General features: G+C 65.8%; 56 protein-coding genes and 4 tRNA genes (1 of these 60 only partly in view). 53 read left to right on the top strand and 7 right to left on the bottom strand.

Annotation, left to right across the window (positions count from 1 at the left end; translation table 11 throughout):
- A protein-coding gene (locus EPK82_RS07520; protein WP_134676212.1) for a sensor domain-containing diguanylate cyclase crosses the window boundary here: on the top strand, window positions 1-626 show its final stretch. Its footprint begins 1,075 nt before the window's first position; only the last 626 of its 1,701 coding nucleotides appear in the window; the start codon falls outside the window, past its left edge; it ends in the stop codon at window positions 624-626.
- Window positions 627-729: 103 nt separating this feature from the next.
- Window positions 730-1,038: a chorismate mutase gene (locus EPK82_RS07515; protein ID WP_134676211.1), complete on the top strand. Its 309-nt coding sequence runs from the start codon at window positions 730-732 to the stop codon at window positions 1,036-1,038.
- A 12-nt stretch (window positions 1,039-1,050) separates the two neighbouring features.
- On the opposite strand, the gene EPK82_RS07510 is transcribed toward EPK82_RS07515, so the two are convergent.
- Entirely contained in the window at window positions 1,051-1,971 is a 921-nt protein-coding gene (locus EPK82_RS07510) for a LysR family transcriptional regulator (protein ID WP_134676210.1), read from the bottom strand.
- Between the two features lie 115 nt (window positions 1,972-2,086).
- Here EPK82_RS07510 and EPK82_RS07505 point away from each other — a divergent pair, with 115 nt between their 5' ends.
- Both EPK82_RS07505 and EPK82_RS07500 read left to right on the top strand, forming a co-directional pair.
- On the top strand, window positions 2,087-2,821 hold the full coding sequence (locus tag EPK82_RS07505; protein ID WP_134676209.1) for an SDR family NAD(P)-dependent oxidoreductase: 735 nt from the start codon (window positions 2,087-2,089) through the stop codon (window positions 2,819-2,821).
- A 69-nt stretch (window positions 2,822-2,890) separates the two neighbouring features.
- Complete coding sequence (locus tag EPK82_RS07500; RefSeq protein ID WP_037048481.1) at window positions 2,891-3,100, top strand: tautomerase family protein; 210 nt, start codon at window positions 2,891-2,893, stop codon at window positions 3,098-3,100.
- 262 nt (window positions 3,101-3,362) lie between these two features.
- Here EPK82_RS07500 and EPK82_RS07495 read toward each other — a convergent pair whose 3' ends face one another.
- Entirely contained in the window at window positions 3,363-4,424 is a 1,062-nt protein-coding gene (locus EPK82_RS07495) for an AI-2E family transporter (RefSeq protein ID WP_134676352.1), read from the bottom strand.
- Window positions 4,425-4,627: 203 nt separating this feature from the next.
- Here EPK82_RS07495 and EPK82_RS07490 point away from each other — a divergent pair, with 203 nt between their 5' ends.
- A complete protein-coding gene (locus tag EPK82_RS07490; protein ID WP_134676208.1) occupies window positions 4,628-5,332 on the top strand; it encodes a class I SAM-dependent methyltransferase in 705 nt (234 codons plus the stop codon).
- Window positions 5,333-5,357: 25 nt separating this feature from the next.
- On the opposite strand, the gene EPK82_RS07485 is transcribed toward EPK82_RS07490, so the two are convergent.
- The gene (locus tag EPK82_RS07485; protein WP_134676207.1) at window positions 5,358-5,747 is read right to left on the bottom strand and encodes a GFA family protein; all 390 of its coding nucleotides are present in this window, start codon (window positions 5,745-5,747) and stop codon (window positions 5,358-5,360) included.
- A 188-nt stretch (window positions 5,748-5,935) separates the two neighbouring features.
- Here EPK82_RS07485 and EPK82_RS24910 point away from each other — a divergent pair, with 188 nt between their 5' ends.
- A complete protein-coding gene (locus EPK82_RS24910) occupies window positions 5,936-6,127 on the top strand; it encodes a hypothetical protein (protein WP_178114234.1) in 192 nt (63 codons plus the stop codon).
- Window positions 6,128-6,273: 146 nt separating this feature from the next.
- Window positions 6,274-7,977, top strand: coding sequence for an amidase (locus tag EPK82_RS07475; protein ID WP_134676206.1), 1,704 nt, complete (start codon window positions 6,274-6,276; stop codon window positions 7,975-7,977).
- 124 nt (window positions 7,978-8,101) lie between these two features.
- Here the strand turns inward: EPK82_RS07475 and gspD are convergent, their stop codons facing one another.
- On the bottom strand, window positions 8,102-10,045 hold the full coding sequence (gene gspD, locus EPK82_RS07470) for a type II secretion system secretin GspD (RefSeq protein WP_134676205.1): 1,944 nt from the start codon (window positions 10,043-10,045) through the stop codon (window positions 8,102-8,104).
- A gap of 4 nt (window positions 10,046-10,049) precedes the next feature.
- Window positions 10,050-10,700 carry a type II secretion system protein N gene (locus EPK82_RS07465; protein WP_244229880.1) on the bottom strand — a complete coding sequence of 217 codons (651 nt, stop codon included), beginning with the start codon at window positions 10,698-10,700 and terminating at the stop codon, window positions 10,050-10,052.
- Between the two features lie 227 nt (window positions 10,701-10,927).
- Between EPK82_RS07465 and gspE the strand changes: the two genes are divergently transcribed.
- From gspE to EPK82_RS07320, 29 genes are all read left to right on the top strand, one after another.
- Window positions 10,928-12,415: a type II secretion system ATPase GspE gene (gene gspE, locus EPK82_RS07460; RefSeq protein ID WP_134676203.1), complete on the top strand. Its 1,488-nt coding sequence runs from the start codon at window positions 10,928-10,930 to the stop codon at window positions 12,413-12,415.
- Window positions 12,416-12,535: 120 nt separating this feature from the next.
- A complete protein-coding gene (xcpS, locus tag EPK82_RS07455; RefSeq protein WP_134676202.1) occupies window positions 12,536-13,753 on the top strand; it encodes a GspF family T2SS innner membrane protein variant XcpS in 1,218 nt (405 codons plus the stop codon).
- Window positions 13,754-13,756: 3 nt separating this feature from the next.
- A complete protein-coding gene (gene gspG / locus EPK82_RS07450) occupies window positions 13,757-14,182 on the top strand; it encodes a type II secretion system major pseudopilin GspG (protein WP_037048460.1) in 426 nt (141 codons plus the stop codon).
- Window positions 14,183-14,240: 58 nt separating this feature from the next.
- Window positions 14,241-14,753 (top strand): type II secretion system minor pseudopilin GspH, encoded by a 513-nt coding sequence (gene gspH, locus EPK82_RS07445; RefSeq protein WP_134676201.1) that lies wholly within the window; start codon window positions 14,241-14,243, stop codon window positions 14,751-14,753.
- Window positions 14,750-15,136 carry a type II secretion system minor pseudopilin GspI gene (gspI, locus tag EPK82_RS07440; RefSeq protein ID WP_134676200.1) on the top strand — a complete coding sequence of 129 codons (387 nt, stop codon included), beginning with the start codon at window positions 14,750-14,752 and terminating at the stop codon, window positions 15,134-15,136. Before gspH ends, gspI begins: the two co-directional genes overlap by 4 nt.
- On the top strand, window positions 15,133-15,810 hold the full coding sequence (gene gspJ / locus EPK82_RS07435) for a type II secretion system minor pseudopilin GspJ (RefSeq protein ID WP_134676199.1): 678 nt from the start codon (window positions 15,133-15,135) through the stop codon (window positions 15,808-15,810). The genes gspI and gspJ overlap by 4 nt, the downstream gene beginning before the upstream one ends.
- Window positions 15,807-16,781: a type II secretion system minor pseudopilin GspK gene (gspK, locus tag EPK82_RS07430; protein ID WP_134676198.1), complete on the top strand. Its 975-nt coding sequence runs from the start codon at window positions 15,807-15,809 to the stop codon at window positions 16,779-16,781. Before gspJ ends, gspK begins: the two co-directional genes overlap by 4 nt.
- Window positions 16,778-17,917 carry a type II secretion system protein GspL gene (gspL, locus tag EPK82_RS07425; protein ID WP_134676197.1) on the top strand — a complete coding sequence of 380 codons (1,140 nt, stop codon included), beginning with the start codon at window positions 16,778-16,780 and terminating at the stop codon, window positions 17,915-17,917. The genes gspK and gspL overlap by 4 nt, the downstream gene beginning before the upstream one ends.
- Window positions 17,918-17,928: 11 nt before the next feature.
- Entirely contained in the window at window positions 17,929-18,435 is a 507-nt protein-coding gene (locus EPK82_RS07420) for a type II secretion system protein M (RefSeq protein ID WP_394346192.1), read from the top strand.
- A 475-nt stretch (window positions 18,436-18,910) separates the two neighbouring features.
- A complete protein-coding gene (locus EPK82_RS07415; protein WP_037048446.1) occupies window positions 18,911-19,684 on the top strand; it encodes an ABC transporter substrate-binding protein in 774 nt (257 codons plus the stop codon).
- A 186-nt stretch (window positions 19,685-19,870) separates the two neighbouring features.
- Complete coding sequence (locus tag EPK82_RS07410; protein WP_037048443.1) at window positions 19,871-20,560, top strand: ABC transporter permease; 690 nt, start codon at window positions 19,871-19,873, stop codon at window positions 20,558-20,560.
- A 10-nt stretch (window positions 20,561-20,570) separates the two neighbouring features.
- A complete protein-coding gene (locus tag EPK82_RS07405; protein WP_134676195.1) occupies window positions 20,571-21,269 on the top strand; it encodes an ABC transporter permease in 699 nt (232 codons plus the stop codon).
- Between the two features lie 28 nt (window positions 21,270-21,297).
- A complete protein-coding gene (locus EPK82_RS07400; protein WP_037048436.1) occupies window positions 21,298-22,062 on the top strand; it encodes an ABC transporter ATP-binding protein in 765 nt (254 codons plus the stop codon).
- Window positions 22,063-22,160: 98 nt separating this feature from the next.
- A complete protein-coding gene (gene argR / locus EPK82_RS07395; protein WP_037048434.1) occupies window positions 22,161-23,141 on the top strand; it encodes a transcriptional regulator ArgR in 981 nt (326 codons plus the stop codon).
- A gap of 337 nt (window positions 23,142-23,478) precedes the next feature.
- Window positions 23,479-24,699 carry an aspartate aminotransferase family protein gene (locus tag EPK82_RS07390; RefSeq protein ID WP_037048432.1) on the top strand — a complete coding sequence of 407 codons (1,221 nt, stop codon included), beginning with the start codon at window positions 23,479-23,481 and terminating at the stop codon, window positions 24,697-24,699.
- A gap of 135 nt (window positions 24,700-24,834) precedes the next feature.
- Entirely contained in the window at window positions 24,835-25,851 is a 1,017-nt protein-coding gene (aruF, locus tag EPK82_RS07385) for an arginine/ornithine succinyltransferase subunit alpha (protein WP_134676194.1), read from the top strand.
- 81 nt (window positions 25,852-25,932) lie between these two features.
- Window positions 25,933-26,949 carry an arginine N-succinyltransferase gene (astA, locus tag EPK82_RS07380; protein ID WP_037048419.1) on the top strand — a complete coding sequence of 339 codons (1,017 nt, stop codon included), beginning with the start codon at window positions 25,933-25,935 and terminating at the stop codon, window positions 26,947-26,949.
- A 63-nt stretch (window positions 26,950-27,012) separates the two neighbouring features.
- Window positions 27,013-28,476 (top strand): succinylglutamate-semialdehyde dehydrogenase, encoded by a 1,464-nt coding sequence (gene astD, locus EPK82_RS07375; protein ID WP_134676193.1) that lies wholly within the window; start codon window positions 27,013-27,015, stop codon window positions 28,474-28,476.
- On the top strand, window positions 28,476-29,822 hold the full coding sequence (gene astB / locus EPK82_RS07370; protein ID WP_037048414.1) for an N-succinylarginine dihydrolase: 1,347 nt from the start codon (window positions 28,476-28,478) through the stop codon (window positions 29,820-29,822). The genes astD and astB overlap by 1 nt, the downstream gene beginning before the upstream one ends.
- 19 nt (window positions 29,823-29,841) lie before the next feature.
- Entirely contained in the window at window positions 29,842-30,117 is a 276-nt protein-coding gene (locus tag EPK82_RS07365; protein WP_037048412.1) for a hypothetical protein, read from the top strand.
- A gap of 67 nt (window positions 30,118-30,184) precedes the next feature.
- Window positions 30,185-31,198, top strand: coding sequence for a succinylglutamate desuccinylase (gene astE, locus EPK82_RS07360; protein ID WP_134676192.1), 1,014 nt, complete (start codon window positions 30,185-30,187; stop codon window positions 31,196-31,198).
- Window positions 31,199-31,442: 244 nt separating this feature from the next.
- Entirely contained in the window at window positions 31,443-32,447 is a 1,005-nt protein-coding gene (ltaE, locus tag EPK82_RS07355; RefSeq protein WP_134676191.1) for a low-specificity L-threonine aldolase, read from the top strand.
- Between the two features lie 283 nt (window positions 32,448-32,730).
- Window positions 32,731-35,355 (top strand): alanine--tRNA ligase, encoded by a 2,625-nt coding sequence (alaS, locus tag EPK82_RS07350; protein ID WP_134676190.1) that lies wholly within the window; start codon window positions 32,731-32,733, stop codon window positions 35,353-35,355.
- Between the two features lie 102 nt (window positions 35,356-35,457).
- Window positions 35,458-36,696, top strand: a complete 1,239-nt coding sequence (locus EPK82_RS07345; protein WP_047586507.1) for an aspartate kinase — start codon at window positions 35,458-35,460, stop codon at window positions 36,694-36,696.
- Window positions 36,697-36,881: 185 nt separating this feature from the next.
- The gene (gene csrA / locus EPK82_RS07340) at window positions 36,882-37,067 is read left to right on the top strand and encodes a carbon storage regulator CsrA (protein WP_003244478.1); all 186 of its coding nucleotides are present in this window, start codon (window positions 36,882-36,884) and stop codon (window positions 37,065-37,067) included.
- A 61-nt stretch (window positions 37,068-37,128) separates the two neighbouring features.
- Window positions 37,129-37,219, top strand: a tRNA-Ser gene (locus EPK82_RS07335).
- Window positions 37,220-37,290: 71 nt separating this feature from the next.
- Window positions 37,291-37,367, top strand: a tRNA-Arg gene (locus tag EPK82_RS07330).
- A 110-nt stretch (window positions 37,368-37,477) separates the two neighbouring features.
- Window positions 37,478-37,554, top strand: a tRNA-Arg gene (locus EPK82_RS07325).
- A 70-nt stretch (window positions 37,555-37,624) separates the two neighbouring features.
- Window positions 37,625-37,701, top strand: a tRNA-Arg gene (locus EPK82_RS07320).
- A 44-nt stretch (window positions 37,702-37,745) separates the two neighbouring features.
- Here the strand turns inward: EPK82_RS07320 and EPK82_RS24990 are convergent.
- The gene (locus EPK82_RS24990) at window positions 37,746-38,234 is read right to left on the bottom strand and encodes a DUF4124 domain-containing protein (protein WP_134676189.1); all 489 of its coding nucleotides are present in this window, start codon (window positions 38,232-38,234) and stop codon (window positions 37,746-37,748) included.
- Between the two features lie 322 nt (window positions 38,235-38,556).
- Between EPK82_RS24990 and mgtE the strand changes: the two genes are divergently transcribed.
- From mgtE to EPK82_RS07295, 4 genes are all read left to right on the top strand, one after another.
- Window positions 38,557-39,999 carry a magnesium transporter gene (gene mgtE / locus EPK82_RS07310; protein WP_037057120.1) on the top strand — a complete coding sequence of 481 codons (1,443 nt, stop codon included), beginning with the start codon at window positions 38,557-38,559 and terminating at the stop codon, window positions 39,997-39,999.
- A gap of 482 nt (window positions 40,000-40,481) precedes the next feature.
- Window positions 40,482-40,733, top strand: coding sequence for an OadG family protein (locus EPK82_RS07305; RefSeq protein ID WP_037057123.1), 252 nt, complete (start codon window positions 40,482-40,484; stop codon window positions 40,731-40,733).
- Window positions 40,734-40,756: 23 nt separating this feature from the next.
- Window positions 40,757-42,535, top strand: a complete 1,779-nt coding sequence (gene oadA / locus EPK82_RS07300) for a sodium-extruding oxaloacetate decarboxylase subunit alpha (RefSeq protein WP_134676188.1) — start codon at window positions 40,757-40,759, stop codon at window positions 42,533-42,535.
- 10 nt (window positions 42,536-42,545) lie between these two features.
- Window positions 42,546-43,682 carry a sodium ion-translocating decarboxylase subunit beta gene (locus EPK82_RS07295; protein WP_037057128.1) on the top strand — a complete coding sequence of 379 codons (1,137 nt, stop codon included), beginning with the start codon at window positions 42,546-42,548 and terminating at the stop codon, window positions 43,680-43,682.
- 70 nt (window positions 43,683-43,752) lie between these two features.
- On the opposite strand, the gene EPK82_RS07290 is transcribed toward EPK82_RS07295, so the two are convergent.
- The gene (locus tag EPK82_RS07290) at window positions 43,753-44,079 is read right to left on the bottom strand and encodes an Arc family DNA-binding protein (RefSeq protein WP_037057131.1); all 327 of its coding nucleotides are present in this window, start codon (window positions 44,077-44,079) and stop codon (window positions 43,753-43,755) included.
- Window positions 44,080-44,465: 386 nt separating this feature from the next.
- On the opposite strand from EPK82_RS07290, the gene phnC reads away from it, so the two are divergent.
- The 13 genes from phnC to phnP all read left to right on the top strand — a co-directional run bounded on the left by phnC (window position 44,466) and on the right by phnP (window position 55,256).
- On the top strand, window positions 44,466-45,290 hold the full coding sequence (phnC, locus tag EPK82_RS07285) for a phosphonate ABC transporter ATP-binding protein (protein WP_037057134.1): 825 nt from the start codon (window positions 44,466-44,468) through the stop codon (window positions 45,288-45,290).
- 54 nt (window positions 45,291-45,344) lie between these two features.
- Window positions 45,345-46,346 carry a phosphonate ABC transporter substrate-binding protein gene (gene phnD, locus EPK82_RS07280; RefSeq protein ID WP_037057138.1) on the top strand — a complete coding sequence of 334 codons (1,002 nt, stop codon included), beginning with the start codon at window positions 45,345-45,347 and terminating at the stop codon, window positions 46,344-46,346.
- 194 nt (window positions 46,347-46,540) lie between these two features.
- Window positions 46,541-47,332, top strand: coding sequence for a phosphonate ABC transporter, permease protein PhnE (phnE, locus tag EPK82_RS07275; protein ID WP_037057140.1), 792 nt, complete (start codon window positions 46,541-46,543; stop codon window positions 47,330-47,332).
- A gap of 20 nt (window positions 47,333-47,352) precedes the next feature.
- Window positions 47,353-48,075 (top strand): phosphonate metabolism transcriptional regulator PhnF, encoded by a 723-nt coding sequence (gene phnF, locus EPK82_RS07270; RefSeq protein WP_080757062.1) that lies wholly within the window; start codon window positions 47,353-47,355, stop codon window positions 48,073-48,075.
- Window positions 48,076-48,086: 11 nt separating this feature from the next.
- Complete coding sequence (gene phnG, locus EPK82_RS07265; protein WP_037057144.1) at window positions 48,087-48,536, top strand: phosphonate C-P lyase system protein PhnG; 450 nt, start codon at window positions 48,087-48,089, stop codon at window positions 48,534-48,536.
- On the top strand, window positions 48,536-49,147 hold the full coding sequence (gene phnH, locus EPK82_RS07260) for a phosphonate C-P lyase system protein PhnH (protein WP_037057147.1): 612 nt from the start codon (window positions 48,536-48,538) through the stop codon (window positions 49,145-49,147). Before phnG ends, phnH begins: the two co-directional genes overlap by 1 nt.
- The gene (locus tag EPK82_RS07255) at window positions 49,147-50,223 is read left to right on the top strand and encodes a carbon-phosphorus lyase complex subunit PhnI (protein WP_037057155.1); all 1,077 of its coding nucleotides are present in this window, start codon (window positions 49,147-49,149) and stop codon (window positions 50,221-50,223) included. The genes phnH and EPK82_RS07255 overlap by 1 nt, the downstream gene beginning before the upstream one ends.
- Window positions 50,223-51,092: an alpha-D-ribose 1-methylphosphonate 5-phosphate C-P-lyase PhnJ gene (locus EPK82_RS07250; protein WP_037057161.1), complete on the top strand. Its 870-nt coding sequence runs from the start codon at window positions 50,223-50,225 to the stop codon at window positions 51,090-51,092. The genes EPK82_RS07255 and EPK82_RS07250 overlap by 1 nt, the downstream gene beginning before the upstream one ends.
- Complete coding sequence (phnK, locus tag EPK82_RS07245) at window positions 51,089-51,898, top strand: phosphonate C-P lyase system protein PhnK (protein WP_037057164.1); 810 nt, start codon at window positions 51,089-51,091, stop codon at window positions 51,896-51,898. The genes EPK82_RS07250 and phnK overlap by 4 nt, the downstream gene beginning before the upstream one ends.
- Window positions 51,899-52,068: 170 nt before the next feature.
- The gene (gene phnL, locus EPK82_RS07240; RefSeq protein ID WP_134676187.1) at window positions 52,069-52,785 is read left to right on the top strand and encodes a phosphonate C-P lyase system protein PhnL; all 717 of its coding nucleotides are present in this window, start codon (window positions 52,069-52,071) and stop codon (window positions 52,783-52,785) included.
- On the top strand, window positions 52,775-53,920 hold the full coding sequence (locus EPK82_RS07235) for an alpha-D-ribose 1-methylphosphonate 5-triphosphate diphosphatase (protein ID WP_047587854.1): 1,146 nt from the start codon (window positions 52,775-52,777) through the stop codon (window positions 53,918-53,920). The genes phnL and EPK82_RS07235 overlap by 11 nt, the downstream gene beginning before the upstream one ends.
- Entirely contained in the window at window positions 53,920-54,516 is a 597-nt protein-coding gene (gene phnN / locus EPK82_RS07230) for a phosphonate metabolism protein/1,5-bisphosphokinase (PRPP-forming) PhnN (protein WP_134676186.1), read from the top strand. The genes EPK82_RS07235 and phnN overlap by 1 nt, the downstream gene beginning before the upstream one ends.
- A complete protein-coding gene (gene phnP, locus EPK82_RS07225; RefSeq protein ID WP_134676185.1) occupies window positions 54,507-55,256 on the top strand; it encodes a phosphonate metabolism protein PhnP in 750 nt (249 codons plus the stop codon). Before phnN ends, phnP begins: the two co-directional genes overlap by 10 nt.
- The last annotated feature ends 496 nt before the right edge of the window (window positions 55,257-55,752 follow it).

Below are 55,752 nucleotides of genomic sequence, written 5' to 3'. Positions count from 1 at the left end.
TACCGGGGCGCGACGTGGTCTGGTGCGAGGTCGAGGCCTGCCCGCGTCGCCAGGGCGACGGCAGCGTGCTCTGGCACGGTTTCATGACCGATGTGACCGAGCGCAAGCAGATCGAGGCCGAGCTGCAGGCATTCGCCACCACCGACTTCCTTACCCAGCTCGCCAATCGCCGTCACTTCATGCGTCAGCTCGAGATCGAGCTGGCGCGCCTGCAACGCAGTTCGGGCCAGAGTGCGGCGATACTGATGTTCGACCTGGACTACTTCAAGACCATCAACGACCGCTGGGGGCACAACGTCGGCGACCAGGCCCTGCGCCACTTCGCCACCATCCTCTGCGCGCAGCTGCGCAAGAGCGATACCGCCGGACGCCTGGGCGGCGAAGAGTTCGCCGTGGTGCTCAGCGAGACCGACCAGCAACAGGCCACGCATTTCGCCACCCGCATCCAGAGCGAGCTGGCCAGGACGCCGATCCTGCATGCCGGCGAGCAGATATTCCTGGCCGTCAGCGTGGGTATCTCATCGCTCACCGCCAACGACAGCAACGTCGAGGCCGCCCTGTCACGTAGCGACATCGCCCTGTACTGCGCGAAGCGCGGCGGGCGCAACCGCATCGAGTACCACTGAAGCCGGCTGCCTGTGTCGCGTCGCAGGGCGTTGCGCTGGACGTCTGGCCGTCAGCTCACTAACGTGATGGCCCCCGACGTGAATCACCACAGGACATCATCATATGGACGTGCAATGCAGCTCCCTCGAGGACGTGCGCCAGCGTATCGATGAGATCGACCGCGCCATGGTCGAGCTCATCGCCAGGCGCGGTGGTTTCGTCGCGCAGGCGGCACGGTTCAAGAAGGACGGTGCCGATGTACGTGCCCCGGCACGCGTCGAGCAGGTCATCGCCAAGGTGCGGGCGCTCGCCAGTGAGCGCGGGGCCTCGGCCGAGGTGGTCGAGCAGGTGTACCGCGCGATGATTGCCGCATTCATTGACGAGGAGCTGCGTACGCATGCCGCGCTCGGCGCCGAGGGCGGCGCCGTCTGAGGCGGGCAAGGTTCAGGCGCTCCACTGGCGCTGCTTGTCCATGATGAAATCGATGAAGGCGCGCAGACGCAACGGCATGTGCCTGCCGCTCGGATAGAGCAGGGTGAAGGGCCGCGAGCGCCCGGCGAACGCTTGCAGCACCTCGACCAGCGAGCCCTCGGCCAGTTCGCGCTCGACTATGAAGCGGTAGGTCTGGAACAGCCCGGCGCCGTGCTTGGCCAAGGTCACTCCACCCAGCACATCGTCCGAGCAGGTGCAGCCCCCGGCGCTGACAACCTCCCGCTCCTCGCCGTCATCGTTGAACAGCCAGGTGATGCGCCGCCCGCTGCTGGGCAGCTCGAACTGAATGCAGTCGTGCCGCTCGAGGTCGTCCAGCGTCTGTGGGACGCCTTCGCGTGCCAGGTAGTCGGGAGTGGCCACCACCACCAGGCGGGCGTCTTCCAGCGGCCGCGCGATGAGGCTCGAATCCGGCTGCGCGCGCACGCGGATGGCCAGGTCGTAACCTTCAGCGACGAAGTCGATGTTGCGATTGCCCAGGTGGATGTCGACCTGCACCTTGGGGTAGCGGCGGCGAAACTCCGGCATCAGCGGCAGGATGCGGTGGTGCCCATAGGTGGTGGGCAGGCTGATGCGCAGCGTCCCCGAGGGTTCCTGCTGCTGGCCGCTGACCGCGCGCTCCGCCTCGACCAGCTGGGTCAACGCCTGGCGGCACTGCTCGTAGTAGCCACGGCCACCTTCGGTCAGGCGAATGCTGCGGGTCGTGCGCACGAACAGTCTGGAGCCCAGGCGTTCCTCCAGCCGGCCGATCGAGCGACTGACCGCCGCTGGCGTCACGCCCGCGGCCAGCCCTGCCGCGGTGAAACTGCCCAGCTCGGCAGCGAGGCAGAACAGTTCGATGCTGCCAAGCAGTACATCGTCGAATTGGCGCGGCATGATTGATTACACCATGTATCAACTGAAGTTATTGAAGTCATATTTATCTGCTTTCATGGCAAAAATATAGTTCTCCCAACGGCGCCCAGGGCGCCTTCTCAGCGGGAGAAACGACATGAGCAACAACAGAACGGTAGTGATCACCGGTGCCTCCAGCGGCATCGGCTTCGGCCTGGCCAAGGCCTTCCTCGCCCAGGGGTTCAATGTGGTGGGCAACGCGCGCAGCGCCGAGCGGCTGGAGCAGGCCAGGGCGCAACTGGGCAACCCCGCCGGTTTCGTTGGCGTGGCAGGCGATATCGCCCTGCCGCAGACCGCTCGCCAGTTGATCGATGCCGGCATCGAAGCGTTCGGCCAGGTCGATGTGCTGGTCAACAACGCCGGTTTCTTCCTGCCCAAGCCTTTCCTCGACTACAGCCCGGAGGATGTCGACAGCCTGCTGGAGACCAACCTCAAGGGCGTGGTCTATGCCTCCCAGGCGGCTGCCGCGCACATGATCGAGCGTCGTCAGGGGCAGATCATCACCATCACCGCGGCCATCGCGCTGCAGGCCAATATCGACGTGCCCGCCGCGCTGCCGGTGCTGATCAAGGGCGGCCTCAACCAGGTCACCCGCGCACTGGCGCTGGAGCTGTCGCCGCACAATATCCAGGTCAACGCGGTGGCACCTGGCATCATCGAGACACCGATGCACGATCCGGCGACTCATGATTTCCTCAAGGGCCTGCAACCGGCAGGACGCATCGGGCAGGTCGAGGACATCGCCGAGGCCGTGCTGTACCTGGCTGGCGCCAGTTTCACCACGGGCGTGGTGCTGCCGGTCGATGGCGGCATGAGCAGCGGAAAATGGTAACCGGCGGATGACGCGGCCACTGCCGTGCCACCGCCAGCAGATCCCTTCCCCAACCACAGGAGCATCACCATGCCTTTCGTCAGTGTACGCATCACCCGCGACGGGGTCACCCGCGAACAGAAAGCCCAGGTCATCAAGGAAATCACCGAGACCCTGGAGCGTGTTCTGAACAAGAAGCCCGAGCTCACTCACATCGTGATCGAGGAAGTCGACACCGATAACTGGGGCTATGCCGGAATCACCACCACCGAGTACCGCGCCGGCTTATCCAGGACGTGATCCAGGCGCGCTGGCCAGGAGCTTGGCGGTCCTGGCCACCCGCCTGCGAGCAGACAGTGCCGGTCGTATGACCGGCATTGTTCATCTGACGGCCACAAGACGGGCTGCTCGTTCGTAGCGGCGTCACCCGAACGACGGGGTTGCCAGCAGGTGTTCGGTACTCCGTGAATTCCATGTCGAGTACCGGGCAGTGTGAGAACCCTTTCTATCACTGTCGTGAAGACTGCGCGCCAGGGCGAACGGCCGCACTGCGACGATGTATTCACTCCGGCAACCTGACCTTCTTCTTCGTCCCCAGCAGATTCCAGCTGGCCACGAACAGTGCGGCCACCAGTGGGCCGATGACGAAGCCGTTGAGACCCAGCAGGGCGAGACCGCCGAGGGTGGAAACGAGGATCAGGTAGTCGGGAAGGCGGGTGTCCTTGCCCACCAGTATGGGGCGCAGGATGTTGTCCACCAGGCCGATCACCAGCACGCCGAAGGCGGTGAGGATGATGCCTTGCCACAGGCTGCCGCTGAGCAGCAGGTAGAGCGCGACCGGGGCCCAGACGATGCCGGCGCCAGCGGCCGGCAGCAGTGACAGGAAGGCCATCAGCACGCCCCACAGCAGCGGGCTGTAGATGCCCAGCGCCCAGAAGATGAAGCCACCGAGCGCGCCCTGGACTGCGGCGACCAGGACATTGCCCTTGACCGTGGCGCGTACCACGCGGGTGAATTTGATCTGCAGGCGGCGCTTGGTGCTGTCGGCCAGGGGGATGGCGACGCGGATGTTGCGCACCAGCTCCTGGCCGTCGCGCAGGAGGAAGAACAGCAGGTACAGCATCACCCCGAAACTGATGAAGAACTCGAAGGTGCCCTGGCCGATGGCGAAGACCTTGGTCGCCAGGTACTGGCTACCGGTCGTGGCGCCCTTGGATATCTGCTCGCGCAGGCCGTCGAGGTTGGCGATGCCGAAGCGCTGCAGTTGCTCCTGCATGGGCGGCGGCAGCGCGCGCAGGGTGCTGGTCACGTAGGCACCGAAATCCAGTTCGCCGGACTCCAGCTGTTCATACAGGCTGGTGCCCTCGGCCACCACTGCCGAGGTGATGAAGATCACCGGCAGGATCGCCACCAGCAGGCAGATGGTCAGCGTCAGCAGGGCGGTCAGGTTGCGTCTGCCGTTGCAGCGCTGATTGAGGCGTGACTGCAGCGGGGCGAACACCACGGCGAGCACCATCGCCCAGAACACGGCGCCGTAGAACGGCAGGAGTATCCAGAAGAAGGCGATGGTCACCAGCGCGAGCAGGAGGATGAAGGCTTTCTGTTCGAAGGTCGGGTTGCGCATCTTGGTTTCGTTCAGTGGAGGCATGCCAGTTAGTCCCCGCAAACGCCGGCAAAGTGCCCGCGAATCCACTGCTGACCGGTCTTGCTGCCTTGCCACAGCTGCATGCGACTGCCGCCAAGGCGCGTGGCCATGGGGGCTTGACAGCTCTGGGATACTGGAAGGTGTGAGCGCGATCATTCATCAGGCCAAACGGAGGGTTTGCCATGCGCGACGAGGAACTCAGGGCGTTGTTCGATCAACAGGCGGCTGGCTATGACCAGCAATGGGCCGGGATGGCGCCGATTCGCGAGGCGCTCTATCTGCTGCTCGATGCGCTGTTCGCCGAGCTGCCGGCCGATGCGCGGGTGCTCTGCGTGGGCGCGGGTACCGGTGCGGAGATCGGCCACCTGGCCGCGCGCTTTCCTGGCTGGCGGTTCACGGCGCTGGACCCTTCCGAGGCGATGCTCGATGTCTGTCGCCAGCGTGCGCAGCGCGAGGGCTTTGCGCATCGTTGCGAGTTTCATGCGGGCTATCTCGACACGCTGGCGGATGAGCCGCTGTATGACGGCGCGACCTGCTTCCTGGTCTCGCAGTTCTTGCTGGAGCCGCAGGCACGCACGCGCTTCTTTCGCCAGATCGCGCAGCGGCTCAAGCCGGGCGGGCTGCTGGCCAATGCGGACCTGGCCGCGGATATCCACGCGCCGGCCTACGAGGTGCTGCTGCGTAACTGGATGACGCTGATGTCCGGTGCCGGCGTTCAGCCGCAGATGCTCGAGCGCGTACGCATTGCCTACGCGCGAGACGTGGCGGTGCTGCCGGCGCAGCAGGTGGCCGGCATCATCCAGGCCGCCGGCTTCGCGGCGCCGGTGCAGTTCTTCCAGGCCGGGTTGATGCACGGCTGGGGCTGCCAGCGCGCTGCGGATGCCTGAGGGCACGACTCATGAGCGCTCGACGCTATTCGTGGCGGGTGCTGCTCTCGCGGTCGCGCGGGTACTGTCGGGCGAAGGGGAAGGGCGGTAGCCAGGCTTCGCGGCGAATGGTCCAGAGCTCGTAGGTGGGGGTGAACTGGTCCGGCGCATCCAGCGAGCCCAGGTTCAGTTCGATCTCATCCGCCGTGCGCGAATATACCGACGAGCCGCAGCGCGGGCAGAAATGGCGGCCGCCATACTGGCCGGTTTCGCCGCTCAGGGTCACGGCGTCCTGGGCAAAGATTGCCGAGGCATGGAAGAGTGCGCCGTGGTACTTGCGGCAGTCCATGCAGTGGCAGATGCCGACCCGATAGGGTTGGGCGCTGGTGCTGAAGCGTACCTGGCCGCAGAGGCAGCCGCCGGTGATCTGTGGCATGTGAGGGTCTCCGCTCGTTGGCTATCGCCTGTGACCCTAGCAAAGCTGCAGGCAACCGAGGTGCGCAATGGCTCGGCGCTTCTGCGACCGGCGTCTCAACGTGTCCGCCGAGTGGGCAATCGCTCTGGCAGTGCGGGCAGGCGCATGGGCTATCATCCAGTGCTGAACAGGGACATGGAGGCAGGCTGATGGGGTTCTACTTGGTGATCGGCGCGTTCATCGTCTTTCTGCTGCTGTTGCTGCGGGCCATGCGCAGGAAGTCCTCAGGCGCGAACCACTCGGGCGATGGGGGAGGGCCGGGTGTGGATGGCGGCGGCAGCTTCTTCGGCGATTTCGGTGGCGACTGTGGTGGCGGTGATGGTGGTGGCGGCGGAGACTGAGTTCTGCCGGCCCGCTCCTGTCGCAATCCGTTGCCCTGTATCATCGGCGGCAGAGTGTCGCGGTTTCAGCATTGACCGCAGGCACGCCGTATTGCGTACCGGGGCCATGCTGCTGGCAGGTCCCGCCTTCTGCGAGAGATGACAGCATGATCGAGGTAACCGAAGTTTCCATCGCCGAGCTGCGCGCCGCGCTGGAGTCCGGCCGCACCACTGCGGTCGAACTGGTCAAGGCCTATCTGGCGCGTATCGAGGCCTACGACGGACCCGCCACGGCGACCCGGCTCAACGCCGTGGTCGTGCGCAACCCGGATGCACTGCAGGAAGCCGAGGCGTCGGATGCGCGCCGTGCGCGTGGTGAAACGCTCGGCCCGCTGGACGGCATTCCCTATACCGCGAAGGACAGTTACCTGGTCAAGGGGCTGACGGCGGCTTCCGGCAGCCCGGCCTTCAAGGACCTGGTGGCACAACGTGATGCGTTCACCGTCGAGCGTCTGCGTGCCGCCGGCGCCATCTGCCTGGGCAAGACCAATATGCCGCCGATGGCCAACGGCGGCATGCAGCGCGGGGTATACGGCCGCGCGGAGAGCCCCTACAACGCGGATTACCTGACGGCACCGTTCGCCTCGGGCTCGTCCAACGGCGCCGGTACGGCGACCGCTGCCAGTTTCGCCGCGTTCGGCCTGGCCGAGGAGACCTGGTCCAGCGGGCGCGGCCCGGCGTCGAACAATGGCCTGTGCGCCTACACGCCGTCGCGCGGGGTGATCTCGGTGCGCGGCAACTGGCCGCTGACGCCGACCATGGACGTGGTGGTGCCGTATGCCCGGACCATGGCCGACCTGCTCGAGGTACTCGACGTGGTGGTGGCCGATGACGCCGACACGCGTGGCGACCTGTGGCGTTTGCAGCCCTGGGTGCCGATCCCGAAAGCCTCCGCTGTGCGTCCGCAATCCTACCTGGCGCTGGCGGCCAAGGCCGATGCGCTGGCTGGCAAGCGCCTGGGCGTGCCGCGCATGTTCATCAACAAGGACGAGGCAGCCGGCACCAGCGAGTCGCCGGGCATCGGTGGTCCGACCGGCCAGCGCATCCACACCCGGCCAACGGTGATCGCCCTGTGGGAGGCGGCCCGCCAGGCGCTGGAAGCTGCTGGCGCCGAAGTGGTGGAGGTGGACTTCCCGCTGGTGTCCAACTGCGAAGGCGATCGCCCGGGGGCACCGACGGTGTTCAACCGGGGTATCGTCACGCCCGAGTTCCTGCATGACGAGCTGTGGGAGCTGAGCGGCTGGGCCTTCGACGACTTCCTGCAGGCCAACGGCGATCCGCAGCTGCAGCGCCTGGCTGATGTCGATGGGCCGCAGATCTTCCCGCATGACCCCGGTACGCTGCCCAATCGCGAGGGCGACCTGGCGGCGGGCATGGACGAGTACGTCAAGATGGCCAAGCGCGGCATCAAGCCCTGGGACCAGATCGCCACGCTGCCCGACGGACTGCGTGGCCTGGAACACACGCGCAAGATCGACCTGGAGGACTGGATGGCGCAACAGGGGCTGGATGCCGTGCTGTTCCCCACCGTTGCCGATGTCGGCCCGGCGGATGCCGATGTGAACCCGCTATCCGCCGACATCGCCTGGAGCAATGGCGTGTGGGTGGCCAACGGCAATCTGGCGATTCGTCACCTGGGTGTGCCGACCGTGACCGTACCCATGGGCGTGATGGCCGATATCGGCATGCCCGTGGGCCTGACCTTCGCAGGCCGCGCCTATGACGACTCGGCCTTGCTGCAGCTGGCGGCTGCTTACGAGTCCACTGGCAGCAAACGCCAGGTCCCACCGCGCACGCCGCCGCTGGGGTGATGCGCGGTGCCGGGAGGCCCCTCTCTCGCAAGCGGGAGAGGGGGGGCGGCACCGCTGGTCGTAGGAGCGGCTTCAGCCGCGATGGCCGTAGAAGCTGCCGGCGCTAACGTGGCAGGCGATACCCTTACTGGCGCAAATCCACCGCCGGTGCGCCCTGGCCATCGAACAGTTGCGCAGGTTGGCTGGGCAGGATGCTGGGGCGGCCGCCGTTGCTGCTGCCATTGCCGATGATGCGGATATCGCTGTACTTCTTGCCGGACAGCGCCGCCAGGCCGGCGCCGTCGCGTACCACGGTGGGACGCAGGAAGACCATCAGGTTGCGCTTGATGTGCGACTCGCGAGTGGAGCGGAACAGCCCGCCTATCAGTGGAATGTCACCCAGCAACGGCACCTTGGAAACGGCTTCGGTGACGTCGTCCTGAATCAGGCCGCCGAGCACGATCACCTGGCCATCGTCGGCGAGGATGGTGCTCTTGATCGAGCGCTTGTTGGTCACCAGGTCCACCGCCTGGGCATTGAGCCCGGTGCTCGGCGCGATGGAGGAGATCTCCTGTTCGATCTCCAGGCGCAGGGTGGCGCCTTCGTTGATGTGCGGGGTGACCTTGAGGGTGACGCCGATGTCCTTGCGCTCGATGGTGGTGAAGGGGTTGCCCGCGCCAGAGGCGTCGGTGGTGTAGGAGCCGGTCTGGAAGGGGACGTTCTGCCCGACGAGGATCTCCGCCTTCTGGTTGTCCAGGGTCAGCAGGCTCGGCGTCGACAGCAGGTTGCTCTTGCTGTTGGCCGACAGCGCGGTGATCAGCGCGCCGAAGCGGTCGCTGCCAACGCCGATGATGGCGCCGTCGGGGAGGGTGGTGTTCTCCGGTACTTCATCGTTCTGCAGGATCTGCAGCACCGAACCGACGGACAGTCCGGTACCGGCGAAGTTGACCCCGCCCAGGCCGCCACGGCCACCACGTGCATCCACCGCCCATTGCACGCCCACGGCATCGGTGATGTCGCCGGAAACTTCGACGATGGCCGCCTCGACCATGACCTGCGCGCGCGGCACGTCGAGCTGACGGACGATGTCCTCGAGGGTGGCGACCTGATCCGGGTCGGCCAGCAGCACCAGGGCGTTGAGGCTCTCGTCGGCACGGATGAGGATGTTCGACTGCTTGCCGCTGGTCTCGCCGGTCTCCTGGCTCTTCAAGCCCTCGGAGATTTCCCCGAGGGTTTCGGCCAGGGCCTTGGCGTCGTTGTGGCGCAGGCGAATCACCCGCGTGTTGGCCGAGCGGCTGGTGGGTGTATCCAGCGAGCGGGCGAGGTCGGCCAGCTTGGCGCGGGCTTCCGGCGGGCCGAGAAGAATCAGGCGATTGGTGCGGGCATCGGCCACCACCTGGGTAGCGCCGCTGCCCTTGGCCTGGCCACGGGCGATGGCGGTGTTGAGGACCTCGGCGGCGTCCATCACCCAGGCATGTTGCAGGGTGACCACGCTGAAATCCTGCGCGCCGCTCTGGTCGAGCTGGCGCATCAGGTCCTGGATGCGTGCGATGTTGGCGCTGCGGTCGCTGATGATCAGCGCGTTGGCCGAGGTGACGGCAGCCAGGTGACCGTACTGCGGTACCAGCGGGCGGATCAACGGGATCAGCTCGGCTACCGGCACGTGCTGCACCTGGATCAGCCGGGTTTCCAGGCGGTCCGGTGCGGCCCGGCCTTCACCGGCTTCGGCCTTGGCTTCGGCATTGGGCACGATGCGCGCCTGGTCGCCCTGGGTCAGTACGCTGAAACCGTGGGTGGCCATCACCGAGAGGAACAGCTGGTACACCTCGGAGAGGCCCAGCGGGGTGCTGGACACCACGCTGACCTGACCCTTCACGCGCGGGTCGACGACGAAGGTCTGCCCGGTGATGGCGGCGATCTGGTCGATGAACTCGCGGATGTCCGCACCCTTGAGGTTGATGGTCCAGCTTTCTTCCTGCTGGTTGGCGCTGCTGGGCACCTGTTCGATCTGCGCAAGCAGCGGCAAGGGCGTGCTGGCCAGGCTGGCGGCTATCAGGGCGAGTGTCAGTCGGCTTCGGAGAACAGGCATCGGTTCAGTCGCTTTCCATGGGCTGATCGGGGGGCGTTTCTTCGGGCAGTGTGCCGGAGGCTTCCATCTGTTCGCGCAGCATCTGCATGCGCTGGCGCAGTTGTTCGAGGTTGTCCTGGTCGAGTCGTTCGAGTTGTTGTTGCGGGTCTTCCTGCGTCGCTTCGAACGGTGGGGTATAGCTGTACTGCCCACTCTGCTGGCGCGGGAACCCGAGGCTCTCGCGGCGCCCGTTGCGCAGCAGCTCGACGCGATCGGCATAGATGGCGTCCACACGCACGCCATCGCTCACTTCCATGCCGACGGCATAACGTTGGGCATGCTCACCCTGGGGCTGGATCAGCGCACTGGAGCGCTGCGGGTCGCTGTGCACGAAGCTGCCGAGCAGGGTCAGTTGCAGATTGGTGGTCGGCGCGGGGCCGCTATCGGCCTGCCGAGGGGCGCCGAACAGTTGGCCGACAGGGGCCTGGCCGTGCTGCACCTGGCCGGAGTCGGCCTGCTCCGGGACGGGCTGCACCTGGCCGCGTACCAGGCGCAGCAGGTCGGCGCTCTGCCACGCCAGGCTGACGCTCAGGGCGATCAGCACGAGCATGCCGATCAGGCTCGGGGTATTGTCCTTGAGCCGCTGGGAAAGGGCCGAGATGGGCAAAGGTATCACTCCGGAAACGACGTTCTAGCTCTTCTTATGTGCGGGGCGTCGCGCGCTGATCATAGCAGCCCGCGTGATGTTGGCATCCCCCAAATAGGGTGGGTGTGCTGTGCTGGGCAATGTGTTAAAGATAATCGATCGATTGTTAAAGAAAGACCGTCCTTGAGGTGGCCCATTGGGGCGAACAGTCAGGTTAGGCTGTGCTACCGAGACAAGACTCCGTTCTAAGGTCACGCATGAACGCTTCGCTGCACGACACTCCGCTGCGCCGCCTGCCTTTCAGCTTCGCCAAGCGCCATGGCGTGGTGTTCGTCATGCATGACGGCCGCGCCGGCCTGGGCTATCGCCTCGGCTGCGACCCGGTGGCATTGGCCGAGGCGCAGCGTTTCGCCGGGCGCAGCCTGCCGCTGCAGGCGATGAGCGCCAGCGAGTTCGCCCAGGCATTGGGGGCGGCCTATCAGCATGACTCCGCATCCATGCAACTGGCCGAGGACATCGGCGGCAGTCTCGATCTGGCGTCGCTGGCCGATCAGGTGCCGGAAACCGAGGACCTGCTGGAACAGGAGGACGACGCACCGATCATTCGCCTGATCAACGCGATTCTCGGCGAAGCGATCAAGGAGAACGCCTCCGACATTCACCTGGAAACCTTCGAGAAGCGCCTGGTGGTGCGTTTCCGCGTGGACGGCATCCTGCGTGAAGTGCTCGAACCCAAGCGCGAGCTGGCGACCTTGCTGGTCTCGCGGGTCAAGGTGATGGCGCGGCTGGATATCGCCGAGAAACGCATCCCGCAGGACGGGCGTATCTCGCTCAAGGTGGGGGGGCGCGAGGTGGACATCCGCGTGTCCACGCTGCCGTCGGCCAACGGCGAGCGGGTGGTGCTGCGCCTGCTCGACAAGCAGGCCGGGCGCCTGTCGCTGCAGCACCTGGGGATGCGCAGCGAAGATCGCGCGCTGATGGAAGACACCGTGCGCAAGCCGCATGGCATCCTGCTGGTCACCGGGCCCACCGGCTCGGGCAAGACCACCACGCTGTATGCCAGCCTGGTCAGCCTCAACGACCACACGCGCAATATCCTCACCGTCGAGGACCCCATCGAGTATCACCTCGAAGGCATCGGCCAGACCCAGGTCAACACCAAGGTGGACATGACCTTCGCCCGTGGCCTGCGCGCCATCTTGCGCCAGGACCCGGATGTGGTGATGGTCGGTGAGATTCGCGACAAGGAAACCGCCGAGATCGCCGTGCAGGCGTCGCTGACCGGTCACCTGGTGCTTTCGACCCTGCACACCAACAGTGCCATCGGCGCGATCACCCGTCTGGTGGACATGGGCGTGGAGCCCTTCCTGCTGTCGTCATCGCTGCTCGGCGTGCTGGCGCAGCGCCTGGTGCGGGTGCTCTGTCCGGCATGCAAGGAGCCCTACAGCGCCGATGCGGCCGAGTGCGCGCTGCTGGGGGCGTCGCTCGATCAGGCGCCGACGCTGTACCACGCCCGTGGCTGTGCGCACTGCCATCAGCAGGGCTATCGTGGGCGTACCGGTATCTACGAGCTGGTGGTGTTCGACGAGACCATGCGCAGCCTGGTGCACAGTCGCGCTGCCGAACAGGACATGATCCGCCACGCCCGTACCCTGGGACCGAGCATTCGCGACGATGGTCGGCGCAAGGTGCTGGAAGGGGTGACCACGGTCGAGGAAGTGTTGCGCGTGACGCGAGAGGAATGATGGCGAGCGTGATATGGGCATCGGCTGTAGCAGCGGCTTCGGCTGCGGGGCGGCGCGGATCGCGGCTGCAGCGGAATGCCGCCCAGCCGCTTCCACGGGAACGACGGGAGCGGTTTGCCGATGGCGGCCTTTGAATACATCGCCCTCGACGGCAGTGGCCGCCAGCAGAAGGGCGTGCTGGAGGCCGACAGCGCCCGGCAGGTGCGGCAGCTGCTGCGTGAACGCCAGCTGGCGCCGCTCGAGGTCAAGGCCACGCGCAGTCGCGAGCAGGGCGCTGGCCAGGTGCGCCTGGGCTTTGCCCGTGGTCTGTCGGCACGTGACCTGGCATTGGTCACCCGCCAGCTGGCGACGCTGATCCAGGCGGCGCTGCCCATCGAAGAAGCGTTGCGCGCCGCTGCCGCGCAATCCACTCGTTCGCGCATCCAGGGCATGCTGCTGGCGGTGCGCGCGCGGGTGCTGGAGGGGCACAGCCTGGCCGCCAGCCTCAAGGAGTTTCCCGCAGCGTTTCCCGAGCTGTATCGCGCCACGGTGGCCGCTGGCGAGCACGCCGGGCATCTCGGGCCGGTGCTGGAACAGTTGGCGGACTACACCGAGCAGCGCCAGCAGTCGCGGCAGAAGGTGCAGCTGGCGCTGCTCTATCCGGTGATCCTGATGTGCGCGTCGTTGCTGATCGTCGGTTTTCTGCTCGGCTACGTGGTGCCGGACGTGGTCAAGGTCTTCGTCGACTCCGGGCAGACCCTGCCGGTACTGACCCGTGGGCTCATCGCCCTGAGTGACTGGGTCAAGGCCTGGGGGCTGCTGGCCGTGGTGGCGCTGGTACTGGCGGTTATCGCCTTGCGTGCCGCGCTGCGTGACGAGGCATTTCGCCTGCGCTGGCATCGTTTCCTGTTGCGCATCCCGCTGCTGGGGGGGCTGGGCCGCGCCACCGATTGCGCACGCTTCGCCTCGACCCTGGCGATTCTCACCCGCAGCGGCGTGCCGCTGGTGGAGGCGCTGGCGATTGCCGGCGAGGTGATCGGCAATCGGGTGATTCGCGCCGAGGTGCTGGTGGCGGCGCAGAAGGTCCGTGAGGGCGGTAGCCTGACCCGTTCGCTGGAGGCGACCGGGCAGTTTCCGCCGATGATGTTGCACATGATCGCCAGCGGCGAGCGCTCCGGGGAGCTGGATCAGATGCTGGCGCGTACGGCGAAGAACCAGGAGAACGACCTCAGCGCGCAGATCGCCTTGCTGGTCGGGTTGTTCGAGCCGTTCATGCTGGTCTTCATGGGAGCAGTGGTGCTGGTGATCGTGCTGGCCATCCTGTTGCCGATTCTTTCTTTGAACCAAATGGTGGGATAGCAGGTGAGAAAATCTCAGGCGGGCTTCACGCTCATCGAAATCATGGTGGTGGTGGTCATCCTCGGCATCCTGGCGGCGCTGGTCGTGCCGCAGGTGATGAGCCGGCCGGACCAGGCCAAGGTCACTGCCGCGCAGAACGACATCCGCGCCATCGGTGCCGCGCTGGACATGTACAAGCTGGACAATCACAACTACCCCAGCACCCAGCAGGGTGTGGAGGCGCTGGTGAGCAAGCCGAGCGGCAACCCGCCGGCGAAGAACTGGAACAAGGACGGCTACCTCAAGCGCCTGCCCGTCGATCCCTGGGGCAATCCCTATCAGTACCTGGCGCCCGGCACCAAGGGCGCCTTCGATCTCTATTCGTTCGGCGCCGATGGCAAACAGGGCGGTAGCGAGCTGAACGCCGATATCGGTAACTGGGACCTCTGACCTGCCGATGCTGGCCTTCACCTGTTGGCGCCCTCGCACGCGCAGCGCGCAGGCGCTCATGGCGCATGGCCAGCGCGGGTTCACCCTGATCGAGCTGCTGGTGGTGCTGGTGATTCTCGGCAGCCTGATCGGCCTCGCGGTGTTCAGCACGGGCATCGCCGGTCCGGCGCGTGAACTGCGTGGCGAGGCCGAGCGCCTCAGTGGATTGATCGGCGTGCTGCTCGACGAGGCGGTGCTGGATAACCGCGAGTATGGCCTGAGCTTTACCCGCGAAGGCTACCGTGTGCTGCGCTACGACTCGCAACGCGCCGAATGGCAGGCGCTGGACCGCCAGGCCCATCGTCTGCCGGAGTGGGCCGAGCTGACGCTCGAGCTGGAGGGCGAGGAGCCTGCGCTGCCGGGCGAGGCGGATGCGGCGGCGCCGCAGTTGCTGATCCTGTCCAGTGGCGAGCTGACCCCGTTCCGCCTGCGCCTCGCCGAACGACGCCGTGATGGCCTGCGTATGCAGCTCTCCAGCGACGGTTTCACGCTGCCACGTGTCGAGGAACTGGGCGCGGGGCGTGCCGGATGAAATCGGCACGAGGCTTCACCCTGCTCGAAGTGCTGGTGGCGCTGGCCATCTTCGCCCTGGTCGCCGCCAGCGTGCTGACCGCCAGTGCGCGCAGCGTGCGCACCGCCAGCCAGCTGGAGGACAAGACCCTGGCCATGTGGGTGGCCGACAACCGCATGACGGAGTTGCAACTGGCCGAAACACCGCCTGCCGACGGCCGTGATCAGGGCCAGGTGGAGTTCGCCGGGCGCCGCTGGTCGTGGCAAAGCGAGATCGAGGCCACCAGCGAGCCGGCCATGCGCCGCGTGACGCTGTGGGTCGCGGTCGATGAGCGCGGCGCCCGGGGTGATCTGCGCGAGCGGGCTTTGGTCAGCCTCAGCGGTTTTCTCGGGGTGCCGCGATGAGGCACGGGCAGCGCGGTTTCACCCTGCTGGAGCTGCTGATCGCCATCGCCATCTTCGCGCTGTTGGGGCTGGCGACCTACCGCATGCTCGACAGCGTGCTCAGTGCCGATGCCGTGACCCGTGAACACGAGCGTCAGCTCCGTGAGCTGACGCGGGCGTTGTCGGCGTTCGAACGTGACCTGCGGCAGGTCACGGTGCGGCCGATTCGAGATGCCTTTGGCGACCCACAGCCGGCGCTGCACAGCGACCTGGCCGATGCCACGGCGCTGGAGCTGAGCCGTGCCGGCTGGCGCAATCCACTGGGCCAGCCGCGTGCCGAAGTGCAGCGAGTGCGCTGGCAGCTGAGTGGCGAGCAATGGCAGCGTCGCTACTGGCGGGTGCTCGACCGTGCCCAGGACAGCGCGCCACAGGTGCAGCAGGCGCTCGACGGCGTCGAGTCGCTGAGCCTGCGCTACCTGGACAAGGACGGCCAGTGGCAGCCTGACTGGCCGCCGGCCAATGCCACTGGCGATGCGTCGTTCACCGAGCTGCCGCGTGCGCTGGAGCTGCGCCTGCAGCACCGGCGCTATGGCGAGTTGCGGCGTCTGTTGCGCCTGCCGGATCTGCCGGCGCAGGAGCAGCCGGCGGCGTCGGAGGGGGAGCAAGGCGAGCAGGGCGAGGAGCCGCAGCCATGAGGCGGCAGCAGGGTGTCGCGCTGATTACCGTGCTGCTGGTGGTGGCCGTGGTCACGGTGGTCTGCGCCGGGTTGATCGCCCGCCAGCAGCTGTCGATCCGCAGCAGCGCCAATCAGTTGCACGTGACCCAGGCCTGGCACTACGCGCTGGGTGGCGAGACCCTGGCCAAGGCGATGCTCGAACGGGATCTGCGCCAGGGTGATCCGCGGCAACCGGTGGACCACCTGCTGGAACCCTGGGCCAGGCCATTGCCGCCTTTTCCGCTGGATGAGGGCGGGGAGCTGCGTGTGCGCATCGTCGACCCCAGCGGCCGCTTCAATCTCAACAACCTGGTGAGCCAGGGCCGGCCCAACGAGCTGGCGGTCATGCGCTTGCGCCGTCTGTTGCTGCGCCTGGACATCGGCAAGCCTTACGCCGAGCGCTTGCTCGACTGGCTGGATCGCGACAGCGAGACGCTGGGTGGCAACGGCGCCGAGGATGCTCAGTACCTCCTGGCTGCACCGCCTTATCGCAGCGCCAATCGCGAGATCAGTGACGTTTCCGAGTTGCGCCTGTTGCTGGAGATGGACGAGGCCGACTATCGCCGCCTGCTGCCCTTCGTCAGTGCGCTGCCCAGCGGCACGTTGCTCAACGTCAACACCGCCAGCGCCATGGTGCTTTCTACCCTGTCCGATGGCCTCAGCCCGGATGCGGCGCTGTCGCTGATCGCGGCGCGGGGCTCGGAGGGCTACGCCAGCCCGGCTGCCTTCGCTGCTCAGCCTGCGCTTGCCGGGCTGGGGGAGCAGGTGGCGCAGGGCCTGGCGGTCGGCAGCCAGTATTTCGAGGTGTTCAGCGAGGTCAGCCTGGGCGAGCGCAGGGTGGTCTTGCGCAGCCTGCTGCAGCGCGGCAATGATGGCCAGGTTCGTGTCCTGGCGCGTGATCTGGGGCAGGGCGGCATGCCGCCGGAGCCCGTTGAGGAAGAACAAGAATGAAGCCGTTATGGATTTTTCTGCCGCCCGAGGCCTGCCAGGGACTCTCGCCGGAATTGCCGGTGCAGTGGGTCACGCCCGGCGAGAGCCGGACGCTGAGCCTGGCCGATGCCTTGCCGGACCTGCCGGCGCACTGGCAGCTGGTGCTGCCGGTGGAGGCGGTGACCGCCTGCGCCGTGCAATTGCCCACGCAGAAGGCGCGCTGGGTACGCCAGGCGCTGCCGTTCGCGGTGGAGGAGCTGCTCGCCGAGGATGTCGAATCGATGCATCTGGCGCTGGGCGAGCAACTGGCCGATGGTCGTCATCGCGTCTATGCGCTGCGTGCAGACTGGCTGCGTGACTGCCTGGCGCTGTTCGCCGCGCAACCGCCGCAGGCGATCCGCATGGATGCCGACATGCTGCCGCATCAGGGCAGCCAGCTGCTGTGGCTGCAGTCGCGCTGGGTGCTGGGGGGCGAGGCACCCTGGCGGCTGGCAGTACAGGCCGCCGACTGGTCTGCGCTGGCCGAGTCGTGCCCGCAGCCGCGAATGGTCTGGGCGACGGCCGAGCAGTCGGCGCCCGAGCCGCACGATGAGCAGCACCCGCTCGAGGATGCGCACCTGTGGCTGGTCGAGCAGGGCGGCGGTATCGATCTGGCACAGGGGGCGTTCGCGCTGCGCCAGGGTGATGACGGCTGGCAGCGCTGGCGCCCGCTGGCGGCCGTGCTGGCGCTCTGTGTGCTGTTGCAATGGGGGTTCAATCTGGCGCAGGGCTGGTACCTGCAGCGTGAGGCCGATGCCTACGCGGCCTCCAGTGAGGCGCTGTATCGCGAGCTGTTTCCGCAGGACAGCAAGCTGATCAACCTGAGGGCGCAGCTGGATCAGCACTTGGCGCAGTCGTCGACCGCAGGCAGCGCGCTGCTCGGTCTGCTTGGCGAGGTGTCTGCCGCGCTGTACGCCGAGGGAGAGCCACAGGTGCAGGTCAATCAGCTCGATTACAGCGCGGTGCGTGGCGACCTGTCATTGCAATTGCAGGCACCCGGCTTCGCCGAGCTGGAAGGGCTGCGCGAGCGCCTGCAGCAGGCCGGTCTGTCGGTGCAGATGGGCTCGGCCAGTCGTGAGGCGCAGGGCGTCAGCGCACGTGTGGTGATCGGAGGATGAGCGGCATGGCGATGAGCGAGAAGTTGCAGCAGCATTGGCAGCGTTCACCCCTGGCGCAGCGCTGGCAGGTGCTGCCGTCGCGTGATCGCCTGGCGTTGCTGGCGTTGGGCCTGTTCCTGCTGCTGGTGCTGTTCTACCTGGCGTTGTGGCAGCCCGCGCAGCGCCATGCGCAGACGGCGCGTGCCGCGTTCGAGGAGCAGCGGGCGTTGTATGCCTACCTGCAGAGCCGCGCGCCACAGCTGCGCGGGCGTGACCTGCAACCGCGCGCGAGCCTCGATCCGGAGCGCCTGCAGGGCCTGGTCACGGCAACGGCTGCGGAGCAGGGCGTGGTGATCGAGCGCCTGGATGCCGAGGGCTACGGCGCCGTGCAGGTCAACCTGCAACCGGTGGCCTTTGCCCAGCTGCTGCGCTGGATCGAGACGCTGGAGGGGCAGGGCGTGCGCGTGGAGGAGGCCGGGCTGGACCGCGCCGAGGAGAATCGCGTGATGGCGCGGCTGAGCCTGCGTGCCGGCGAGTGACGGCGGCGCGGGTTCGCTTGTGCGTGCCGGCAGGGCTTGATGGCGCAGTCGGCACGTCCGTTGTCCCGACAGGTAACATCGCGCACCCGATTGGGCGCATAGGAAACGCCGCTGCGCCGATAAGGTGCCGTCGCGGGCGTGCGGGAAAACTGCGCGGCGTCTCCAGTGCCCATGCTGTGGGCGTTTGATGCTTTCTGGCCTGAGTCTTGCTGAGATTATCCGTTTACCCTTTTCTGCTTGATCACTCCTTTTGCGAGCTGTCAATATCTGCCCTGGGCGCTTCCTGTGCTTCTGTAATTACTTGTCGCATTAAGGAAATATCGCCTCATTGGCTGCCGCTAGAATGCCGCTCACCCAGCCAAGGCCCTTTCGTCGCTCGTCCTACACGGATGACGCTGCACCGCCTTCTACAATCCTTACAAGGCCCGGGCCCCTCACTGCCATCGATGCCATACCCAATTCGAAGGAGCAAAGAATGAAGAAGATCGCACTGCTCGGCGCCCTGGCGCTGTCCCTGATGTCGCCTCTGGCCATGGCCGAGAAACCGCTGCGCATCGGTATCGAAGCGGCTTACCCTCCCTTCGCATTCAAGACTCCCGATGGCCAGATCTCCGGCTTCGACTACGACATCGGCAACGCCCTGTGCGAAGAGATGAAGGTCGAGTGCAAGTGGATCGAGCAGGAGTTCGATGGCCTGATCCCGGCCCTCAAGGTCCGCAAGTTCGACGCCGTGCTGTCGTCCATGTCGATCACCGAAGACCGGAAGAAATCCGTCGATTTCACCGGCAAGTACTATGCAACGCCAGCCAAGCTGGCGATGAAGGCCGGCACCGAGGTCAAGGACCCGCTGGTCGACCTGAAAGGCAAGAAGGTCGGCGTTCAGCGCTCGTCCGTCTACGACCGTTACGCCACCGACCTGTTCGCTCCGGCGGGCATCGAGGTCGTGCGTTACAGCTCGCAGAACGAAATCTTCCTGGACATGCAGTCCGGTCGTCTGGACGCCACCCTGGCCGACTCGGTGAACATCGATGACGGCTTCCTCAAGACCGATGCCGGCAAGGGCTTCGCCTTCACCGGCCCGGACTTCACCGACGTGAAATACTTCGGCGAAGGCCAGGGCATCGCCGTGCGCAAGGGCGACAAGGCGCTGGCCGACAAGATCAGTGCTGCCATCCTGGCCATTCGCGCCAACGGCAAGTACAAGGCCGTGCAGGACAAGTACTTCGACTTCGACGTTTACGGCGAGTAAGCGATCGCAGATGGACAAAGTGGCACTAACCTTCCCGGAGGTTGTGCCACTTTTTTCTTGGTTCATCCTGTAGCGACCGGCTGGCGGCTCGCCCGTGCTGGCGCTCAGGCGTTGTCGGTCGCTCGGGCGACATGAATTTCCTTTGTGCTAGATGGCGCCATCGTGGTGCCTGAGAGGTATTGGCGCATGCTTCAAGGCTACGGCTCGACCATTCTCGAGGGTGCCTGGCTTACCGTGTCGCTGGCATTGCTGTCGATGGCGGTCGCCATCGCGCTCGGCTTGCTCGGTGCGGCCTTCCGTCTGTCGCCGGTGAGGTGGCTGGCGCTGATGGGCGAGACCTACGCCACGGTGATCCGTGGGATTCCCGAGCTGGTGCTGATCCTGCTGATCTTCTTCGGCGGCCAGGACCTGGTCAACCGCATCGCCCCGCTGCTGGGCTATGAGGACTACATCGACATCAATCCCTTCGTGGCGGGTGTCGGCACCCTGGGCTTCATCTATGGCGCCTACCTGTCGGAGACCTTCCGCGGTGCCTTCATGGCCATCCCCAAGGGGCAGGGCGAGGCGGGCATGGCCTATGGCATGAGCCCGCTGCGGGTGTTCTTCCGCATCCTCGTGCCGCAGATGATCCGCCTGGCGATTCCCGGTCTGACCAACAACTGGCTGGTGCTGGTCAAGGCCACTGCGCTGATCTCCCTGGTCGGCCTGCAGGACATGATGGCCCGCGCCAAGAGCGCCGGTGACGCGACCCGTGAGCCGTTCACCTACATCCTCCTGGCGGCGGCGGTGTACCTGGTGATCACGAGCGTGTCGCTGCTGGTATTGCGCTATCTCGAGCGCCGCTATTCGGTCGGCGTCAAAGCCGCCGAGATCTGAGGGAGTCACCATGCTTTTCGATTACAACGTGGTACTCGACAGCCTGCCGCTGTACTTCGGTGGCGTGCTGGTGACCCTCAAGCTGTTGCTCATCGCCCTGGCCGTGGGCCTGCTGCTGGCGGTGCCGCTGGCGGTGATGCGGGTGTCCAAGCAGGCGCTGGTCAACTTTCCGGCCTGGCTCTACACCTACGTGATCCGTGGCACGCCGATGCTGGTGCAGCTGTACCTGCTCTACTACGGCCTGGCCCAGTTCGAGGCCGTGCGCGAGAGTTTCATGTGGCCCTACCTGTCCAGCGCCACCTTCTGTGCCTGCCTGGCATTCGCCATCAACACCAGCGCCTACACGGCCGAGATCCTGGCGGGCAGCCTCAAGGCCACGCCGCACGGCGAGATTGAGGCGGCCAAGGCCATGGGTATGTCGCGCGGCAAGCTGTATCGGCGCATCCTGCTGCCGTCGGCATTGCGACGGGCGCTGCCGCAGTACAGCAATGAAGTGATCATGATGCTGCACACCACCAGCCTGGCCTCGGTGGTGACCCTCATCGACATCACCGGCGCTGCCAAGACCGTCAGCTCGCAGTACTACCTGCCGTTCGAGGCCTACATCACCGCCGGCCTGTTCTACCTGGTGCTGACCTTCATCCTCGTGCGCCTGTTCAAGCTGGCCGAGCGCCACTGGCTGGCCTACATGGCCCCGCGCAAGGGCTGATGCCATGACGATTCAAGAGAACCCGAACATGTACAAACTCGAAGTTCAGGACCTGCACAAGCGCTACGGCAGCCATGAGGTGATCAAGGGCGTGTCGATGTCGGCCAAGGCGGGCGACGTGATCAGCATCATCGGCTCCAGTGGTTCGGGCAAGAGCACCTTCCTGCGCTGCCTCAATCTGCTGGAGCAGCCGCATGCCGGCAAGATCCTGCTCAACGGCGAAGAGCTGAAGCTGGTGCCGGCCAAGGACGGTTCGCTGCGCGCCGCCGATGCCAGGCAGTTGCAGCGCATGCGCTCGCGCCTGGCCATGGTGTTCCAGCATTTCAACCTGTGGTCGCACATGAGTGCCCTGGAGAATGTGATGGAGGCGCCGGTGCACGTGCTCGGCGTGAGCAAGGCCGAGGCCCGCGACAAGGCCGAGCACTACCTGGCCAAGGTGGGCGTGGCCCATCGCAAGGATGCCTATCCGGCGCACATGTCTGGCGGCGAACAGCAGCGCGTGGCCATCGCCCGCGCCCTGGCCATGGAGCCGGAGGTGATGCTGTTCGACGAACCGACCTCGGCACTCGATCCGGAACTGGTCGGCGAAGTGCTCAAGGTGATGCAGGACCTGGCGACCGAAGGTCGCACCATGGTGGTGGTCACCCACGAGATGGGCTTCGCCCGCGAGGTGTCGAACCAGTTGGTATTCCTGCACAAGGGCCTGGTGGAAGAGCGCGGTTGCCCGAAGGATGTGCTGGTCAATCCACAATCCGAGCGTCTCAAGCAGTTCCTTTCCGGTAGCCTCAAATAATAAGCAGCTAGACTTTGCCCTTTTAGGGTGCGCTCGAAACCGCTGCCGGTTTTTGCAGACGCCCTGAACTGGTGCAAGGCAAACCTGAACATAGACCCATGACCCCCCATCGAATCGGCTTTCTCTACTGGCCCGGCACCAAGGCCCTGACCCTGTCCCTGGCCGAGGAAGCCTTGCGTGTCGCCCAGCGCGTCCACCCGGAAGTGGTGTACGAGCTGGTTTTCCTCCAGGCCGAACCACTGGTCGCGGGTGACTGGCGCCTGCCGGGCGAGCCCTGGGCCGGGCATCTGGATGGCCTGGACAAGCTGTTTCTGCTGGCCGATACGCCGCCGGCCCAGGTTTCTGCCGGCCTGGCCGCTGCGCTCAAGCAGCAGGTGCGTGGTGGCTGCGTGATCGGCGGCCTGTCCGCCGGGGTCTATCCGCTGGCCCAGCTGGGCCTGCTCGACGGCTACCGTGCGGCGGTGCACTGGCGCTGGCAGGACGATTTCTCCGAGCGTTTCCCCAAGGTCATCGCCACCAGTCACCTGTTCGACTGGGACCGTGACCGGCTCACCGCGTGTGGTGGCCTGGCGGTGCTCGACCTGCTGCTGGCGGTGCTGGCGCGCGACCACGGCGCCGAACTGGCCGGTGCGGTGAGCGAGGAGCTGGTGGTCGAGCGCATCCGTGAAGGGGGCGAGCGCCAGCGCATTCCGCTGCAGAATCGCCTCGGCTCCAGCCATCCGAAGCTGACGCAGGCCGTGCTGCTGATGGAGGCCAACATCGAGGAGCCGCTGACCACCGACGAGATCGCCCAGCATGTCTGCGTCTCGCGTCGGCAGCTGGAGCGCATCTTCAAGCAGTACCTCAATCGCGTGCCCAGCCAGTACTACCTGGAGCTGCGCCTGAACAAGGCGCGCCAGCTGCTGATGCAGACCAGCAAGTCGATCATCCAGATCGGCCTGTCCTGCGGCTTTTCCTCGGGGCCGCATTTCTCCAGCGCCTACCGCAACTTTTTCGGCGCCACGCCGCGTGACGATCGCAACCAGCGCCGCAGCAACAGCCCCTTCGAGCTGACCTCCACCCCGGTCGAGCGCGGCTGACACGGGCGCTCGCCCGGAGGCATCCGGGCCGATCTCCAGGGCGCTTGCCGGGTGCTCATGTGGCCACGCCGGCGAGGATGTCGATACCGGCCGGTCAGCCTGCGGAGATTTTTTCCGGCCACGTGCTCCGGGCGACGATCTGCGATTAAACTGCGCCTTTCCGATGCTTTCTGTCGCCTGGGCGACAACCCGCGGAAAACCCGGGGTGGCGCTGTAAGAAGTTGTCGCATGGCGGCAATGCCGCCCCCGTTTCAGTCCCTACAATCCTTGCATTCCCTGTCGTTTCGGGCGCTTTGTCGCCGGTCTGCGACTGGTACTTCTCATCAGGAGAGCTTTGATGTCCGTTCAGCACGATGCGGTGCAACGCGCCGATTTCGACCAGTTCATGGTTCCCAACTACGCCCCTGCCGCCTTCGTGCCCGTGCGTGGTCTGGGTTCGCGAGTCTGGGATCAGAGCGGGCGAGAGCTGATCGACTTCGCCGGCGGCATCGCGGTCAACGTGCTGGGTCATTGCCACCCGGCGCTGGTCGCGGCTCTGACCGAGCAGGCCAATACCCTGTGGCACATCTCCAACGTGTTCACCAACGAGCCGGCGCTGCGCCTGGGCAAGAAGCTGGTCGAGGCGACCTTCGCCGAGCGCGTGTTCTTCTGCAACTCCGGCGCCGAGGCCAACGAGGCCGCGTTCAAGCTGGCCCGGCGTGTCGCCCATGACCGTTTCGGTCCGGAGAAGCACGAGATCATCGCCGCCACCAACAGCTTCCACGGGCGGACGCTGTTCACCGTCAGCGTGGGCGGCCAGCCGAAGTATTCCGATGGTTTCGGGCCGAAGATCCAGGGCATCACCCATGTCCCCTACAACGATCTGGACGCCCTGAAGGCGGCCATTTCCGACAAGACCTGCGCCGTGGTGCTGGAGCCCGTGCAGGGTGAGGGCGGCGTGCTGCCGGCGGACAAGGCTTATCTGGAGGGCGCTCGCGCGCTGTGCAACGCACACGACGCGCTGCTGGTCTTCGATGAGGTGCAGAGCGGCATGGGCCGTACCGGCGAGCTGTTCGCCTACATGAACTACGGCGTGGTGCCGGACATCCTGTCCAGCGCCAAGAGCCTGGGCGGTGGTTTCCCCATCGCGGCGATGCTCACCACCACCGACCTGGCCAAGCACTTCGTTCCCGGCACCCATGGCACCACCTATGGCGGCAACCCGCTGGCCTGTGCGGTCGGCGAGGCTGTGCTGGATATCGTCAATACCCGCCAGACCCTGGACGGCGTGCAGGCCAAGAGCGAACGGTTCAAGGTCCGCCTCGAGGCGCTGGGCAAGCAGTACGGCCTGTTCGAGCAGGTACGTGGCATGGGCCTGCTGCTCGGTTGCGTGCTCAACGATGCCTGGAAGGGCAAGGCCAAGCAGGTGCTCGACGCCGCCACGGCCGAAGGCCTGATGATTCTGCAGGCCGGGCCGGATGTGGTGCGCTTCGCCCCGAGCCTGGTGGTCGACGATGCCGACATCGAGGAAGGCCTGGCGCGTTTCGAACGAGCGCTGAGCAAACTGCCGGCGGCCTGAGTGTTTGCGGGCTGATACCGGGAGGGGGCTGGTCGCGACAGCGGCTGGCCAGGACCCTCCCGTTTCATCGCCGATCCGTCGGGCAGGTCGTCGGCCTGCCTGTCGCAACGATTCTGTGTTTAGAAGGAGTGACCCATGCTGGTGATGCGCCCTGCGCAAATGGCGGACCTGGCGGATGTGCAGCGACTGGCTGCTGACAGTCCGGTGGGGGTCACTTCGTTGCCGGACGACGCAGGCCGGCTGGGCGACAAGATCGCCGCTTCGGAGGCGTCCTTCGCCGCCGAGGTCAGCTTCAACGGTGAAGAAAGCTATTTCTTCGTGCTCGAAGACAGCGCGAGCGGTCGCCTGGTCGGCTGCTCCGGCATCGTCGCGTCGGCCGGCTATTCCGAACCCTTCTACAGCTTTCGCAACGAAACCTTTGTGCACAACTCGCGCGAGCTGAAGATTCACAACAAGATCCACGTGCTGTCGCTCTGTCACGACCTGACCGGCAACAGCCTGCTCACCAGCTTCTACGTCGAGCGGCCGCTGGTCGGCAGCGCCTTCGCCGAGCTCAATTCGCGCGGTCGCCTGCTGTTCATGGCCGGCCATCCGGAGCGCTTCGCCGACGCGGTGGTGGTGGAGATCGTCGGCCACAGCGACGAGGGCGGTGATTCGCCGTTCTGGGATGCGGTCGGGCGCAACTTCTTCGACATGACCTACGCCGAGGCCGAGCGCCTGTGCGGGCTGAAAAGCCGCACCTTCCTCGCCGAACTGATGCCGCATTACCCCATCTACGTGCCGCTGCTCTCGGACGAGGCGCAGGAGGCGATGGGCCAGGTGCATCCGCGTGCGCAGATCACCTTCGACATCCTCATGCGTGAAGGCTTCGAGACGGACCACTATATCGACATCTTCGACGGTGGCCCGACCCTGCACGCGCGCACCTCGGGCATTCGCAGCATCGCGCAGAGCCGCCTGGTGCCGGTGAAGATCGGTGAGGCCGAGGGCGGCGGGCGCCAGTACCTGGTGAGCAACGGCCAGCTGCAGGATTTTCGCGCCATCGTCGCCGATCTCGACTGGGTGCCCGGCAGGCCCGTGCTGCTCAGTGCGGAGGCGGCCGAGGCACTGGGCGTCGGTGAAGGTGCCAGCGTCAGGTTGGTCGCGGTTTAACAGGCCCTGCTCCGGTAGCAGAGGGCGCCCTTCGGGGCGGGTGAGGGTGCCGTCGGCGCTCTCGAGGAATCTGGAGGATTTATGATCGTTCGTCCCGTGCGCAGTGCCGACTTGCCGGCCCTGATCGACCTGGCTCGCAGTACCGGCGCTGGCCTGACCACGCTGCCGGCCAACGAGGCGCGCCTGGCGCACCGGGTCGGCTGGGCGGAGAAGGCCTTTCGCGGCGAGGCCGAACGGGCCGATGCCGACTACCTGTTCGTGCTCGAGGACGACGCCGGCAAGGTGGTGGGCATCTCGGCGGTCGCCGGCGCCGTGGGCCTGCGCGAGCCCTGGTACAACTACCGTGTGGGCCTGACCGTCAGCGCATCGCAGGAGCTGAACATCCATCGCCAGGTGCCGACCCTGTTCATGGCCAACGACCTGACCGGCAACTCCGAGCTGTGCTCGCTGTTCCTGCATGCCGGTTACCGCACTGGCCTCAACGGCCGCCTGCTGTCGAAGGCGCGCTTTCTGTTCATCGCCGAATTCCGCGAGCTGTTCGGCGACAAGGTGATCGCCGAGATGCGCGGAGTGTCCGACGAGCGTGGGCGTTCGCCGTTCTGGGAAAGCCTGGGCCGGCACTTCTTCAAGATGGAGTTCTCCCAGGCGGACTATCTCACCGGTGTCGGCAACAAGGCCTTCATCGCCGAGCTGATGCCCAAGTTCCCGCTCTATGCCTGCTTCCTCTCCGAGGACGCGCGCGGCGTGATCGGTCGCGTGCACCCGGACACCGAGCCGGCACTGGCCATGCTCAAGGCCGAGGGCTTCAGCTACCAGGGCTACGTCGACATCTTCGATGCCGGGCCGGCCATCGAGGCGGAAACCGCGAAGATCCGCGCCGTACGCGACAGTCAGAACCTGGTGCTGGCCATCGGCACGCCGGGTGACGACGCCGAACCCTTCCTGGTGCACAACCGCAAGCGCCAGGACTGCCGCATCACCGCCGCGCCGGCACGCCTGGCGGCCGGTACCCTGGTGGTCGATCCGCTGACGGCCAAGCGTCTGCGCCTGTCGGCGGGCGATCAGGTGCGCGCCGTGCCGCTGGCGGCGCACGGCTGAGATTTCTGTTTTGCGCGGTGGCCCTCGACGGTCGCCGCTGAATGCTGGGAGTGGTAGAACAAGATGAACACTCATTACATCGCAGGTCAGTGGCAGCCCGGTCAGGGCGAGCCGCTGCAGTCGCTCGACCCGGTCAGCCAGGCCGTCGTCTGGGAAGGCCAGGGCGCCACTGCCGCACAGGTCGATGCGGCTGTCAGCGCCGCGCGTGGCGCGTTCTCGCTATGGGCCGCGCATTCGCTGGACGGGCGTATCGCCGTGCTGGAGCGTTTCGCTGCCTGCCTGAAGACGCGTGCCGATGAGGTGGCGCGGGCGATCGGTGAAGAGACCGGCAAGCCCCTGTGGGAGGCCGCCACCGAGGTGACCAGCATGGTCAACAAGGTGGCCATTTCCATCCAGAGCTATCGCGAGCGCACCGGTGAGAAGAGTGGTCCGCTGGCCGATGCCACGGCGGTGCTGCGGCACAAGCCGCATGGCGTGGTGGCGGTATTCGGTCCGTACAACTTCCCCGGGCACCTGCCCAACGGGCATATCGTGCCGGCGCTGCTGGCCGGTAACTGCGTGCTGTTCAAGCCCAGCGAACTGACGCCCAAGGTGGCCGAGCTGACCCTGCAATGCTGGATCGAAGCCGGTCTGCCGGCAGGCGTGCTCAACCTGTTGCAGGGCGGCCGCGAAACCGGCGTGGCCCTGGCCGGGCATCCCGGTATCGATGGCCTGTTCTTCACCGGCTCCAGCCGCACCGGCAACCTGCTGCACGCGCAGTTCGCCGGGCGCCCGGACAAGATCCTGGCGCTGGAGATGGGGGGCAACAACCCGCTGATCGTCGATCAGGTGGCCGATGTCGATGCCGCGGTCTACACCATCGTGCAATCCGCCTTCATCAGTGCGGGTCAGCGCTGCACCTGCGCGCGCCGTCTGCTGGTGCCGCAGGGCGCCTGGGGCGATGCCCTGCTGGCGCGCCTGGTGCAGGTCGCCGGGCAGATCCGGGTGGGGCGTTTCGACGAGCAGCCGGCGCCCTTCATGGGCTCGGTGATTTCCCTGCAGGCCGCCGCACAGCTGATGCAGGCGCAGGCCGATCTGCAGGCCAAGGGCGCCAGCGTGCTGCTGGCGATGACGCAGCCGCAGGCCGATGCGGCACTGCTGACGCCCGGCATCGTCGATGTCACCGCCGTGGCCGAACGCCCGGACGAAGAATTCTTCGGCCCGTTGCTGCAGGTGGTCCGCTACGCAGATTTCGACGGGGCCATCGAGGAAGCCAATGCGACGGCCTATGGCCTGGCTGCCGGTTTGCTGTCCGATTCGCGGGCCCGCTACGAGCAGTTCTGGCTGCATAGCCGTGCCGGCATCGTCAACTGGAACAAGCAACTCACCGGCGCTGCCAGCAGCGCCCCGTTCGGCGGCATCGGCGCCTCCGGCAACCATCGCGCCAGTGCCTACTATGCGGCCGACTACTGCGCCTACCCGGTGGCGTCGCTGGAGAGCGAGACCCTGGCCCTGCCTGCGACCCTGACCCCGGGAGTGACCCTGTGATGTCCGCCTATGAAATGAACTTCGACGGCCTGGTCGGGCCGACGCACAACTACGGCGGTCTGTCCTACGGCAACGTGGCATCGCAGAGCAACAGCCAGGTGGTATCCAGCCCCAGGGAGGCCGCCAAGCAAGGGCTGGCCAAGATGAAGGCGCTGATGGACATGGGCTTCAAGCAGGGCGTGCTGGCCCCGCAGGAGCGCCCGGATGTCGGCGCGTTGCGGCGCCTGGGCTTTACCGGCAGCGACGCCGAGGTCATCGCCCGCGCCGCGCGCGAGGCCATGCCGCTGCTGGTGGCGAGCTGCTCGGCATCGAGCATGTGGACGGCCAACTCCTGCACCGTCAGCCCTAGTGCCGACACGGCCGATGGTCGCGTGCACTTCACCGCTGCCAACCTCAACTGCAAGTTCCACCGCAGTATCGAGCACCCGACCACCAGTCGCGTGCTGCAGGCCATGTTCGCCAACGACGCGCACTTCGCCCACCACCCGGCGTTGCCGGCGGTGGCGCAGTTCGGTGACGAGGGCGCGGCCAACCACACGCGTTTCTGCAAGGGCTATGGCGACGCCGGCGTGGAGTTCTTCGTCTACGGGCGCAGTGCCTTCGATACGCGCTATCCAGCCCCGGCGCGCTACCCGGCGCGGCAGACCCTGGAAGCCAGCCAGGCGGTCGCGCGCCTGCACGGCCTGAGCGACGCGGGCGTGGTCTACGCCCAGCAGAACCCGGCGGTGATCGATCAGGGCGTGTTCCACAACGATGTGATCGCGGTGGGCAACGGCGAGGTGCTGTTCTACCACCAGGACGCCTTCCTCGAGACCGACAAGGTGCTGGCCGAACTGGGCGACAAACTGGCGCGGCGCGGCGGCAACTTCCAGGCCGTCTGCGTGCCGGGCTCGGCGGTGAGCGTGCAGGATGCGGTGCGCTCGTACCTGTTCAACAGCCAACTGCTCACACGCGCCGATGGCAGCATGCTGCTGGTGGTGCCGGAAGAATGTCGCAACAATGCCAGCGTCTGGCGCTACCTCGAGCAACTGACCGCCAGCGGCGGGCCGATTCGCGAGGTGCGCGTGTTCGACCTCAAGCAGAGCATGCAGAATGGTGGCGGCCCGGCGTGCCTGCGCTTGCGCGTGGCGCTCAAGGAGCAGGAACTGGCGGCGGTCAATCCGGGAGTGGTGATGAGCCACGCGCTGCATGACACCCTGGTGGCCTGGGTCGACAAGCACTATCGCGATCGCCTGAGCGAGGCCGATCTTGCCGATCCGCAATTGCTCGGCGAATGCCGCACGGCATTGGATGAACTGACGCAGATCCTTAAACTGGGCTCGGTCTATCCTTTCCAACTGAACTGACCCCAACCCCGGAGATTTTATGAGCGACGCGCTGCAACTGATTCTCGAAGATAACGACGGCACCCAGCTGGAGACGTCCTGCACCCGCTTTGCGGTGGTCTGGCAGGGCAAGGAACTCTGGGTTCAGGCCGTTGGCGATCAGTTGCTGATCGGCGTCGACGTGGAGGAGGGGGATACCGAGTATGCCAACCTGCTGCTGCGCCCACAGGCCACCAACCTGGTCAGCCTGCAGCTGGAAATGGAGCCGGTGGACGATGATGAAGATCATGTCCATGGCCCCGACTGCAACCACTGATCGTCGAGCCATGTAGGCGCGGCTGCCGCTCGCGCCTGCACGAAGTGCTGTAAAGCAAGGAGTCGCCATGCTGGTCCTCGGCAAACTGCTTGAACTGACCCTGGCCGGCCACGAGCCGTCGGCGAAGATTCAACTGACCCCCGATGGCACGCGCCTGCGCTGGCTGGATGAAGGCGCGCTGGAGGTGACCCCGCCAGCGGCGCGCGACAACGGCCTCGACCTGCTGCTGTCCGCCGGTATTCACGGCAACGAGACCGCGCCGATCGAGATGCTCGATCGCCTGCTGCGCGGCATCGCACGCAACGAGCTGCGCCCGGCCGCGCGCATTCTCTTCCTGTTCGGCAATCCCGAGGCCATGCGCCGTGGCGAGCGTTTCGTCGAGCAGGACATCAACCGCCTGTTCAGCGGTCGCCATGAGCAATCCAGTGGTTTCGAGGCCATTCGTGCCTGTGACCTGGAGCATCTGTCGGCCACCTTCTTCGGCAAGGAAACGGGCCGCACGCGTCTGCACTACGACCTGCATACCGCGATTCGCGGCTCGAAGATCGAGCAGTTCGCCCTCTACCCCTGGCAGGAAGGTCGCGCTCATTCGCGGCGAGAGCTGGAGCGTCTGCGCGCCGCCGGGATCGAGGCCGTGCTGCTGCAGAACAAGCCGTCGATCACCTTCAGCGCCTACACCTATGCGCAGCTCGGGGCCGAGGCCTTTACCCTGGAACTGGGCAAGGCGCGTGCGTTCGGGCAGAACCAGCTGGTCAATCTCGATCTGCTGGAGAACGCCTTGCAGGCGCTGATCGAGGGGCGTGAGGTGGTCACCGGCGAACCGACCCTGGATGGCTTGCAGCTGTTCGCCGTGTCGCGGGAGATCATCAAGCACAGCGACAGCTTCCAGTTGCACCTGCCTGCGGATATCGAGAACTTCACCGAGCTCAAGCCGGGCTATCTGCTCGCCGAGGACATCGCCGACACCCGCTGGCTGGTGGAAGAGCAGGGCGCCCGCATCATCTTCCCCAATCCCAGGGTCAAGAACGGCCTGCGCGCCGGCATCCTCATCGTCCCGGACGACGGTGCCAGCCTGGTGTAGCCAGCGCGCCAGCTGCCTGGGTATCCGGGTGGCATCGCGGCTGAAGCCGCACCTGCGTCAAACGCCCCATCCCGTAGAAGCGGCTTCAGCCGCGATACAGCTCTCCCTCTGGCCACACGCCGACTGTCAGCAAGGACAGTCGGCTCGCTCGCCGTTCCGCCGGATTTTGCGCCAACTGTATCTTGTGGCCCCCTTCGCGACCTCTTTAGCATGGCCCTTTCGCCAATGAACGGGAAAGCCTGCCATGCCCCTGATCGACCTGCGTAGCGACACCGTCACCCAACCCACCGCCGCCATGCGCGAAGCCATGATGGCCGCCGAACTGGGCGATGACGTCTACGGTGAAGACCCCAGCGTCAACCATCTGGAAGCCTGGCTGGCCAAGGAGCTGGGCTTCGAGGCGGCGCTGTTCGTTCCCACCGGGACCATGAGCAACCTGCTGGGCCTTATGGCGCACTGCGAGCGCGGAGACGAATACATCGTCGGCCAGCAGGCGCACACCTATAAGTACGAGGGTGGCGGCGCCGCCGTGCTCGGTTCGATCCAGCCGCAGCCGATCGAAGGCGAGGCCGATGGTTCGCTGGACCTGGGCCGGGTCGAGGCAGCGATCAAGCAGGATGACTTCCATTTCGCCCGCACGCGTCTGCTGGCCCTGGAAAACACCATGCAGGGCAAGGTGCTGCCGCTCGACTACCTGGCGGCGGCGCGTGAACTGACGCGCCGGCGGGGCCTTAGCCTGCATCTGGATGGCGCCCGCCTGTACAACGCGGCGGTCAAGCTGGGCGTGCCGGCGCGCGAGATCACCCAGCACTTCGATTCCGTCTCGGTGTGCCTGTCCAAGGGCCTCGGGGCGCCGGTTGGCTCGGTGCTGTGCGGCAGCACCGCGCTGATCGCCAGGGCGCGGCGCCTGCGCAAGATGGTCGGCGGCGGCATGCGCCAGGCCGGCGTCCTGGCGGCGGCCGGCCTCTATGCGCTGCAGCATCAGGTCGAGCGCCTGGCCGAGGACCACGCCAAGGCGGCGCACCTGGGCGAGGCGCTGCGTGCGTTGGGTTACAGCGTTGAGCCGGTGCAGACCAACATGGTCTACGTGCAGCTCGGCGAGCGTGCCAGCCAGGTCGGCGCCTTCATGGCCGAGCGGCGCATTGTCGTCAGCGCGGCGCCGCGTCTGCGCCTGGTTACCCATCTGGATGTCGGTTCCGAGGGCGTCGAGCGGGTGATCGAGGCATTCGCCGCTTTCCGCGATCATTGATCCTGCTGCCGACCGCCCATAGCGGTCGGCTATCAACAAGGCACTAGCCGCGGGCGAATGGACCGATATAATGCGTCCCTTTGCAGACTGCGTGACAACGGCCGCGCTCGGCCATGCTGCGTTGGAAACGGCATCGAAATGCTCGTTCGGCATCCGCAACCACGGATGGGGCGACGTTGCATGCGTTGTCGTTTCCTGCCTTGCCTGACCGTCGCTCGCCACGTTCTCGCGTCGTCTGCTTCGCCGGCTCTGCCGTGGCCGCCTGATTCCGTGGATGACCCCTATGAAAAGCGCAGAAATCCGTGAAGCCTTCCTGAGCTTCTTCGAAGAAAAAGGGCACACCCGTGTCGCTTCCAGCTCGCTGATTCCGGCGAACGACCCGACCCTGCTGTTCACCAACGCGGGGATGAACCAGTTCAAGGACTGCTTCCTGGGCCTGGAGAAGCGTGCCTACACCCGCGCCACCACCAGCCAGAAGTGCGTGCGTGCCGGCGGCAAGCACAACGATCTGGAAAACGTCGGCTACACCGCGCGCCACCACACGTTCTTCGAAATGCTGGGCAACTTCAGCTTCGGCGACTACTTCAAGCGCGATGCCATCCACTACGCCTGGGAGTTCCTGACCTCCGAGAAGTGGCTGAAGCTGCCCAAGGAAAAGCTCTGGGTCACCGTCTACGCCACCGATGACGAGGCCTACGACATCTGGACCAAGGAAGTCGGCGTTCCCACCGAACGGATGATCCGCATCGGCGACAACAAGGGTGCGCCGTACGCTTCCGACAACTTCTGGGCGATGGGTGACACCGGCCCATGCGGTCCGTGCACCGAGATCTTCTTCGACCATGGCGAGCACATCTGGGGCGGCCCGCCCGGTTCGCCCGAGGAAGACGGCGACCGCTACATCGAGATCTGGAACAACGTATTCATGCAGTTCAACCGGACTGCCGATGGCGTGCTGCACCCGCTGCCGGCGCCAAGCGTGGACACCGGCATGGGCCTGGAGCGCATCAGCGCCGTGCTGCAGCACGTCAACTCGAACTACGAGATCGACCTGTTCCAGAACCTGCTGGCCGCTTCCGCCAAGGCCATCGGCTGCGCCAACGCCGGCGAGGCGTCGCTGAAGGTGGTGGCTGACCACATTCGTTCCTGCAGCTTCCTGATCGCCGATGGCGTGACGCCGTCCAACGAAGGCCGTGGCTACGTGCTGCGCCGGATCATTCGCCGCGCCTGCCGTCACGGCAACAAGCTGGGCGCCAAGGGCAGTTTCTTCTACCAGATCGTCGCCGCCCTGGTGGCCGAGATGGGCGAGGCCTTCCCCGAACTCAAGCAGCAGCAGACGCACATCGAGCGCGTGCTGAAAACCGAAGAAGAGCAGTTCGCCAAGACCCTGGAGCAGGGCCTGAAGATCCTCGAGCAGGACCTGGCCGAGCTGAAAGGCAAGGTCATTCCCGGCGACGTGGTGTTCAAGCTGTACGACACCTACGGCTTCCCGGTCGACCTGACCGCCGACATCGCCCGTGAGCGCGAGCTGTCGGTGGACGAAGCAGGCTTCGAGCGCGAGATGGAAGCGCAGCGCGAGCGCGCCCGCTCCGCCAGCGCCTTCGGCATGGATTACAACTCCCTGGTCAAGGTCGACACCGACACCCATTTCCTCGGTTACGAAGGCACCAGCGGCAGCGGCCAGATCATCGCCCTGTTCAAGGCCGGCGCTGCCGTCGACAGCCTCGCCGAGGGCGAGGAGGGCGTGGTGGTGCTGGATCAGACCCCGTTCTACGCCGAGTCCGGCGGCCAGGTCGGTGACTGCGGCTACCTCGAAGATGCCGGCGTGCGCTTCGACGTGCGCGACACCACCAAGGCTGGCGGCGCCTTCCTGCATCACGGCGTGGTGGTACGCGGCGGACTCAACGTCGGCACCAGCGTCAAGGCCGAAGTCGAGGCCGAGGTGCGCCAGGCCACGGCACTGAACCACTCCGCCACCCACCTGCTGCACGAAGCCCTGCGCATCGTGCTCGGTGATCACGTGCAGCAGAAGGGCTCGCTGGTCAACAGCCAGCGTCTGCGCTTCGACTTCAGCCACTTCGAGGCGATCAAGCCCGAGCAGCTCAAGCAGCTCGAGGACATCGTCAACCGCGTGGTGCGCGAGAACTCGGCGGTGGAAACCGAAATCACCGATATCGAGACGGCCAAGGCCAAGGGCGCCATGGCCCTGTTCGGCGAGAAGTATGGTGACCAGGTGCGCGTACTGAGCATGGGCGGCGACTTCTCCGTCGAGCTGTGCGGTGGTACCCACGTGGCTCGCACCGGCGACATCGGTCTGTTCAAGATCGTCAGCGAAGGCGGTGTGGCCGCCGGCGTGCGCCGTATCGAAGCGGTCACTGGCGCGCAGGCGCTGGCCTACCTGAACGGTGCCGAGGAGCAGCTCAAGGAAGCCGCTTCCCTGGTCAAGGGCAATCGCGACAACGTGCTGGACAAGCTGTCCGCACTGCTGGAACGCAACCGTCAGCTGGAGAAGGAGCTGGAACAGCTCAAGGCCAAGGCTGCCAGCGCGGCGGGCAACGACCTGGCTGCCTCGGCGGTGGACGTGAAGGGCACCAAGGTGCTGGCGGCGCGTCTCGACGGCCTGGATGGCAAGGCGCTGCTGGCGCTGGTCGATCAGCTGAAGAACAAGCTGGGTAGCGCGGTGATCCTGCTCGGCGGCGTGTTCGACGAGAAAGTGGTGCTGGTCGCTGGTGTCACCCAGGACCTGACCGGCAAGCTCAAGGCCGGTGACCTGATGCGTCAGGCCGCAGCGGCCGTGGGCGGCAAGGGCGGTGGTCGTCCGGACATGGCCCAGGGCGGTGGCGTCGATGCCGGCAAACTGGACGAGGCCCTGGCCCTGGCCGCTGCCCTGGTCGAGCAGGCTTCGTAACGAGTGAGAAAGCGGGGCCCGCAGTGCGTCCGGCGGGCCTTGGCAGTATGACCCGATGCGGGTTTAATGGGCGCCCTTCGAGGATTCAGGCGGCTTTTTGAAATGGCTTTGATCGTACAGAAGTTTGGGGGCACCTCCGTCGGCACCATCGAGCGTATCCAGCAGGTGGCCGACAAGGTGAAGAAATTCCGCGAGAACGGTGACGACATCGTCGTGGTGGTTTCCGCCATGAGCGGTGAAACCAACCGCCTGATCGATCTGGCCAAACAGATCACCGACGGCGAACCGGTCTCGCGCGAACTGGATGTCATGGTGTCCACCGGCGAGCAGGTGACCATCGCTCTGCTGGCCATGGCGCTGATCAAGCGCGGCGTGCCGGCGGTGTCCTATACCGGCAGCCAGGTGCGCATCCTCACCGACAGCGCCTACAACAAGGCGCGCATTCTGCAGATCGACGACCAGAAGATTCGCGCTGACCTCAAGGCCGGGCGTGTCGTCGTCGTTGCCGGTTTCCAGGGTGTCGACGAGCACGGCAGCATCACCACGCTCGGCCGTGGCGGTTCCGACACCACCGGCGTGGCCCTGGCTGCGGCCCTGAAGGCCGACGAGTGCCAGATCTACACCGACGTCGATGGCGTCTACACCACCGATCCGCGCGTGGTGCCCAAGGCCCAGCGTCTGGAAAAGATCACCTTCGAAGAAATGCTGGAAATGGCCAGCCTGGGCTCCAAGGTGCTGCAGATCCGTTCGGTGGAGTTCGCCGGCAAGTACAACGTCCCGCTGCGCGTCCTGCACAGCTTCCAGGAGGGGCCGGGCACCCTCATTACCCTTGATGAAGAGGAATCCATGGAACAGCCGATCATTTCCGGCATCGCCTTCAACCGCGACGAAGCCAAGCTGACCATCCGTGGCGTGCCGGACCTGCCGGGCGTGGCTTTCAAGATTCTCGGCCCGATCAGCGCTGCCAACATCGAAGTCGACATGATCGTGCAGAACGTGGCGCACGATAACACCACCGATTTCACCTTCACCGTGCACCGCAACGACTACAACAATGCCCTGAACGTCCTGCAGAAGACTGCGGACGAGCTGGGTGCTCGCGAAGTGGTCGGCGACACCGACATCGCCAAGGTGTCCATCGTCGGCGTCGGCATGCGCTCCCACGCAGGCGTGGCCAGCCGCATGTTCGAGGCACTGGCCAAGGAAACCATCAATATCCAGATGATCTCCACTTCCGAGATCAAGGTTTCCGTGGTGATCGAAGAGAAGTACCTGGAGCTGGCCGTGCGTGCACTGCACACGGCTTTCGAGCTCGACGCCCCGGCTCGACAGGGCGAGTGATCTATCCGAAAGGCGCGGCTGGTTCCGCGCCTTTCGTTTTTTTGACTGGCAGGCGGGAACTTTCTTTCTGCGCGGGCTGGTCAATACTTGGGTGGAGGTTTCCAGGCTTGAACAAGCAGGAAGCTGGCACCATTTTCTTTTTTGCAGACTGTTGTCCTGAAAATGTAATCCGTGAGGAGAAAGGAATGCTGATTCTGACTCGCCGGGTCGGAGAGACCCTGATGGTCGGTGATGATGTGACTGTCACCGTGTTGGGCGTGAAAGGTAACCAGGTGCGCATTGGCGTCAATGCGCCGAAAGAGGTTGCCGTGCACCGTGAGGAAATCTACCAACGTATCCAGAAAGAGAAAGGTGACGAACCAAGCCACTAATTTTTCTACAAATTTTTGTTTGCAAACGGGGAAAACATGTTTATCATGCGCCCCGTGTTGCGGAGAGGTGGCCGAGTGGCCGAAGGCGCTCCCCTGCTAAGGGAGTACACCTCAAAAGGGTGTCGGGGGTTCGAATCCCCCCTTCTCCGCCATTATTCAGCGAGTCGGGCGCAAGCCGGGCTGGCGAATCAACCAGAGGTGATCTGGTATAAAAGCACCGACCGGACTCATAGCTCAGCTGGATAGAGTACTCGGCTACGAACCGAGCGGTCGGAGGTTCGAATCCTCCTGAGTCCGCCATATTCAATGGCTTGCATCGCTGCAAGCCATTTTGTTTCAACCAGCGGTGATCTGGTCTAAAAGCGCCAAAGGTCGCACGAAAGCGCAGTCGCTTTCGAGTGATCTGCAACGGACTCATAGCTCAGCTGGATAGAGTACTCGGCTACGAACCGAGCGGTCGGAGGTTCGAATCCTCCTGAGTCCGCCATATCGAATGGCACTGCAGCGATGCGGGGTCATGCGTCAACCAGAGGTGATCTGGTATAAAAGCACCGACCGGACTCATAGCTCAGCTGGATAGAGTACTCGGCTACGAACCGAGCGGTCGGAGGTTCGAATCCTCCTGAGTCCGCCATACCAAAAGGGCCTGCAGCGATGCAGGCCCTTTTTCTTTGCGCGTCATTTCTTCACGCAGCCGGCCTCGTCGAAGCTGATCAGCTGGTTGTCGCCGCGCTTGTCGCGGTAGTGATAGCGCTGCCTGCCGTTCTGCCGGGTGATCCTGTCCGGCTTGCCCAGGCTGCTTTCCACGTCGGCGCTGCTCATGCCGCTGCGCACCTCGCGGCGGATGATCGCCTGGCGCTTTTCGCTGCTGCTGAGCAGGTTGCCGCAGCCGTCATCCTGCTCGCCGACGATCACGGGCGCCCTGGAGCGCGTCGTGGGTGTCGCGGTGCGCGCCCTGGGGACGGCCAGGGGGATGGGCTTGCCGCTGCCGGCGGAGTGGTTGCGCACCTCCTGCCTGTACTGCGTCTGCTCGGGGGCGCAGCCGTGGCGGGTGAAGGTGATCTGCCCGTTGCTGTCTTCGCAGCGGAACACGCTGGTGGCCGAGCTGTCTTGAATAGGGTGGAGCAGGGCGGCAGCGCACAGCGCCGCGATGTGCAGTCCTCGCATGATTCGTCCTCCTTGACGTTCACCGGGCCAGCTTAAGCGGTTATTTCTCTTTCGTCAGGGTGTCCTGGGCCTAGTGACTGGCGTCACTGACTCAGGTTTTCACGCGGGATCGAAGTTTGCGATGCAAGCAATTGTTCTTGCCGCGCTTTTGTCACGTACAAAGCGGTTCTGCGGTGTTATCATTCGCCGCGTCAGCCCCGCCGGGGCTTGTGGAATACCACCATGGACTTACCCAGTAGTTACTCAATACTCCCATCGCACAATCGTGTAACACCTGATTGATCCCCTTTGGCGTGCCCGCCAACTGGGGGTGGAGCGCGCTATGACTGAAGTAGAAGCCAAGAAGCCGCAGGAAAGCTTGCAGGATCGCCTGGCACAGGTGGTCGAACTGCTGCATCGGCACAAGCTGGTCGAGGACCTGACCCACCGTCAGGAAGGCCAGCACCATGACCGGGTCGAGAGCCTGGTACACCGACAGAATCTCGCCGAGCTGCAGCGTAAGCTCGACGATGTGCACCCCGCCGACATCGCCCACATCCTCGAGGCCCTGCCGCTCGACGACCGTCTGACCGTCTGGCAGCTGGTCAAGGCCGAGCGCGATGGCGACATCCTGCTGGAAGTCTCCGACGCCGTACGGGAAACCCTGATCGCCGACATGGACGATCACGAGATTCTCGCGGCGGCGAAGGATCTGGACGCCGATGAGCTGGCCGACCTGGCACCCGAACTGCCGCGCGACGTCGTCCATGAGCTCATGGAGTCGCTCGATGCGCAGCAGCGTGAGCGCGTGCGTTCGGCCCTGTCCTACGAAGAGGATCAGGTCGGCGCGCTGATGGACTTCGAGATGGTCACCATCCGCGAGGACGTCAGCCTGGAGGTGGTGCTGCGCTACCTGCGTCGTCTCAAGGAGCTGCCAGGCCATACCGACAAGCTGTTCGTGGTCGACTACGACGGCGTGCTCAAGGGCGTCCTGCCGATCAAGCGCCTGCTGGTCAATGATCCGGAGAAGCAGGTCGGCGAAGTCATGGCCGACGATCCGGTGAGCTTCCACCCGGACGAGGACGGCTACGACGCCGCTCAGGCCTTCGAACGCTACGATCTGATTTCCGCACCCGTGGTGGACAAGAACGGCAAGCTGATCGGCCGTCTGACCATCGACGAGATGGTCGACCTGATCCGTGAGGAAAGCGAAAGCGAAGTGCTGAACATGGCCGGTCTGCGCGAGGAGGAAGACATCTTCGCCTCGGTGTGGAAGTCGGTCCGCAACCGCTGGGCCTGGCTGGCGATCAACCTGGTGACGGCTTTCCTCGCCTCGCGGGTGATCGGCCTGTTCGAGGGCTCCATCGAGAAGCTGGTGGCGCTGGCGGCGCTGATGCCCATCGTGGCCGGCATCGGCGGCAACTCCGGCAACCAGACCATCACCATGATCGTGCGCGCCATGGCGCTGGGGCAGATCAGCACCGGCAACACCGCGCGGCTGGTGCGCAAGGAGCTGGGGGTTTCCCTGATCAACGGCATCCTCTGGGGCGGGGTGATCGGTGGCGTCGCCTACTCCCTCTATGGCAGTTGGTCGCTGGGTGTGGTGATGACGGCGGCGATGACGCTCAACCTGTTGCTGGCGGCGCTGATGGGGGTGCTGATCCCCATGACTCTGGCGCGCCTCGGGCGCGACCCCGCCATGGGCGCCAGCGTGATGATCACCGCCATGACCGACAGCGGCGGTTTCTTCATCTTCCTGGGCATGGCGTCGATCTTCCTGCTGTAGATCGCGCCACCGCCCGGCCATTCGGACGGTTCGTGTGCTGCGAGCCGTCTGCCCCTGCCGCGATTGCCGTTCCTGGCAGTCGCTTGCCACTCCCATCGAGCGATGACCTGAGGCACTGGCTGCCCCTGGCAGCCTGACATGGGCCGTCGCCGGCAGTGGCGCCCGGCGGCAGATTGTCGCTGCCTGGATGCGCGGCGATGCACTGCCTGGGTTGCGCGTCGGTCATGCGCTTCCGCTCGTCCATCCCCGGCGTGGCGCGGGAGGCGGGGTGGCCTGGTTCAGGCGGCGTTTCGGGGCGCTTCTCCTCCTTTGGTAGTGCTTGTGAGAAAAACACTACATATCAGGCATTTCAGGCCGGCTGGAGGTTTGCCTCAAACGCGCGTTTCAGGCTAAGGTTCGGCAGCTCTGTCCAGGCGCTGACCCCGGACGCTCCTAATCGATAACGAATGCAGCCCATGAGCTGCTGGCCAAAAGGAGCCAAGATGACCCCCAGTGAACTTCTTCTCGAGGGTGTCGAGCTCATGCTGTTCGGCATGGGCTTCGTGTTTGCCTTTCTGGTACTGCTGGTCGGCGTGGTCAGCCTGATGTCACGCATGATCGGCGTCTTCGCCGCGCCCGCTGCCGCAGCCCCCACCCCGGTATCCGTTGCCAGGCCGGCCACCCACGAGCCGGATGCGCAGACGCTGGCCGCCATTCAATCCGCCATTGCCCAGCACCGCGCGCGTCGCGGTTGATCAGGTTCAGAGGGAGTACCTGTATGACAGCCGTAAAACAAGCACTCGGCATTACCGATGTGGTGCTGCGTGACGCCCATCAGTCGATCCTCGCGACCCGCCTGCGCCTTGAAGACATGCTGCCGATCGCACCCAAGCTGGATCAGGTCGGCTTCTGGTCGGTGGAGTCCTGGGGCGGCGCGACCTTCGATGCCTGCATTCGTTACCTCGGCGAAGACCCCTGGGAGCGCATCCGCGAGCTGAAGAAGGCGATGCCCAATACGCGTCAGCAGATGCTCTTGCGTGGGCAGAACCTACTGGGCTACCGGCACTATGCCGACGACGTGGTGGAGAAGTTCGTCGAGCGTGCGGCGGTCAATGGCGTCGACGTGTTCCGTGTCTTCGATGCGATGAACGACCCGCGCAACCTGGAAACGGCCCTCAAGGCCGTGAAGCAGCAGGGGCGGCATGCCCAGGGGACCATCTCCTACACCACCAGTCCGGTGCACACCCTGCAGATGTGGGTCGACCTGGCCAAGCGCATCGAGGACATGGGCGCCGACTCGGTGGCCATCAAGGACATGGCCGGCATTCTCACGCCCTACACCGCGTTCGAGCTGGTGTCGCGCCTGAAGAGCAGCCTGGCGATCCCGATCCACATGCAGTGCCATGCCACGGCGGGGCTGTCCTCGGTGGCCATTCTCAAGGCGGTGGAGGCCGGTATCGACAACGTCGACACGGCAATCTCCTCGCTGTCGATGACCTACGGCCATTCGCCTACCGAATCGGTGGTGGCGATGTTCCAGGGCACCGAGCGCGATACCGGGCTCGACCTGGAGCTGCTCGAGGAAATCGCCGCCTACTTCCGCGAGGTGCGCAAGAAATACGCGAAGTTCGAGGGCAACCTCAAGGGCGTCGACTCGCGCATCCTGGTCGCCCAGGTGCCGGGTGGCATGCTCACCAACATGGAGAGTCAGCTCAAGGAGCAGGGCGCCCAGGACAAGTTCGACCAGGTGCTGGCCGAGATCCCTCGGGTTCGCGAAGACCTCGGCTTCATTCCGCTGGTGACGCCGACCTCGCAGATCGTCGGCACCCAGGCGGTGATCAACGTGCTCACCGGCGAGCGTTACAAGTCCGTGACCAAGGAAACCGCCGGTGTGCTCAAGGGCGAGTACGGCGCGGCGCCGGCCGCCTTCAATGCCGAGTTGCAGGCGCGTGTGCTCGATGGGGCCGAGGCGATCACCTGCCGTCCCGCCGACCTGCTCGACGCCGAGATGGACAAGCTCACCGCCGAGCTCAAGGGCATCGCTCAGGAGAAGGGCATCAAGCTCGCCGCCGACGCCATCGACGATGTGCTGACCTACGCCCTGTTCCCGCAGATCGGCCTGAAGTTCCTGGAGAACCGTGGCAATCCGGCCGCCTTCGAGCCGGTGCCAACCGGCAAGGAAAGCCTGGCCCGCGAGCCGGGCAAGCCCGAGGTCTACACCGTCGAGGTGAACGGCAAGGCCTTCGTCGTGCAGGTCAACGAAGGCGGCGACATCGAGGGGCTCAAGCCCGTCGGTGGCGCGTCGAGCGCCGCGCCGGCAGCAGCAGCGGTGACTGCCGGCGCCGGCGAGCCGCAGGCGGCGCCACTGGCCGGCAACATCTTCAAGGTGCTGGTGCAGCCAGGCCAGGCCGTGGAGGAGGGGCAGCTGGTGATCATCCTCGAAGCGATGAAGATGGAAACCGAAATCCGCGCCTTCAAGGCCGGCACGGTCGGGGCGGTCAACGTCAAGGTCGGTGATGCGGTGGCGGTGGGCGACAGCCTGCTGACCATCGGCTGAGGGGCGCGCCATGGAAAAGCTGCTCAAGCTCTGGCAGAGCACCGGCCTGTACCATCTGGAACCCGGCCAGGCCTTCATGATCGCGGTGTGTCTGCTGCTGATCTACCTGGCCGTGAAGAAGGGCTTCGAACCGCTTTTGCTGGTGCCTATCGGCTTCGGCGGGCTGCTGTCGAACATCCCGGTGGCCAACATGGCCGAAGGCGCGGGGTTTCTGCACCTGATCTACGAAGTGGGCCTGCCGACCAGCATCTTCCCGCTGCTGATCTTCCTCGGCGTCGGCGCCATGACCGACTTCGGGCCGATGCTGGCCAACCCCAAGACCCTGCTGCTCGGCGCCGCGGCGCAGTTCGGTATCTTCGGCACCCTGATGGGGGCGCTGGCGATCACTGCGCTGGGTATTCCGGGCATGGAGTTCACCCTCAAGGAGGCTGCGTCCATCGCCATCATCGGCGGGGCGGACGGGCCTACCTCGATCTTCGTCACCTCCAAGCTGGCGCCTGACCTGCTCGGCCCCATCGCCGTCGCGGCGTACGCCTACATGGCCCTGGTGCCGCTGTTGCAGCCGCCGATCATGCGCGCCCTGACCACCAAGGAAGAACGCTCGATCGTGATGCAGCAGCTGCGTCCGGTGGGGCAGACCGAGAAGATCATCTTCCCCATCGTGCTGTGCATCCTGATCGGCATGCTGCTGCCGGACGCTGCGCCGCTGATCGGCATGTTCGCCCTCGGCAACCTGCTGCGTGAATGCGGTGTGGTCGAACGCCTGGCCGATACTTCGCGCAACGCGCTGATCAACATCGTCACCATCTTCCTTGGCCTGACCGTGGGCTCCAAGCTGTCGGCGGAAGCCTTCCTGCAGCTCAAGACCCTGGGCATCCTGCTGCTGGGCATGGTCGCCTTCTGTGCCGGCACCGCGGCCGGTGTGCTGATGGCCAAGCTGATGAATCTGTTCAGCAGCAACAAGGTCAATCCGTTGATCGGTTCGGCCGGGGTCTCCGCGGTACCGATGGCTGCGCGGGTCTCGAACAAGGTCGGGCTGGAGTCCAACCCGCAGAACTTCCTGCTCATGCACGCCATGGGTCCGAACGTGGCGGGGGTGATCGGTTCGGCGGTGGCGGCGGGGGTGCTGCTCAGCTTCGTCGGCTGACCGACAGGCGACCGTCGTGTCGCAGGCATAAAAAAACCGGCTCAAGGCCGGTTTTTTTCATGGGTTCGCTTCAGGCTTCTTCGGCGGCCATTTCCACGTCATGGGCGATCAGCGCGACCAGGGCGTTCTGCTGACGGCGCGACAGCTGGCGGAAGCGCTGCAGCAGCTCACGCTCGTGCAGGCTCAGCTCGGGGCTGTCGAGACGCAGGCTGAGATCCTCATCCAGAGCGCCTTCCTGAAGCATGCTCTGCTCCAGACGGGCGATGATTTCAGAGTTCATGCTGCGGTGATGGTTGCGTGCTACGTCAGCGATACGCTCACGCATGCCATCTGGCAAGCGAACGACGAATTTGTCAGCCGTGCGGCTGGAATAAGTAGCCTGTTTCATAGGGCGCATACATTACCGGTTAGTTCAGGGAGCGATACTGGTGGTCAGTGTCGAGATTGTCACCGGTTTGACAGTGTTTCGCACTAGCCGTTCAACCGGTACCGCGTTCTGCGTCATTATGACCATTCGGTCATCTGAACAGTTCCTTGACGCCAAATACGTGTCGCATTGTGGTGCAGGTGGAGGCTTTATGCCAGCACCGACTGTCAGAATTGCGCAGTATTCGGCAGAAGTCGCGTTCGTGCTGTGCTCGGTATTTGAAATTTAAAGTTTCGGTCACTCAATTGTCATCCCCGGTTCACCGGGCTGACACAGGCTCTGGCTACCTTGGTCTACACCAGATGGCAGCCGGGTGCTGCCTTCTCATATCGACAATGATAGTAGAGAGCCAGCATATGAGCGCAGCCATTCGAGTCGACCGTCTCAACAAGACCTTCGGGCGCAAGCAGGCCCTGTTCGACCTGGCGCTTTCCGTGCAGCCAGGGGAGATGGTCGCCCTGATCGGGGCGTCCGGCTCGGGCAAGTCGACCCTGCTGCGGCACCTGGCCGGCCTGGCGCGTGGCGACGATGGCTGCATCGAGGTGCTCGGCCGCCAGGTGCAGGCCGAAGGTCGCCTGAGCGGCGATGTGCGCCGTCTGCGCGCCGACATCGGCTACATCTTCCAGCAGTTCAATCTGGTCGGGCGCCTCAGCGTGCTGCAGAACGTGCTGCTCGGCGGCCTGGGGCGCATGCCGCGCTGGCGTGGCAGCCTCAGTCTGTTCAGCGCCGAGGAGAAGCAGCGGGCCATGGACGCGCTGGAGCGCGTCGGCCTCGCCGAATTCGCCGCGCAGCGGGCTTCGACCCTGTCCGGTGGCCAGCAGCAGCGGGTGGCGATCGCCCGAGCGCTGTGCCAGCAGGCCGAGGTGATTCTCGCCGACGAACCCATCGCCTCGCTCGACCCCGAGTCGGCGCGCAAGGTGATGGAGATTCTCGCCGACATCAATCGCCGCGACGGCAAGACCGTGGTGGTGACCCTGCATCAAGTCGACTACGCCGTGCGCTATTGCCAGCGCGCGGTGGCCCTCAAGGGCGGGCGCATTCATTTCGACGGCCCGACCCAGGACTTCAATCCCGATTTCCTCAACGACCTCTACGGCGGCGACCTCGACATCAGTCTGCTGCTGCCGCAAGGCCAGCGCCCGCGTGCGCTGGAGCGTCCCCTGGCACTGGCCAAGGCCTGACGCCGCTGCCTCCATCCGAAACAACAACGCCAACCCGCAACAGGAGTGTGCTCCATGTTCAAACGCATCGGCCAGGTGCTGGCTGCCTCTGCGCTCGTAACCGGTTCCCTGCTGGGCTCGGCCCAGGCTGCCGAGGAACTCAACTTCGGCATCATCTCCACCGAGTCCTCGCAGAACCTGAAATCCATGTGGGATCCCTTCCTGGCCGACATGAGCAAGCAGACTGGCGTGAAGATCAACGCCTTCTTCGCTCCTGACTACGCCGGGATCATCCAGGGCATGCGCTTCGACAAGGTCGACGTGGCCTGGTACGGCAACAAGTCGGCCATGGAAGCGGTGGACCGTGCCGGTGGCGAGATCTTCGCCCAGACCGTCGCGGCCAATGGCGCCCAGGGCTACTACAGCCTGCTGGTGGCGCACAAGGACAGCCCGATCAACTCGGTCGAGGACATGCTCAAGAATGCCGCGAACCTGACCTTCGCCAACGGTGATCCGAACTCCACCTCTGGCTACCTGGTGCCGGGCTACTACGTGTTCGCCCAGAACAACGCCGACGCCGGCAAGATCTTCAAGCGCTCGCTCAACGGCAGCCATGAGGTCAATGCCCTGTCGGTCGCCAACAAGCAGGTCGATGTCGGCACCTTCAACAGCGAAGGGATGGAGCGTCTGGAAGTCACCGCACCGGACAAGGCCGCACAGCTGAAGGTCATCTGGAAGTCGCCGCTGATTCCGTCCGACCCCATCGTCTGGCGCAAGAACCTGCCTCAGGAAACCCGCGACAAGCTGCGCAATTTCTTCATGACCTACGGCGCCAAGCCGGAGGAGAAGAAGGTGCTCGCCGGTCTGCAGTGGGGCCAGTTCCGCGCTTCGGACAACGACCAGCTGCTGCCGATCCGTCAGCTCGAGCTGTTCAAGAAGCGCACCGAAGTGGCCAACAGCACCACGCTAAACGAGGCCGACAAGCAGGCTCAGCTCAAGGAGCTGGATGCCGAGCTGGCCAAGCTGCAGCAACGCATGGCCGAACTCGAGAAGAAGAGTGGCGCCAGCGCCGGCTGACCCCGAGAGCCGTCCCGCCCTGGTGGGGCGGCTCGTTCCGTGAACCTGTCCATGACCTCGCGAGCTGGAACCCTGCAACACCGATGGCGGCCCCGCAGATACAGGCGAGAGCACTCCGAGCCCGGTTTTGCAGCAACAGGGCCGACGCGCAGCAGGTTGTGAACAGGTTCTGAATGAGTGATCGAGAGTTACCCATGACTACATTGACCACCGCCACCCCGATCGCCGATGGCAAGCGCAGCTGGCTGCAGCTGATCGGCTGGGGGCTGTTCTTCGCCGTGCTTGCCTGGTCCTGGCAGGGCGCGGAAATGAACCCGCTGGCGCTGGTGCGCGATGCTGGCAACATGTCCACCTTCGCCGCCGATTTCTTCCCGCCGGACTTCAGCAACTGGCGGCACTATCTCAAGGAGATGGTGGTCACCGTACAGATCGCCCTGTGGGGCACCGTACTGGCCATCGTCTGCGCCATCCCGCTGGGCATCCTCTGTTCCGAGAACATCGTGCCCTGGTGGGTCTACCAGCCGGTACGCCGGGTGATGGACGCCTGCCGTTCGATCAACGAAATGGTCTTCGCCATGCTCTTCGTCGTCGCGGTCGGCCTCGGCCCCTTCGCCGGCGTGCTGGCGCTGTTCATCAGCACCACCGGGGTGCTGGCCAAGCTCTTCGCCGAGGCGGTCGAGGCCATCGACCCGGGACCGGTGGAAGGCGTGCGTGCCACTGGCGCCAGCGCGCTGCAGGAGGTGATCTTCGGGGTCATCCCGCAGGTCCTGCCGCTGTGGATCTCCTACTCGCTGTACCGCTTCGAGTCCAACGTGCGCTCGGCCACGGTGGTCGGCATGGTCGGTGCCGGTGGTATCGGTGTGATCCTCTGGGAGGCCATTCGCGGCTTCCAGTTCGGCCAGACCTGCGCCGTGCTGATCGTGATCATCCTGGTGGTGAGCTCCATCGACATCCTCTCTCAACGCCTGCGCAAGCTCTTTATCTGAAGGAGAAGGAGGGCGCCTGTGTGCGCCCTTTTCGAACGATGAACTTGTCTAGACAAAACGAGCCGCTGTACCGCGAACTGGCTGGCGTGCTGCGCGAGGAACTGCAGCGCATGAGCCCGGGCGACTACCTGCCGGGTGAGATGCAACTGGCCGCGCGCTTTTCCGTCAACCGCCACACCCTGCGCCGGGCGGTGGACGAACTGGTCCTCGAAGGCCGCCTGTTGCGCCGTCAGGGCAAGGGCACCCAGGTGCTGGCCAGGCCGCTGGTCTATCCCGTGGAGGCGGGCAGCGCCTTCAGCCAGTCGCTGTCGGCCCTCGGGCACCGGGTCGAGGCACGCCTGATCGAGCGCCTGTGCCGTACCGGCAGCAGCGAGGAGTGCCGTCATCTGCAACTGCCCGATGGCAGCGAGCTGATCGAACTGGCCACCCTGCGCCTGCTCGACGGCCAGCCGCTGAGCCTGATTCGCCACCGCTTCTGCGCCAGCCTGGCGCCGCTGCTGGCGGACTACCAGGGTGGCTCGCTGCGCCAGTACCTGGCCGAACGCGACCTGCCGCTGGTGCGCACCTTCAGCCTGATCGGCGCGCGCCTGCCCAGCCGTGAGGAGGCCGCGCACCTGCTGATGCCGCGCCATGCGCCGCTGCTCAGCGTGCTCACCCTGTCCCGCGATCCTTCTGGTCGAGCGGTGGAGCTGGCGCAGTCCAGCAGCCGCGCCGACCGCTTCCAGTACCAGGTAGCGACCTGATGGAGACCCGCATGAACGACCTTGACTCGAACACCGTCGCGCGCCAGCGCTGGATGGGGGTGCTGGCCCGCGCCGGCCAGGCCCTCGATGCCCATGAAGCGGCGCTCAGGGATAGCGCCTACCAGCTGATCCGCGCGCCCGAGGTGGGCATGACCCTGGTGCGCGGGCGCATGGGCGGCACCGGCAGCGCCTTCAACCTGGGCGAGATGACCGTCACGCGCTGCGTGGTGCGCCTGGCTGACGGCCGTACCGGCTACAGCTACCTGGCCGGCCGCGACAAGCGCCGCGCCGAGCTGGCGGCCCTGGCCGATGCCCATCTGCAGGGCAGCGACCAGGCCCGCTGGCTCAGCGACCTGATCGAACCCCTGGCCCGCCAGCAGCGCGAACAGCGCCTGGCCCAGGCCGCCCGCACCGCCACCACCCAGGTGGAGTTCTTCACCCTGGTCAGAGGAGAGGATTGATGAACACGCCGCACAGCTCGCACTGGCTGCAACCGGCTTTCGATGACCCGGTGCTGGATGCCCAGGTCAGTTTTCGCGCCGCACTCAATGCCCTGGCCGAGCCAGGACAGCCGCGCACCATGGATCGCGCTCACCCACTCGGTGACCTGGCACCGGCCACCTATGGCCTGTGCCTGGCCTTTCTCGACAGCGACACGCCGCTGTGGCTGGCGCCGCGTTTCGATACGCCACTGATTCGCGCCAACCTGGCCTTTCACTGCGGCTGCCCGATCGTCGACGACCGCGAGATCGCCCTGTTCGCCCTGCTCGACGAGAGCGAGCTGGTCGACCTGTCCGACTTCGACAACGGCAGCGAGCGATACCCCGACCAGTCCTGCACGCTGCTGATCCAGCTCGATGACCTGCACGCCGGCGCAGCCCTGCGCTGGCGCGGGCCGGGCATCAAGGACGTGCGCAGCGTCAGCCTGCAACTGCCGGCCGGCTTCTGGCCGCAGCGCCAGGCCCGTAGCGCATTCCCGCGCGGGCTGGACTGCTTCTTCGCTGCAGGCGCCGAGGTCATCGGCCTGCCGCGCAGCACCCATGTGCTGATCGAAACCGAGGAGGCAGCCTGATGTATGTCGCCGTCAAAGGTGGCGAACGCGCCATCGACAACGCTCACCAGCTCCTGGCCAGCCGCCGTCGCGGCGATAGCAGCATCGCCGAGCTGGAGGTGGAGCAGATTCGCCAGCAACTGCCACTGGCCGTCGCCCGTGTGATGAGCGAAGGCTCGCTGTACGACGAAGAGCTGGCCGCGCTGGCCATCAAGCAGGCCGCAGGTGACCTGATGGAGGCCATCTTCCTGCTGCGCGCCTACCGCACCACCTTGCCGCGCTTCGGTGCCAGCGAGCCGCTGAACACCACGCAGATGCAGCTGGAGCGACGCATCTCCGCGACCTTCAAGGACCTGCCCGGCGGCCAGCTGCTCGGCCCGACCTTCGATTACACCCATCGCCTGCTGGACTTCGCGCTGCTGGCCGAGGGCGAGTATCCGCCGCCGCCGTCCGGCGCGCAGGACGAGCCGAGGCCCTGCCCGCGGGTGCTGGATTTCCTCGCCGAGGAGGGGCTGATGGCGCGCGAACAGGACGATGCCGCGCCGGTGCCGGACATCACCCGCGAGCCGCTGGCGTTCCCTTCCAGCCGCGCCGAGCGCCTGCAGGCACTGGCGCGGGGTGACGAGGGCTTCCTCCTGGCGCTGGGCTATTCCACCCAGCGCGGCTACGGGCGCAACCACCCCTTCGCCGGAGAGATCCGCATCGGTGACATCGAGGTGTGGATGACGCCGGGCGAGCTGGGCTTCGCCGTGCCGCTGGGCGACATCGAAGTGACCGAGTGCGAGATGGTCAACCAGTTCGTCGGCGAGAGCGCCGAGCAGGCGCAGTTCACCCGTGGCTATGGCCTGGCCTTCGGCTACGCCGAGCGCAAGGCCATGGGCATGGCGCTGGTCGACCGTGCCCTGCGCGCCGGCGAGTACGGCGAAGAGGTGCAGGGCCCCGCGCAGGAAGAGGAATTCGTGCTGATGCACTGCGACAACGTCGAGGCCGCCGGCTTCGTCTCGCACCTGAAGTTGCCGCACTACGTCGACTTCCAGGCCGAACTGGAACTGATCCGCAAGCTGCGTCGCCAGGCGCCGGCAGAGGAGAACCGCTGATGAACCCTTCGACCACCAGCGGCGCCCGCGAGGCGTCCGCGTACAACTTCGCCTACCTGGACGAACAGACCAAGCGCATGATCCGTCGCGGCCTGCTCAAGGCCGTGGCGATCCCCGGCTACCAGGTGCCGTTCGGCGGCCGCGAGATGCCGCTACCCTATGGCTGGGGCACCGGTGGCATGCAGCTGACCGCCGCCATTCTCGGTCGTGACGACGTGCTCAAGGTCATCGACCAGGGCGCCGACGACACCACCAACGCGGTCTCGATCCGTCGCTTCTTCGCGCGTACCGCAGGCGTCGCCACCACCGAGCGCACGCGGGAGGCCAGCGTCATCCAGACCCGCCACCGCATTCCGGAAACGCCGCTCGCAGCCGGGCAGATCATGGTCTACCAGGTGCCGATTCCCGAGCCGCTGCGCTTCATCGAGCCGTCGGAGAGCGAGACGCGCACCATGCATGCGCTGGAGGACTACGGCGTGATGCACGTGAAGCTGTACGAGGACATCGCCACGTTCGGCCACATCGCCACGGCCTACGCCTACCCGGTGACGGTGGACGAGCGCTACGTGATGGATCCGTCGCCGATCCCCAAGTTCGACAACCCCAAGCTGGACATGAGCCCGGCACTGATGCTGTTCGGTGCCGGCCGTGAGAAGCGCCTGTACGCGGTGCCGCCCTATACCCGTGTCGTCAGCCTGGACTTCGAGGATCACCCCTTCGCCGTGCAGCAGTGGGACGAATGCTGCGCGTTCTGTGGCAGCAGCGAGTCGTTCCTCGACGAGCTGATCGTCGACGACGCCGGCAGCAAGCGCTACGTCTGCTCCGACACCGACTACTGCCGCCAGCGCACCGAGGAGAGCCTGCAATGAGCGCCGCCGAACGTCTGCAACCTGCCCTGGAAACGGCCGAGCCGCTGTTCTCGGCGCGTGACCTGACCCGCCTGTACGGCCCGGAGAAGGGCTGCCAGGGCGTGAGTTTCGACCTCTATCCCGGCGAAGTGCTGGGCATCGTCGGCGAGTCCGGCTCGGGCAAGTCCACCTTGCTCAGCCTGCTGTCCGGGCGCTGCCTGCCGGATCGCGGCGCGGTGCGCTATCGCGGTCACACGGGGCAATGGCTCGACCTCTACAGCGCCAGCGAAGCCGAGCGGCGCACCCTGCTGCGCACCGAGTGGGGCTTCGTCGAGCAGAACCCGCGTGACGGCCTGCGCATGGCGGTGTCGGCTGGCGCCAACATCGGCGAACGGCTGATGGCCCAGGGCGTGCGCCACTACGGCGAGCTGCGCGCCGCCGGGCTCGACTGGCTGAGCCAGGTGGAGATCGACCCGGCACGCATCGATGACCTGCCGCGCACCTTCTCCGGCGGTATGCAGCAGCGCCTGCAGATCGCCCGCAACCTGGTCTCCGCGCCGCGCCTGGTGTTCATGGACGAGCCGACCGGCGGGCTGGACGTGTCGGTGCAGGCTCGCCTGCTCGACCTGCTGCGCGGCCTGGTACGCGAGCTGGACCTGGCGGTGGTGATCGTCACCCACGACCTGGCGGTGGCGCGGCTGCTCGCCGACCGACTGATGGTGATGCGCCGCTCGCATGTGGTGGAGGCGGGGCTGACCGACCAGATCCTCGACGATCCGCAGCATCCCTATTCGCAACTGCTGGTGTCGTCGGTGCTGCAGCCCTGAACGTACCGCGCACTGGGGAAACGTAGGGTGGATGACGCTCTTCTCATCCACCAGCGAATCACCACCGGTGGATGGATAAAGCGCCATCCACCCTACGACAGATGGGCGTTTCTCCCCTCTCCCGCGACTGGGGGAGGGGGCAGACCGTGCCTAGCGTATTCGAGGTGTGTATGAACAACCTGATCGAGGTCACCGGCCTCAGCAAGACCTTCACCCTGCACCAGCAGAACGGCGTCGTCCTGCAGGTGCTGCGTGACCTGAACTTCAGCGTGCGTGGTGGCGAGTGCCTGGTGCTGCACGGCCAGTCCGGCGCGGGCAAGTCGACCCTGCTGCGCACTCTGTACGGCAACTACCTGGCTGCCGGCGGCAGCATCCGCATCCGTCACCAGGGCGAAGCGGTGGAACTGGTCGGCGCCGAGCCGCGCCAGGTGCTGGCGGTACGCCGGCAGAGCCTGGGCTACGTCAGCCAGTTCCTGCGGGTCATCCCGCGGGTCTCGACCCTGGACGTGGTGATGGAGCCGGCCCTGTCGCGCGGCTGGGTGCGCAGCGATGCCGAGGCGCGGGCCAAGGCGCTGCTGACCCGGCTGAACATCCCCGAGGCGCTCTGGCAACTGGCGCCGGGCACCTTCTCCGGCGGCGAGCAGCAGCGCGTCAACATCGCCCGCGGCTTCATGGTCGAGTGGCCGCTGCTGCTGCTCGACGAGCCCACCGCCTCGCTGGACGAGACCAACCGCCAGGTGGTGCTGCAGCTGATCGCAGAGGCCAAGGCCGCTGGCAGCGCACTGATCGGCATCTTCCACGACCGTGCTGCCCGCGAGGCGGTGGCCGATCGTTACCTGGACATGAGCGCCGCTGCGGCGCAACCGGAGTACGTGTATGTCGTCTGAACAGATTCTCAGCAATGCCCGCATCGTCACCGCCGATCGCGAGTTCCTCGGCTCCGTGCTGCTGCGCGACGGGCTGATCGCCGCCGTCGACGAGGGCGCCAGCCAGCTGGCGCAGGCCCAGGACCTGGGGGGGGACTACCTGTTGCCGGGGTTGGTGGAACTGCACACCGACAACCTGGAGAAACACATGAGTCCGCGCCCCGGGGTGGACTGGCCGTCGGCGTCGGCGGTGCTCACCCACGACGCCCAGATCGTCGCCGCCGGGATCACCACGGTGTTCGATGCGCTGTCCATCGGTGACATCAACCCGCGTGGTCGGCGCATGCAGCAATTGCCGGCGATGATCGAGGCCATCGCCGCCGCCGAGGCGGCCGGGCAGACCCGTGCCGAGCACCGCCTGCACCTGCGCTGCGAGCTGTGCCACCCCGATGCGCTGAGCCTCTATCGCGATCTGGTGGAGCACCCGCTGGTGTCGCTGGTGTCGGTGATGGATCACTCGCCGGGCCAGCGCCAGTTCGCCAAGGTAGAGAAGTACCGCGAGTACTACATGGGCAAGTACCACCTAAGCCCGGCGGAGATGGAGGAGTTCCTCCAGGAGCAGATCGCCAATTCGCGCCAGTACAGCGACCGCCAGCGCCGCGCCATCGTCGAGGACTGCCATGGCCGGGGCATCTCGGTGGCCAGCCATGACGACGCCACCTTGGCCCATGTGCAGGAGTCGGCCGACTTCGGCATGGCCATCGCCGAATTCCCGACCACCCTGGAGGCGGCCGAGGCCAGCCACCAACTGGGCCTGAAGGTGCTGATGGGGGCACCGAACGTGGTGCGAGGCGGTTCGCACTCCGGCAATATCGCCGCCGCCGAACTGGCGCGTCACGGTGTGCTGGATATCCTTTCCAGTGACTACTATCCGGCCAGCCTGCTGCACGCCGCCTGGCTGCTGGCGGGGCAGGACAACGACTATGATCTGCCTGCGGCCATCGCCACCGTGAGCCGCGCACCGGCCAGGGCGGCCGGCCTGGACGACCGTGGCGAGATTCGCGTAGGGTTGCGCGCCGACCTGCTGCAGGCCAGGGCGCATGGCGAACAGCCGGTGATCCAGCAGGTATGGCGGCAAGCACGAAGGGTGTTCTGATGCAGGGCAGGTTGATCTATCTGATGGGGCCTTCGGGCTCGGGCAAGGACAGCCTGTTGCAGGCCGCCCGTGCGCCGCTGGAGGCGCACGGCTGCCGTTTCGCCAGGCGGGTGATCACCCGTAGCGCCGAGTCGGTGGGCGAGGACGCCGTGGGCGTGACCCCGGCCGAATTCGAGCGCCTGGAAGGCGAGGGCGCCTTCGCCCTGAGCTGGCGTGCCAACGGCCTGGCCTATGGCATCCCGAGCGAGATCGACGCCTGGCTGAACAGCGGGCAAGACGTGCTGATCAACGGTTCGCGCGGCCATCTCGAGGCCGCCCGTCAGCGCTACCCGCAACTGCTGGCGATCCTCCTGCGGGTCGATGAGTCGGTACTGCGCCAACGCCTGCTGGCCCGTGGCCGGGAGACGCCGGAGCAGATCGAGCAGCGCCTGGCGCGCAGCCGCAGCTTTGCCCTTGTGGGAGGGGCTTTAGCCGCGACTGTCGCCGCTGAAGCGCCTCCCACGGAGTCCTTTGCAATCGTGGACAACTCCGGCCCCTTGCCACAAACCGTCAAGCGCCTGCTGCAACTGCTCGACGAGGCGCGCCAATGCGCCTGACCCTGCTCGGCACCGGCGATGCCCGCCAGGTGCCGGTGTACAACTGCAGCTGTGCGGCCTGCGACGCGGCGCAGGTCTACCCGTCACGCCGCCGCCGGCCCTGCTCGGCATTGATCGAATGCGGGACGCAGCGCTGGCTGATCGACAGCGGCCTGAGCGACCTGACCGAGCGTTTTCCACCGCACAGCTTCGACGGCATCCTGCAGACGCATTACCACGCCGACCACGCCCAGGGGCTGCTGCACCTGCGCTGGGGCCAGGGTCTGGTGATCCCGGTGCATGGCCCGGATGACCCGGAGGGTCTGGCCGACCTGTACAAGCACCCCGGCATCCTCGATTTCAGCCAGCCTTTCGCGGCCTTCGAGCGTCGCCAGCTGGGCGAGCTGACCGTCACTGCCGTGCCGCTGACCCACTCCAGGCCGACCTTCGGCTACCTGTTGCAGGGGCAGGGCAGGCGCATCGCCTACCTCACCGACACCGTCGGCGTGCCCGAAGCCAGTTGCGCCGAGCTGCAGCGGGCGCCGCTGGATCTGCTGGTGCTCGATTGCTCCACCGCGCCACAACCGGTGGCGCCACGCAATCACAACGACCTGACCCGCGCGCTGGAGATCATCGCTCGCCTGCAGCCGACCCATGCGGTGCTGACGCACATCGGTCACAGCTTCGATGCCTGGCTGCTGGACCACCCCGATGCCTTGCCGGCAGGCGTCAGCCTGGCCAGTGACGGCCTGGTGCTGTAGCCCGGATGCAATCCGGGGGTATGCGGGGTGTGGGTGTCCGGCAGTGGATCGCTGTGGTGGATGGGTGAAGCGTCATCCACCCTACGGTCTGATACATCCGTAAATCGTGCGCGTAGCCCGGATGCAATCCGGGGATGTGCGGGGTGTGGGTGTCCGGCAGTGGATCGCTGTGGTGGATGGGTGAAGCGTCATCCACCCTACGGTCTGATACATCCGCAAATCGTGCGCGTAACCCGGATGCAATCCGGGGGTATGCGGGGTGTGGGTGTCCGGCAGTGAAGCGCTGTGGTGGATGGGTGGAGCGTCATCCACCCTACGGTCTGGTACATCCGCAAAGCGTGCGCGTAGCCCGGATGCAATCCGGGGGTATGCGGGGTGTGGGTGTCCGGCAGTGGATCGCTGTGGTGGATGGGTGAAGCGTCATCCACCCTACGGTCTGATACATCCGCAAATCGTGCGCGTAACCCGGATGCAATCCGGGGGTATGCGGGGTGTG

The sequence above is a fragment of the Ectopseudomonas khazarica genome, assembly GCF_004521985.1.
GTDB lineage: Bacteria > Pseudomonadota > Gammaproteobacteria > Pseudomonadales > Pseudomonadaceae > Aquipseudomonas > Aquipseudomonas khazarica.
This window is presented reverse-complemented; position numbering and strand designations above follow the sequence as displayed.

Coding starts and splice junctions, on each gene's coding strand:
- EPK82_RS07500 (WP_037048481.1), top strand. CDS start 2,891: ATGCCTTTCGTCAGTGTACGCATCACCCGCGACGGGGTCACCCGCGAA.
- phnH (WP_037057147.1), top strand. CDS start 48,536: ATGAACACGCCGCACAGCTCGCACTGGCTGCAACCGGCTTTCGATGAC.
- phnD (WP_037057138.1), top strand. CDS start 45,345: ATGTTCAAACGCATCGGCCAGGTGCTGGCTGCCTCTGCGCTCGTAACC.
- astB (WP_037048414.1), top strand. CDS start 28,476: ATGTCCGCCTATGAAATGAACTTCGACGGCCTGGTCGGGCCGACGCAC.
- gspJ (WP_134676199.1), top strand. CDS start 15,133: ATGAGGCACGGGCAGCGCGGTTTCACCCTGCTGGAGCTGCTGATCGCC.
- gspH (WP_134676201.1), top strand. CDS start 14,241: ATGGCGCATGGCCAGCGCGGGTTCACCCTGATCGAGCTGCTGGTGGTG.
- gspK (WP_134676198.1), top strand. CDS start 15,807: ATGAGGCGGCAGCAGGGTGTCGCGCTGATTACCGTGCTGCTGGTGGTG.
- gspI (WP_134676200.1), top strand. CDS start 14,750: ATGAAATCGGCACGAGGCTTCACCCTGCTCGAAGTGCTGGTGGCGCTG.
- EPK82_RS07405 (WP_134676195.1), top strand. CDS start 20,571: ATGCTTTTCGATTACAACGTGGTACTCGACAGCCTGCCGCTGTACTTC.
- EPK82_RS24990 (WP_134676189.1), bottom strand. CDS start 38,234: ATGCGAGGACTGCACATCGCGGCGCTGTGCGCTGCCGCCCTGCTCCAC.
- phnK (WP_037057164.1), top strand. CDS start 51,089: ATGAGCGCCGCCGAACGTCTGCAACCTGCCCTGGAAACGGCCGAGCCG.
- EPK82_RS07475 (WP_134676206.1), top strand. CDS start 6,274: ATGATCGAGGTAACCGAAGTTTCCATCGCCGAGCTGCGCGCCGCGCTG.
- astE (WP_134676192.1), top strand. CDS start 30,185: ATGCTGGTCCTCGGCAAACTGCTTGAACTGACCCTGGCCGGCCACGAG.
- EPK82_RS07505 (WP_134676209.1), top strand. CDS start 2,087: ATGAGCAACAACAGAACGGTAGTGATCACCGGTGCCTCCAGCGGCATC.
- EPK82_RS07345 (WP_047586507.1), top strand. CDS start 35,458: ATGGCTTTGATCGTACAGAAGTTTGGGGGCACCTCCGTCGGCACCATC.
- alaS (WP_134676190.1), top strand. CDS start 32,731: ATGAAAAGCGCAGAAATCCGTGAAGCCTTCCTGAGCTTCTTCGAAGAA.
- EPK82_RS07365 (WP_037048412.1), top strand. CDS start 29,842: ATGAGCGACGCGCTGCAACTGATTCTCGAAGATAACGACGGCACCCAG.
- EPK82_RS07485 (WP_134676207.1), bottom strand. CDS start 5,747: ATGCCACAGATCACCGGCGGCTGCCTCTGCGGCCAGGTACGCTTCAGC.
- xcpS (WP_134676202.1), top strand. CDS start 12,536: ATGGCGGCCTTTGAATACATCGCCCTCGACGGCAGTGGCCGCCAGCAG.
- EPK82_RS07305 (WP_037057123.1), top strand. CDS start 40,482: ATGACCCCCAGTGAACTTCTTCTCGAGGGTGTCGAGCTCATGCTGTTC.
- EPK82_RS07250 (WP_037057161.1), top strand. CDS start 50,223: ATGAACCCTTCGACCACCAGCGGCGCCCGCGAGGCGTCCGCGTACAAC.
- EPK82_RS07390 (WP_037048432.1), top strand. CDS start 23,479: ATGTCCGTTCAGCACGATGCGGTGCAACGCGCCGATTTCGACCAGTTC.
- phnP (WP_134676185.1), top strand. CDS start 54,507: ATGCGCCTGACCCTGCTCGGCACCGGCGATGCCCGCCAGGTGCCGGTG.
- phnN (WP_134676186.1), top strand. CDS start 53,920: ATGCAGGGCAGGTTGATCTATCTGATGGGGCCTTCGGGCTCGGGCAAG.
- EPK82_RS07290 (WP_037057131.1), bottom strand. CDS start 44,079: ATGCGCCCTATGAAACAGGCTACTTATTCCAGCCGCACGGCTGACAAA.
- oadA (WP_134676188.1), top strand. CDS start 40,757: ATGACAGCCGTAAAACAAGCACTCGGCATTACCGATGTGGTGCTGCGT.
- astA (WP_037048419.1), top strand. CDS start 25,933: ATGATCGTTCGTCCCGTGCGCAGTGCCGACTTGCCGGCCCTGATCGAC.
- phnL (WP_134676187.1), top strand. CDS start 52,069: ATGAACAACCTGATCGAGGTCACCGGCCTCAGCAAGACCTTCACCCTG.
- gspL (WP_134676197.1), top strand. CDS start 16,778: ATGAAGCCGTTATGGATTTTTCTGCCGCCCGAGGCCTGCCAGGGACTC.
- EPK82_RS07235 (WP_047587854.1), top strand. CDS start 52,775: ATGTCGTCTGAACAGATTCTCAGCAATGCCCGCATCGTCACCGCCGAT.
- EPK82_RS07410 (WP_037048443.1), top strand. CDS start 19,871: ATGCTTCAAGGCTACGGCTCGACCATTCTCGAGGGTGCCTGGCTTACC.
- gspE (WP_134676203.1), top strand. CDS start 10,928: ATGAACGCTTCGCTGCACGACACTCCGCTGCGCCGCCTGCCTTTCAGC.
- EPK82_RS07490 (WP_134676208.1), top strand. CDS start 4,628: ATGCGCGACGAGGAACTCAGGGCGTTGTTCGATCAACAGGCGGCTGGC.
- csrA (WP_003244478.1), top strand. CDS start 36,882: ATGCTGATTCTGACTCGCCGGGTCGGAGAGACCCTGATGGTCGGTGAT.
- phnG (WP_037057144.1), top strand. CDS start 48,087: ATGAACGACCTTGACTCGAACACCGTCGCGCGCCAGCGCTGGATGGGG.
- aruF (WP_134676194.1), top strand. CDS start 24,835: ATGCTGGTGATGCGCCCTGCGCAAATGGCGGACCTGGCGGATGTGCAG.
- phnE (WP_037057140.1), top strand. CDS start 46,541: ATGACTACATTGACCACCGCCACCCCGATCGCCGATGGCAAGCGCAGC.
- EPK82_RS24910 (WP_178114234.1), top strand. CDS start 5,936: ATGGGGTTCTACTTGGTGATCGGCGCGTTCATCGTCTTTCTGCTGCTG.
- astD (WP_134676193.1), top strand. CDS start 27,013: ATGAACACTCATTACATCGCAGGTCAGTGGCAGCCCGGTCAGGGCGAG.
- gspD (WP_134676205.1), bottom strand. CDS start 10,045: ATGCCTGTTCTCCGAAGCCGACTGACACTCGCCCTGATAGCCGCCAGC.
- mgtE (WP_037057120.1), top strand. CDS start 38,557: ATGACTGAAGTAGAAGCCAAGAAGCCGCAGGAAAGCTTGCAGGATCGC.
- EPK82_RS07420 (WP_394346192.1), top strand. CDS start 17,929: ATGAGCGAGAAGTTGCAGCAGCATTGGCAGCGTTCACCCCTGGCGCAG.
- phnC (WP_037057134.1), top strand. CDS start 44,466: ATGAGCGCAGCCATTCGAGTCGACCGTCTCAACAAGACCTTCGGGCGC.
- EPK82_RS07400 (WP_037048436.1), top strand. CDS start 21,298: ATGTACAAACTCGAAGTTCAGGACCTGCACAAGCGCTACGGCAGCCAT.
- argR (WP_037048434.1), top strand. CDS start 22,161: ATGACCCCCCATCGAATCGGCTTTCTCTACTGGCCCGGCACCAAGGCC.
- EPK82_RS07255 (WP_037057155.1), top strand. CDS start 49,147: ATGTATGTCGCCGTCAAAGGTGGCGAACGCGCCATCGACAACGCTCAC.
- EPK82_RS07515 (WP_134676211.1), top strand. CDS start 730: ATGGACGTGCAATGCAGCTCCCTCGAGGACGTGCGCCAGCGTATCGAT.
- EPK82_RS07510 (WP_134676210.1), bottom strand. CDS start 1,971: ATGCCGCGCCAATTCGACGATGTACTGCTTGGCAGCATCGAACTGTTC.
- EPK82_RS07415 (WP_037048446.1), top strand. CDS start 18,911: ATGAAGAAGATCGCACTGCTCGGCGCCCTGGCGCTGTCCCTGATGTCG.
- EPK82_RS07495 (WP_134676352.1), bottom strand. CDS start 4,424: ATGCGCAACCCGACCTTCGAACAGAAAGCCTTCATCCTCCTGCTCGCG.
- EPK82_RS07295 (WP_037057128.1), top strand. CDS start 42,546: ATGGAAAAGCTGCTCAAGCTCTGGCAGAGCACCGGCCTGTACCATCTG.
- ltaE (WP_134676191.1), top strand. CDS start 31,443: ATGCCCCTGATCGACCTGCGTAGCGACACCGTCACCCAACCCACCGCC.